This window comes from Vibrio sp. RE86 (genome assembly GCF_013114545.1).
In the GTDB taxonomy this organism is placed as follows: Bacteria; Pseudomonadota; Gammaproteobacteria; order Enterobacterales; family Vibrionaceae; genus Vibrio.
Genome location: NZ_VTXI01000012.1, coordinates 57,672 through 115,342, shown reverse-complemented (window position 1 = coordinate 115,342; position 57,671 = coordinate 57,672). Strand labels below are relative to the sequence as shown.

At 45.4% G+C, this 57,671-nt stretch carries 51 protein-coding genes and 1 other RNA gene (2 of these 52 cut by a window edge); 10 read left to right on the top strand and 42 right to left on the bottom strand.

All coding sequences use genetic code 11. From position 1 onward, the window contains the following. Positions 1-722: the 5' portion of a sodium:alanine symporter family protein gene (locus tag F0231_RS13070; protein WP_171760170.1), read on the bottom strand. 709 nt of this gene lie to the left of the window's left edge; only the first 722 of its 1,431 coding nucleotides appear in the window; the start codon lies at positions 720-722; its stop codon lies beyond the left edge, outside the window. Between the two features lie 709 nt (positions 723-1,431). On the opposite strand from F0231_RS13070, the gene F0231_RS13065 reads away from it, so the two are divergent. Beyond that, positions 1,432-1,614 (top strand): DUF3545 family protein, encoded by a 183-nt coding sequence (locus F0231_RS13065; RefSeq protein WP_171760169.1) that lies wholly within the window; start codon positions 1,432-1,434, stop codon positions 1,612-1,614. A gap of 53 nt (positions 1,615-1,667) precedes the next feature. Here the strand turns inward: F0231_RS13065 and F0231_RS13060 are convergent, their stop codons facing one another. The 3 genes from F0231_RS13060 to nfo form a co-directional block, all read right to left on the bottom strand. Then, positions 1,668-2,219, bottom strand: a complete 552-nt coding sequence (locus F0231_RS13060) for a hemerythrin domain-containing protein (protein ID WP_171760168.1) — start codon at positions 2,217-2,219, stop codon at positions 1,668-1,670. An 89-nt stretch (positions 2,220-2,308) separates the two neighbouring features. Further along, positions 2,309-2,998: a uracil-DNA glycosylase gene (gene ung / locus F0231_RS13055; protein WP_171760167.1), complete on the bottom strand. Its 690-nt coding sequence runs from the start codon at positions 2,996-2,998 to the stop codon at positions 2,309-2,311. A gap of 303 nt (positions 2,999-3,301) precedes the next feature. After that, positions 3,302-4,186 carry a deoxyribonuclease IV gene (gene nfo / locus F0231_RS13050; protein ID WP_171760166.1) on the bottom strand — a complete coding sequence of 295 codons (885 nt, stop codon included), beginning with the start codon at positions 4,184-4,186 and terminating at the stop codon, positions 3,302-3,304. Between the two features lie 329 nt (positions 4,187-4,515). On the opposite strand from nfo, the gene grcA reads away from it, so the two are divergent. Then, on the top strand, positions 4,516-4,893 hold the full coding sequence (grcA, locus tag F0231_RS13045) for an autonomous glycyl radical cofactor GrcA (RefSeq protein ID WP_171760165.1): 378 nt from the start codon (positions 4,516-4,518) through the stop codon (positions 4,891-4,893). 52 nt (positions 4,894-4,945) lie between these two features. Here grcA and F0231_RS13040 read toward each other — a convergent pair whose 3' ends face one another. The 22 genes from F0231_RS13040 to rsmI form a co-directional block, all read right to left on the bottom strand. After that, entirely contained in the window at positions 4,946-5,728 is a 783-nt protein-coding gene (locus tag F0231_RS13040; protein ID WP_171760164.1) for a TSUP family transporter, read from the bottom strand. Positions 5,729-5,889: 161 nt separating this feature from the next. Beyond that, positions 5,890-9,120, bottom strand: coding sequence for a carbamoyl-phosphate synthase large subunit (gene carB / locus F0231_RS13035; RefSeq protein WP_171760163.1), 3,231 nt, complete (start codon positions 9,118-9,120; stop codon positions 5,890-5,892). Between the two features lie 16 nt (positions 9,121-9,136). After that, the gene (gene carA / locus F0231_RS13030; RefSeq protein WP_032553126.1) at positions 9,137-10,276 is read right to left on the bottom strand and encodes a glutamine-hydrolyzing carbamoyl-phosphate synthase small subunit; all 1,140 of its coding nucleotides are present in this window, start codon (positions 10,274-10,276) and stop codon (positions 9,137-9,139) included. A 537-nt stretch (positions 10,277-10,813) separates the two neighbouring features. Further along, complete coding sequence (gene dapB, locus F0231_RS13025; RefSeq protein WP_171760162.1) at positions 10,814-11,638, bottom strand: 4-hydroxy-tetrahydrodipicolinate reductase; 825 nt, start codon at positions 11,636-11,638, stop codon at positions 10,814-10,816. A gap of 76 nt (positions 11,639-11,714) precedes the next feature. Next, positions 11,715-12,113, bottom strand: coding sequence for an 8-oxo-dGTP diphosphatase MutT (gene mutT / locus F0231_RS13020; RefSeq protein WP_171760161.1), 399 nt, complete (start codon positions 12,111-12,113; stop codon positions 11,715-11,717). 311 nt (positions 12,114-12,424) lie between these two features. Further along, a complete protein-coding gene (secA, locus tag F0231_RS13015; RefSeq protein WP_171760160.1) occupies positions 12,425-15,148 on the bottom strand; it encodes a preprotein translocase subunit SecA in 2,724 nt (907 codons plus the stop codon). 561 nt (positions 15,149-15,709) lie between these two features. Continuing rightward, positions 15,710-16,627 (bottom strand): UDP-3-O-acyl-N-acetylglucosamine deacetylase, encoded by a 918-nt coding sequence (gene lpxC, locus F0231_RS13010; RefSeq protein ID WP_171760159.1) that lies wholly within the window; start codon positions 16,625-16,627, stop codon positions 15,710-15,712. A gap of 97 nt (positions 16,628-16,724) precedes the next feature. Continuing rightward, a complete protein-coding gene (gene ftsZ, locus F0231_RS13005) occupies positions 16,725-17,957 on the bottom strand; it encodes a cell division protein FtsZ (protein WP_171760158.1) in 1,233 nt (410 codons plus the stop codon). 30 nt (positions 17,958-17,987) lie between these two features. Continuing rightward, positions 17,988-19,250, bottom strand: coding sequence for a cell division protein FtsA (gene ftsA, locus F0231_RS13000; protein WP_171760157.1), 1,263 nt, complete (start codon positions 19,248-19,250; stop codon positions 17,988-17,990). After that, positions 19,243-20,025 carry a cell division protein FtsQ/DivIB gene (locus tag F0231_RS12995; protein WP_171760156.1) on the bottom strand — a complete coding sequence of 261 codons (783 nt, stop codon included), beginning with the start codon at positions 20,023-20,025 and terminating at the stop codon, positions 19,243-19,245. The genes ftsA and F0231_RS12995 overlap by 8 nt, the downstream gene beginning before the upstream one ends. A gap of 180 nt (positions 20,026-20,205) precedes the next feature. Beyond that, positions 20,206-21,669, bottom strand: coding sequence for a UDP-N-acetylmuramate--L-alanine ligase (gene murC, locus F0231_RS12990; protein ID WP_171760155.1), 1,464 nt, complete (start codon positions 21,667-21,669; stop codon positions 20,206-20,208). Beyond that, complete coding sequence (murG, locus tag F0231_RS12985) at positions 21,666-22,742, bottom strand: undecaprenyldiphospho-muramoylpentapeptide beta-N-acetylglucosaminyltransferase (protein ID WP_171760182.1); 1,077 nt, start codon at positions 22,740-22,742, stop codon at positions 21,666-21,668. Before murG ends, murC begins: the two co-directional genes overlap by 4 nt. Next, positions 22,729-23,928 carry a cell division protein FtsW gene (gene ftsW, locus F0231_RS12980; RefSeq protein WP_171760154.1) on the bottom strand — a complete coding sequence of 400 codons (1,200 nt, stop codon included), beginning with the start codon at positions 23,926-23,928 and terminating at the stop codon, positions 22,729-22,731. The genes murG and ftsW overlap by 14 nt, the downstream gene beginning before the upstream one ends. Before the next feature lie 13 nt (positions 23,929-23,941). Then, positions 23,942-25,264 (bottom strand): UDP-N-acetylmuramoyl-L-alanine--D-glutamate ligase, encoded by a 1,323-nt coding sequence (murD, locus tag F0231_RS12975; RefSeq protein ID WP_171760153.1) that lies wholly within the window; start codon positions 25,262-25,264, stop codon positions 23,942-23,944. 14 nt (positions 25,265-25,278) lie between these two features. Then, on the bottom strand, positions 25,279-26,361 hold the full coding sequence (mraY, locus tag F0231_RS12970) for a phospho-N-acetylmuramoyl-pentapeptide-transferase (protein WP_171760152.1): 1,083 nt from the start codon (positions 26,359-26,361) through the stop codon (positions 25,279-25,281). Next, positions 26,358-27,716, bottom strand: a complete 1,359-nt coding sequence (gene murF / locus F0231_RS12965; protein WP_171760151.1) for a UDP-N-acetylmuramoyl-tripeptide--D-alanyl-D-alanine ligase — start codon at positions 27,714-27,716, stop codon at positions 26,358-26,360. The genes mraY and murF overlap by 4 nt, the downstream gene beginning before the upstream one ends. After that, complete coding sequence (gene murE, locus F0231_RS12960) at positions 27,713-29,197, bottom strand: UDP-N-acetylmuramoyl-L-alanyl-D-glutamate--2,6-diaminopimelate ligase (RefSeq protein ID WP_171760150.1); 1,485 nt, start codon at positions 29,195-29,197, stop codon at positions 27,713-27,715. Before murE ends, murF begins: the two co-directional genes overlap by 4 nt. A gap of 12 nt (positions 29,198-29,209) precedes the next feature. Beyond that, positions 29,210-30,934: a penicillin-binding transpeptidase domain-containing protein gene (locus F0231_RS12955; RefSeq protein ID WP_171760149.1), complete on the bottom strand. Its 1,725-nt coding sequence runs from the start codon at positions 30,932-30,934 to the stop codon at positions 29,210-29,212. Next, positions 30,931-31,251, bottom strand: coding sequence for a cell division protein FtsL (gene ftsL / locus F0231_RS12950; protein ID WP_171760181.1), 321 nt, complete (start codon positions 31,249-31,251; stop codon positions 30,931-30,933). The genes F0231_RS12955 and ftsL overlap by 4 nt, the downstream gene beginning before the upstream one ends. A 3-nt stretch (positions 31,252-31,254) precedes the next feature. Beyond that, on the bottom strand, positions 31,255-32,205 hold the full coding sequence (rsmH, locus tag F0231_RS12945) for a 16S rRNA (cytosine(1402)-N(4))-methyltransferase RsmH (protein WP_171760148.1): 951 nt from the start codon (positions 32,203-32,205) through the stop codon (positions 31,255-31,257). 185 nt (positions 32,206-32,390) lie between these two features. Beyond that, positions 32,391-32,822, bottom strand: an RNA gene (gene rnpB, locus F0231_RS12940) — RNase P RNA component class A. Between the two features lie 161 nt (positions 32,823-32,983). After that, complete coding sequence (rsmI, locus tag F0231_RS12935) at positions 32,984-33,847, bottom strand: 16S rRNA (cytidine(1402)-2'-O)-methyltransferase (protein WP_171760147.1); 864 nt, start codon at positions 33,845-33,847, stop codon at positions 32,984-32,986. 63 nt (positions 33,848-33,910) lie between these two features. Here rsmI and F0231_RS12930 point away from each other — a divergent pair, with 63 nt between their 5' ends. The 4 genes from F0231_RS12930 to F0231_RS12915 are packed head-to-tail and all read left to right on the top strand — an operon-like array spanning position 33,911 to position 37,253. Next, positions 33,911-35,725 (top strand): penicillin-binding protein activator, encoded by a 1,815-nt coding sequence (locus F0231_RS12930; RefSeq protein ID WP_171760146.1) that lies wholly within the window; start codon positions 33,911-33,913, stop codon positions 35,723-35,725. Further along, positions 35,712-36,077, top strand: a complete 366-nt coding sequence (locus F0231_RS12925) for a YraN family protein (protein ID WP_367613476.1) — start codon at positions 35,712-35,714, stop codon at positions 36,075-36,077. Before F0231_RS12930 ends, F0231_RS12925 begins: the two co-directional genes overlap by 14 nt. Positions 36,078-36,080: 3 nt before the next feature. After that, positions 36,081-36,671 (top strand): phosphoheptose isomerase, encoded by a 591-nt coding sequence (locus F0231_RS12920; protein ID WP_171760144.1) that lies wholly within the window; start codon positions 36,081-36,083, stop codon positions 36,669-36,671. A gap of 3 nt (positions 36,672-36,674) precedes the next feature. Continuing rightward, positions 36,675-37,253 (top strand): BON domain-containing protein, encoded by a 579-nt coding sequence (locus F0231_RS12915; RefSeq protein WP_171760143.1) that lies wholly within the window; start codon positions 36,675-36,677, stop codon positions 37,251-37,253. A 46-nt stretch (positions 37,254-37,299) separates the two neighbouring features. On the opposite strand, the gene sspB is transcribed toward F0231_RS12915, so the two are convergent. The 8 genes from sspB to zapE all read right to left on the bottom strand — a co-directional run bounded on the left by sspB (position 37,300) and on the right by zapE (position 43,649). Continuing rightward, positions 37,300-37,794: a ClpXP protease specificity-enhancing factor gene (sspB, locus tag F0231_RS12910; RefSeq protein WP_171760142.1), complete on the bottom strand. Its 495-nt coding sequence runs from the start codon at positions 37,792-37,794 to the stop codon at positions 37,300-37,302. Positions 37,795-37,805: 11 nt separating this feature from the next. Then, entirely contained in the window at positions 37,806-38,441 is a 636-nt protein-coding gene (sspA, locus tag F0231_RS12905; RefSeq protein WP_171760141.1) for a stringent starvation protein SspA, read from the bottom strand. Positions 38,442-38,537: 96 nt separating this feature from the next. Next, positions 38,538-39,275 (bottom strand): cytochrome c1, encoded by a 738-nt coding sequence (locus F0231_RS12900; RefSeq protein WP_171760140.1) that lies wholly within the window; start codon positions 39,273-39,275, stop codon positions 38,538-38,540. Beyond that, the gene (locus tag F0231_RS12895; RefSeq protein WP_171760139.1) at positions 39,272-40,537 is read right to left on the bottom strand and encodes a cytochrome bc complex cytochrome b subunit; all 1,266 of its coding nucleotides are present in this window, start codon (positions 40,535-40,537) and stop codon (positions 39,272-39,274) included. The genes F0231_RS12900 and F0231_RS12895 overlap by 4 nt, the downstream gene beginning before the upstream one ends. Then, positions 40,537-41,130 carry a ubiquinol-cytochrome c reductase iron-sulfur subunit gene (gene petA, locus F0231_RS12890; RefSeq protein WP_171760138.1) on the bottom strand — a complete coding sequence of 198 codons (594 nt, stop codon included), beginning with the start codon at positions 41,128-41,130 and terminating at the stop codon, positions 40,537-40,539. The genes F0231_RS12895 and petA overlap by 1 nt, the downstream gene beginning before the upstream one ends. Positions 41,131-41,460: 330 nt before the next feature. After that, on the bottom strand, positions 41,461-41,853 hold the full coding sequence (gene rpsI, locus F0231_RS12885; RefSeq protein ID WP_004415472.1) for a 30S ribosomal protein S9: 393 nt from the start codon (positions 41,851-41,853) through the stop codon (positions 41,461-41,463). Between the two features lie 15 nt (positions 41,854-41,868). After that, positions 41,869-42,297, bottom strand: a complete 429-nt coding sequence (rplM, locus tag F0231_RS12880) for a 50S ribosomal protein L13 (RefSeq protein ID WP_004744972.1) — start codon at positions 42,295-42,297, stop codon at positions 41,869-41,871. Between the two features lie 245 nt (positions 42,298-42,542). Continuing rightward, the gene (gene zapE, locus F0231_RS12875; RefSeq protein ID WP_171760137.1) at positions 42,543-43,649 is read right to left on the bottom strand and encodes a cell division protein ZapE; all 1,107 of its coding nucleotides are present in this window, start codon (positions 43,647-43,649) and stop codon (positions 42,543-42,545) included. 151 nt (positions 43,650-43,800) lie between these two features. Here zapE and zapG point away from each other — a divergent pair, with 151 nt between their 5' ends. From zapG to degS, 3 genes are all read left to right on the top strand, one after another. Further along, on the top strand, positions 43,801-44,262 hold the full coding sequence (gene zapG / locus F0231_RS12870; protein ID WP_171760136.1) for a Z-ring associated protein ZapG: 462 nt from the start codon (positions 43,801-43,803) through the stop codon (positions 44,260-44,262). Positions 44,263-44,381: 119 nt separating this feature from the next. Continuing rightward, on the top strand, positions 44,382-45,749 hold the full coding sequence (locus F0231_RS12865; protein ID WP_171760135.1) for a DegQ family serine endoprotease: 1,368 nt from the start codon (positions 44,382-44,384) through the stop codon (positions 45,747-45,749). Between the two features lie 131 nt (positions 45,750-45,880). After that, positions 45,881-46,945: an outer membrane-stress sensor serine endopeptidase DegS gene (gene degS / locus F0231_RS12860; protein WP_171760134.1), complete on the top strand. Its 1,065-nt coding sequence runs from the start codon at positions 45,881-45,883 to the stop codon at positions 46,943-46,945. Positions 46,946-47,037: 92 nt separating this feature from the next. On the opposite strand, the gene parC is transcribed toward degS, so the two are convergent. The 6 genes from parC to nudF form a co-directional block, all read right to left on the bottom strand. Beyond that, positions 47,038-49,308, bottom strand: coding sequence for a DNA topoisomerase IV subunit A (gene parC, locus F0231_RS12855; RefSeq protein ID WP_171760133.1), 2,271 nt, complete (start codon positions 49,306-49,308; stop codon positions 47,038-47,040). A gap of 3 nt (positions 49,309-49,311) precedes the next feature. Then, complete coding sequence (gene parE, locus F0231_RS12850; protein ID WP_171760132.1) at positions 49,312-51,192, bottom strand: DNA topoisomerase IV subunit B; 1,881 nt, start codon at positions 51,190-51,192, stop codon at positions 49,312-49,314. Between the two features lie 209 nt (positions 51,193-51,401). Further along, a complete protein-coding gene (gene yqiA / locus F0231_RS12845) occupies positions 51,402-51,983 on the bottom strand; it encodes an esterase YqiA (protein ID WP_171760131.1) in 582 nt (193 codons plus the stop codon). 16 nt (positions 51,984-51,999) lie between these two features. After that, a complete protein-coding gene (cpdA, locus tag F0231_RS12840) occupies positions 52,000-52,821 on the bottom strand; it encodes a 3',5'-cyclic-AMP phosphodiesterase (protein ID WP_171760130.1) in 822 nt (273 codons plus the stop codon). An 8-nt stretch (positions 52,822-52,829) separates the two neighbouring features. Then, positions 52,830-53,270 carry a DUF1249 family protein gene (locus tag F0231_RS12835; protein ID WP_171760129.1) on the bottom strand — a complete coding sequence of 147 codons (441 nt, stop codon included), beginning with the start codon at positions 53,268-53,270 and terminating at the stop codon, positions 52,830-52,832. Then, complete coding sequence (gene nudF, locus F0231_RS12830; RefSeq protein ID WP_171760128.1) at positions 53,258-53,887, bottom strand: ADP-ribose diphosphatase; 630 nt, start codon at positions 53,885-53,887, stop codon at positions 53,258-53,260. The genes F0231_RS12835 and nudF overlap by 13 nt, the downstream gene beginning before the upstream one ends. 232 nt (positions 53,888-54,119) lie before the next feature. On the opposite strand from nudF, the gene tolC reads away from it, so the two are divergent. Further along, positions 54,120-55,442, top strand: coding sequence for an outer membrane channel protein TolC (gene tolC, locus F0231_RS12825; RefSeq protein WP_171760127.1), 1,323 nt, complete (start codon positions 54,120-54,122; stop codon positions 55,440-55,442). 72 nt (positions 55,443-55,514) lie between these two features. On the opposite strand, the gene F0231_RS12820 is transcribed toward tolC, so the two are convergent. Both F0231_RS12820 and arcB read right to left on the bottom strand, forming a co-directional pair. Next, the gene (locus F0231_RS12820) at positions 55,515-55,961 is read right to left on the bottom strand and encodes a hypothetical protein (RefSeq protein ID WP_171760126.1); all 447 of its coding nucleotides are present in this window, start codon (positions 55,959-55,961) and stop codon (positions 55,515-55,517) included. Between the two features lies 1 nt (position 55,962). Then, positions 55,963-57,671, bottom strand: partial view of an aerobic respiration two-component sensor histidine kinase ArcB gene (gene arcB / locus F0231_RS12815; RefSeq protein WP_171760125.1) — the 3' portion only. 643 nt of this gene lie beyond the right edge of the window; 1,709 of the gene's 2,352 nt are visible here — the last part of the coding sequence; its start codon lies off the right edge, out of view; it ends in the stop codon at positions 55,963-55,965.

Genomic DNA, 57,671 nt, shown 5'->3' with positions numbered 1-57,671 from the left:
GCACTCTTGAAGATAAGAACTAGAACATCAGGTAGCTTCTCGATATTCATTAGCATTACGCCAATAGCAAGAAGAAGGTAAAGCAATGCCATTACAGGAACAATCAGCTCCGCAACACGTGCGATACGTTTAATACCACCGAAGATAACCACAGCAGAAAGCACAACAACAGCAATACCGACGTATAGCTTATCCCAACCAAATGCCGTGTTCATCGCACCGGCAATTGAGTTAGCTTGTACTGCATTGAAAACAAGACCGAAAGCAATGATCAGGAATACTGAGAACAGTACACCCATCCAACGCATGCCTAGACCTTTTTCCATGTAGTATGCTGGACCACCACGGTAGTTACCGTCGTCATCTTTCGTTTTGTATAGCTGCGCTAGCGTACTTTCAGCAAATGATGTCGCCATACCTAGCATAGCAATTAGCCACATCCAGAAAATAGCGCCTGGACCACCAGCAGTAAGAGCAACGGCTACACCTGCCATGTTACCAGTACCAACACGAGCAGCTAAACTAGTACAAAGTGCTTGGAAAGAAGAGATACCAGCTTTGTCTGCTTTACGGCTGTTCTTCAAAACAGAGAACATGTGGCCGAAGTGACGGAACTGAATAAAGCCCAAACGGACCGTAAAGTAGATTCCAACACCGACTAGAAGATAAACAAGAATTGAACCCCATAGAAGGTCGTTCATTAAGTTAATTAAGTCTGTCATAAGATCCTCATGATTGAGTGTTCGCTAACCTATGCTTCCAAGCCATCCATCTAACTGCTTAACTAAGTGTCAAGGTTGCTTAGTCTTGGTTGTATTTTTCTATGCAGTTTAGACCTGTAAAACTCGCTTCGTGCTTCCATTTTACGTGTCAGCGTATTTTTTGACGGGCGGATAATGCAGTGAAGATGGGCAAAAATCAATATGCAATTTAACTCACTTCATTGTTATATTTCACTAGATAGTCACTAACAATTAACAGCAAGGCACGCATCCTAACAACAAAAAGAAAACAAACCAGACAAAATCACTTAACAACCCAGTTCTTATCAGAATTAGACACAGCGTCTGAGAAGAAAAAACTCAAGTCCTTACAATGTAAGGCTTCAAGCAATGCATTAAAAACAATAGACGGTAAAGCAAAGCGACGCATTCTTAAAAGTTAGACATTGGGTTGCATAAGTGAACTCAGCTTTAAAATTCACACATTGAATTAACAATCGGGAATACTCAATTTAATCGTTTTCGTCAGTTCAACCGTTCAAAAAAACACCACTTCATTCTGTCTTTTTGTGACTCTCACGCACAATATGCGCAAAAACTTCATTGAAACGTAACAAATGAGAAACGAATCAAAGTTACGTTAGTTTTAGATATGGTATTAAAAAGTGGCCCTAGGCTGAGGGCTTCAAAATCATAAAAGAGGTAGCTTATGGAAGGCTTAAACTTTGAAGAAATTTTTGAACAGGACTTACCAAAAGGAAAGGCGAGTCGCTCAAAACCAATGAAACGTAAATGGCGTGAAATTGAGGCAATTAAAGACCGCCAACGCCTACAAAAAGAGTTGATGGATATGGATATCGGCTTTGATGATTTAACTACCGTCGAATACTAAGTAAAAAGAGGCATTGAGCCTCTTTTTCTTTATCTACTCACTGAACAAAACGGCTATATACACTCATGTTCATTTTGGTGAATGCGATCAGCGAGTTGTTGATATTGTTCAGCAATGGTAGAACCGAATAAGGGATCATCTTCACAAACGCTCCACTGTTGCTCTACTGCCTGCCAGTCATGCGTGGTAAACGTGGTAAGTAAATGAGGGAAAACCTGCTTCTCTTCCATCTCTAGGTGCTTTTTCTGAGCATCAAGAAAAGACGCTAATTGCTCGACAAAAATATCATGCGGGACCACCGCATCTTGCAAAACCATATCTACCGTATTGAGAAAATTATGAGTCTTCTCTGATAAAGCGCGATGTTCGGCCTCAAGGTTATCAATAGTTGCACTCTCACCGTAGTGCTCTAGGTAATAGTTATACAAGATGTCTTCTTTTGGGTGATGAATTTTCTCAGAGTGATGAGCGAGATAATCCACCACTTCCCTCAACACAGCGTAATTAACGCTCCGCTCCTCTTTTAACATATTGAGCTTATGACGTAATATCGCCAGTAACCTCACCATGTAGCCGTGTTCTCGTTTGATCCTTTCAACCATCATAGCACCTCTCCTTAACACTTACTTTTTATAAGTGTATTAGATGGCATATAGAGACGCTTTGATCCTGTTCGAATTTTAAACAAACATTATTAAGGTAACTCAACCGTTAAAGGTAACGTCCACTCAATTGGAGCTTTTCCTTGTTCAATCAATAGTTGATTGGTTTGGGAAAAGTGACGACATCCAAAAAAGCCTCTATGTGCAGAGAGTGGTGACGGGTGTGGGCCGGCTAAAACGTGATGTTTGGAGCGATCAATCATGCGACCTTTCTTCTGCGCGTGTGCGCCCCATAATAAGAAGACAACACCTGACTGATGCGCATTGACCGCTTCAATAAGGCGATCAGTAAACGTCTCCCAGCCACTCTTCGCATGAGAGTGTGCTTTACCCTGCTCTACAGTCAATACCGTATTCAATAACAGGACACCTTGCTCCGCCCAACTTTGTAGATAGCCATGCTGTGGGATCTCGAAGCCCTCTATATCTTGAGCGAGCTCTTTATACATATTTTTCAGAGACGGAGGCGTTTTAATTCCAGGCAAGACAGAAAAGCAGAGACCATGAGCTTGGTTCGGACCGTGGTAAGGATCTTGACCGATGATCACCACTTTAACGTCTTCAAACTCAGTTGCCTTAAAAGCATTGAAGACTTCTGACTGAGGCGGAAAAACGACCTTACCCGCAGCTCGTTCAGCTTCGACAAACGACAGAGTCTGCTTAAAATACTCTTGCTGCTTTTCTGCCTCGATCACATCATGCCAAGTCAGTGGCGTTGCCATAATTTCGTTCCTTTACTGTGTATGCAAAACGATTGTCGCAAATAACCTTAAAGGAGCAAAGGGGTCAACACCACATGAGCATGGGGTGTTCTCAATGTTTTTCACGTAGACGATTAAGATGCCTTGAGGTTACTTGTCTGCTTTTGTGGCGTTCGATAGTGACCCTGCCCGGTAATGTGGCGATTAGGTGTAGGGAAACGAGCAGTGCGTACTGAGGGATAAGTGTGAGTAAACGGCATAATTCATGTCCTCATAGTGCGAATACATATAAGGACATGAAAAATTAATGCCAGATCTTACAAACTAGACATTGACTGCCAATGCTTCTAGGTGGAATTTTCTCATTTTTGCAATTTCATCTTGCCAAAGGTCTGACTCAATTGTCTCTAAAATCAGGGGGGTATGATCAAATCTCGGGTCTTTCGATATGTACTCAAAACAATCCCAACCAATCTCACCTTTACCTAAGGCATGGTGCCTATCAACTTTGCCGCCTAGCTCGATCTTTGAGTCATTAATGTGCATTGCCTTTAAATATTGCATCCCCACGATGCGATCAAACTCAGCAAACGTGGCATCACAAGCGTCAAAAGTTCTTAAATCGTAACCCGCAGCAAAGGTGTGGCAAGTATCAATACATACACCAACGCGAGATTTATCTTCGACCTGCGCGATAATTTCAGCAAGGTGTTCAAATCGCCACCCCAAGTTAGTGCCCTGCCCAGCCGTATTTTCAATCACCGCAATGACTTCTGGAACAACTTGATGTGCCAAATTAATCGATTCGGCAATTCGCGCTAAACACGCTTTCTCAGAAATCTTCTTTAAATGACTACCAGGATGAAAATTTAACAGTGTTAGACCTAGTTGATGGCAACGTTGCATTTCATCAATAAATGCCGCTCGGGACTTCTCTAGCTTCTCTTCTTCTGGTGCGCCTAAGTTAATCAAATAGGAATCGTGAGGCAGAATCTGTTCAGGACTAAAGCCCAGTAGTTTACAGTTGGCTTTAAATGCACTGATCGTTTTTGCCTCTAAAGGTTTTGCGACCCATTGGCGCTGATTTTTAGTAAACAAAGCAAAGGCGTTCGCACCTATCTCTCTTGCTCTAAGCGGAGCTTGATCAACCCCACCAGCAGCAGAAACATGTGCACCAATATACTTATTACCTGGTTGCTTTTTTATCATTGTTATTTAATCACCTATTACTTTCAGTATGAGAGCCCAAATACAATCATTTAGAAGATGCAGCTCAAGTTTTAGTCTCATTTTGTAGTAAAATTACAACAAAATGAGTTATTAAATATTTTTTATATTATCAAATAAATTGTAACTATATTGTTTTCAAAGATTTTATTGATTTAGAACAAGAAAATAACCATTACAAAAATAATGTTTTTGGTTGTTTTTTGACTTAAATCAATATTATCATAAGGGATATTCGCTATATAATACGTAGCTCAGCAAAATTCGAAAATTAACACCAATTAACCACCGATGTGGACTAGGAGATAGTAATGATCCAAGGTATTCAAATCACTAAAGCAGCAAACGACGACCTACTAAACTCAATCTGGCTTCTAGATAGCGAGAAGAACGAAGCGCGTTGCGTAGCTGCGAATTCTGGCTTCGAAGCAGACCAAGTTGTTACAATCAACGATCTGGGCGAATACGAGAGCCGTGAAGTTGCTATCGAAACAGCACCACGCATCGAAGGTGGTCAGCACCTAAACGTTAACGTTCTAAAGCGCGAAACGCTAGAAGACGCAGTTGCAAACCCTGAGAACTACCCTCAGCTAACAATTCGTGTATCTGGTTACGCTGTACGTTTCAACTCTCTAACAACAGAGCAGCAACGCGACGTTATCGCTCGTACTTTCACTGAGTCTCTATAATTCTCAGTCAATAATATTTGAAAAAGGCGCTCAATGAGCGCCTTTTTTATACCTATAGCATTAGAGAAACTAGCCAATCATGGTGCTGTTGCCACAATAACTTAATCGCCATCAACATAGACATAATGATCACTAACGGACGAATCCATTTTTGACCTTTGGTCACCACCACTTTAGCTCCAAGCTGAGCACCAATAAACCCGCCAGCAGCCATCACCAATCCAAGTTCCCAAACGGGCAAGCCTGCGATGACAAAGAAAATGAGTGCAGCGATATTTGAAGTAAAATTAAGCACTTTGGTTCTTGCGGTTGCATCCACGAGCGAGAAGTGCCCTAGCGCTACAAAACAGACCGTAAAAATAGATCCCGTGCCTGGGCCAAAGAAACCATCATAAAATCCAACTCCGCCCCCCACACTAAAAGCAAACATCGCTTCTGACAGTTTTGCTTCGCCTTTTTGCTCTTTCGCTTTTGGCATCATCAAGAAATAAAGGGAAATAGCGACCAAAAGAATGGGAATTAGGCTCGTTAATATGCCCGCGTCTATATACTGAACCGCTTCAGCTCCCACTGCCGAACCGATAAAAGTGCAAAGAATGGCAAAACGCATCTCTTTGACGTTAACGATGCCATTGCGCACGAAGTACCACGTTGCCGAGAAGCTACCAAAGGAGCTTTGAAGTTTATTCGTTGCTAGCGCTTGAGTTGGAGGGACACCTGCAGCAAGAAGCGCTGGGAGTGTAATTAATCCACCTCCCCCCGCCATAGCATCAATAAATCCTGCAAGCGTGGCGACGAAGAATAGGAGAGTCAATATTTCGAGAGTCAGTTCCATTGAGTGCACGGTACGTTTCTAAATTTATAGCGGTAAAGTATCACCAATTAAGTCAACCTGTTACTTAAATTGTCACCTCTGACCAACTATTAACACTACACGATAAAAACAAAAAGGCCACTCAGAGAGCGGCCTTTGTTTCTATGTCTTACTCTATGTGATTATGCTTCAGCAGCCTTCACTTGAGCGTGTAGTTCTTGTACTGACGTAACTGATGTTTTCGCATCAGCAGTGTGAGCCATACACGTTGCAAACGCTGCGTTTAGCGTTGTTGTATAGTTCACTTTCTCAGCTAGAGCACCACGACGTAGTACTTTAGAGTCTTCAATCGCTTGACGACCAGCAGCAGTGTTCACGATGTAGGTGTACTCGTTGTTCTTGATACGGTCAAGAATGTGAGGACGACCTTCGTGTACTTTGTTTACTAGGCGTGGGTTAATGCCCGCTTCGCCAAGGATAACTGCTGTACCGTGTGTTGCGTCTAGTTGGTAACCAAGCTTAGATAGCTTAGATGCTAGGTCAACAACACGCTCTTTATCACCTTCACGAACAGAAAGAAGCGCACGACCACCTTCTGGGTAGATGTTGCCACAACCTAGTTCTGCTTTCGCGTAAGCTTCAGCAAATGTTGGACCTACACCCATAACTTCACCAGTAGAGCGCATTTCTGGGCCTAATAGTGGGTCAACACCAGGGAACTTGTTGAATGGAAGTACAACTTCTTTCACTGAGTAGTAAGGTGGGATAATTTCTTTGGTAAAGCCTTGGGCTTCAAGAGATTGACCCGCCATTACACGTGCTGCAATTTTCGCAATTGGTGCACCCGTTGCTTTCGATACGAACGGTACAGTACGCGCTGCACGAGGGTTCACCTCGATTAGGTATACTTTGTTGTTCTTAACCGCAAACTGCGTGTTCATCAGACCACGAACACCCAACTCGAACGCCAGCTTTTCAACTTGCTCACGCATTACATCTTGGATTTCTTGGCTTAGCGTGTAAGCAGGAAGAGAACATGCTGAGTCACCAGAGTGAACACCCGCTTGCTCGATGTGCTCCATGATACCGCCGATCACTACGCGCTCACCGTCACAGATAGCATCGATATCCACTTCAACTGCGTCATCTAGGAAACTATCAAGAAGAACTGGAGATTCGTTCGATACGCTTACTGCTTCGTTGAAGTAGCGACGTAGGTCTTGCTCGTCGTATACGATTTCCATCGCACGACCACCAAGTACGTAAGAAGGACGTACAACCAATGGGAAGCCGATTTCGCGAGATTTCTCAACCGCTTGCTCCATTGTTGTTACTGTTGCGTTTTCTGGCTGAAGTAGGCCTAGACGGTCTACAGCAACTTGGAAACGCTCACGGTCTTCTGCACGGTCGATTGCGTCAGGGCTAGTACCGATGATTGGCACGCCAGCTGCTTCAAGTGCGCGAGCCAGTTTCAGTGGAGTTTGACCACCGTACTGAACGATAACGCCTTTTGGCTTCTCAACACGAGCAATTGCTAGTACGTCTTCCAGAGTTACTGGTTCGAAGTACAAACGGTCAGATGTATCGTAGTCTGTTGAAACCGTCTCAGGGTTACAGTTAACCATGATAGTCTCAAAGCCATCTTCACGTAGAGCTAGTGATGCGTGTACACAACAGTAGTCAAATTCGATACCTTGGCCGATACGGTTTGGACCGCCGCCTAGAATCATGATCTTGTCTTTGTCTGTTGGGTTTGCTTCACACTCGTCATCGTAAGATGAGTACATGTAAGCCGTATCAGAAGAGAACTCAGCCGCACACGTATCAACACGCTTGTAAACAGGATGAATATCGTATTGGTCACGTAGACGACGGATTTCGCTTTCCGCTACACCTAGAATCTTAGACAGGCGTGCATCAGCAAAACCTTTACGCTTCAGCTTGTTTAGCTCGTCTTTGTTCAAACCAGCAAAGCCTTTCGCTTTAAGCTCTTGCTCAAGCTTAACGATATCTTCGATTTGAACTAGGAACCAACGGTCGATTTGCGTTAGGTTGAATACGCCATCTACTGACATACCCGCACGGAATGCATCCGCGATGTACCAAATACGCTCTGCGCCCGCTTCTTTTAGTTCGTGACGAATTGTTGTTAGTGCGTCTGGCGCATCTAGGTCAACCATTTCGTCAAAGCCTGTAGCGCCAACTTCTAGGCCGCGAAGTGCTTTTTGTAGCGATTCTTGTTGGTTACGGCCGATAGCCATAACTTCACCAACAGACTTCATTTGCGTCGTTAGACGGTCGTTAGCACCTGCAAATTTCTCGAAGTTGAAACGAGGAATCTTAGTTACTACGTAGTCGATTGTTGGTTCGAATGATGCTGGAGTTGCGCCACCCGTGATGTCATTTTGCAGTTCATCTAATGTGTAACCCACAGCCAGTTTCGCTGCAATCTTAGCGATTGGGAAACCCGTTGCTTTAGAAGCTAGAGCAGAAGAACGAGATACACGTGGGTTCATCTCGATGATAACCATACGGCCGTCTTTCGGGTTGATACCAAACTGTACGTTTGAACCACCTGTTTCAACACCAATCTCACGCAGTACTGCTAGAGATGCGTTACGCATCAGTTGGTATTCTTTGTCTGTCAGCGTTTGAGCTGGTGCAACTGTGATTGAGTCACCCGTGTGGATACCCATTGGGTCGAAGTTTTCAATCGCACATACGATGATACAGTTGTCCGCTTTGTCACGAACCACTTCCATCTCGTACTCTTTCCAACCGATTAGAGATTCATCGATTAGAAGCTCGTTGGTTGGAGAAAGGTCTAAACCGCGACGACAGATCTCTTCGAACTCTTCTTTGTTGTATGCGATACCACCGCCAGTACCACCCATAGTGAATGATGGACGGATGATACAAGGGAAGCCAACCATATCTAGAACAGCGTAAGCTTCTTCCATGGTTTTCGCAGTGTCAGCACGTGGACACTCTAGGCCGATAGACTTCATCGCCTTATCGAAACGAGAACGGTCTTCCGCTTTGTCGATTGCGTCAGCCGTTGCACCAATCATCTCTACACCGAACTCTTCAAGAACACCGTGCTTCTCAAGATCTAGTGCACAGTTAAGAGCCGTTTGACCACCCATTGTAGGTAGAACTGCGTCTGGCTTCTCTTTCGCAATGATGTTGCGAACAACTTCCCATTGGATTGGCTCGATGTAAGTTGCATCAGCCATATCTGGGTCAGTCATGATGGTCGCTGGGTTCGAGTTTACAAGAATAACTCGGTAACCTTCTTCGCGAAGCGCTTTACAAGCTTGAGCACCAGAGTAATCGAACTCACATGCTTGGCCGATAACGATCGGGCCAGCACCTAGAATTAGAATACTTTTAATGTCAGTACGTTTTGGCATTGTCTACTACTCCGAATTACGCTGTGTGCTGTTTAATTAGTTCAATGAAGTGGTCAAAAAGCGGTGCCGCGTCTTCTGGACCTGGGCTCGCTTCTGGGTGACCTTGGAAGCTGAATGCTGGCTTATCTGTGCGGTGGATACCTTGCAAAGAACCATCAAATAGCGACTTGTGCGTTGCACGTAGGTTTTCAGGCAGCGTCTCTTCATCAGCAGCGAAACCGTGGTTTTGTGAAGTAATCATCACAACATCACGATCTAAATCTTTAACTGGGTGGTTTGCACCGTGGTGACCAAACTTCATTTTCACCGTCTTCGCACCAGAAGCTAGCGCTAGGATTTGGTGACCAAGACAGATACCAAAGATTGGTAGGCCTTTCTCTAGGAATACTTTTGTCGCTTCAATCGCGTAAGTACATGGTTCTGGGTCACCAGGGCCATTTGAAAGGAAAACGCCGTCTGGGTTTAGAGCCAGTACTTCTTCCGCTGATGTTTCAGCTGGAACAACCGTTAGGCGGCAGCCGCGGTCAACAAGCATACGCAGGATGTTGCGTTTTGCACCGAAGTCGTAGGCAACAACGTGATATGGCAATTCTGAGTCTGCTTTCGCTTCAGGAAGTCCACCCGTAAGCGTCCACGAACCTTGTTTCCATTGATACGCTTCTTTTGTTGTAACTTCTTTCGCAAGATCCATACCTTTCAGGCCAGGGAATTCTTTAGCTTTAGCTAGCGCTAGAGCTTCGTCGATATTGTTGCCTGCAACGATACAACCGTTTTGAGCACCTTTTTCACGAAGAATACGCGTCAGCTTACGAGTATCGATATCAGCGATACCAACAACATTTTGCGACTTTAGGTAATCTGAAAGGGATTGTTCATTACGGAAGTTAGAAGCGATAAGAGGGAGATCGCGAATCACAAGGCCTTGAGCGTGGATTGAAGAAGATTCTTCGTCTTCGGAATTGGTTCCGGTATTGCCAATGTGAGGGTAAGTAAGCGTTACAATTTGTTGAGAATAGGAAGGATCAGTGAGGATTTCTTGGTACCCCGTCATCGAGGTATTAAAAACGACTTCACCAACAGCAGAACCGTCTGCGCCAATGGATTCACCGTGGAATACTGTCCCGTCTTCTAGGACTAGCAATGCTGACTTTTTCAAGACAACCTCCAGAAATAAAAATGCATTAAAATTGATTTAATTTGCAAATCTACCTTCCTGCAACACCAAAAACTGCGTGTTTATGGAAATTAGACAAATTGGCGGTATTCTAATGAGGAGATTGACGTGTGTCAATACAGTCTTAAAAATAAATCTAATATTTAGAGCATCTAATACAAAAAATGATTTTAGAGCCTTAAAAAACATAGTTTAGTCGCTCTTTGGTAGGGATTGGATGAAAAATTTATGAAAAGCCCATTTTTGGACAAATCAGAGATCACAGTTTTGTGGTTAAAAACGACGCAAACGATGCACACTCATTTCCAACATAAACTTTTAAGCACTTTAAGTAAAAAACAGACCATAAGCTCCATTTTAACAACAAAAAAGCGAGGTAATTATCCTATAGCCAACCGTTTAATAGAGTACTGCCATACATCAGATATAAAAAGCGCCGGGTATCCCCAGCGCATAATTATTTAAACCAGAACTCTTGTCGCCCATTTTTACTTAAGAAACTGGACGAATAGAGTCGGTCTACAGCTCATTCAAGCCAAGAACATCGGTCATTGTGTAAAAGCCTGCCGGTTTCTGCTTTAGCCATACCGCTGCTTTTACTGCACCATTTGCAAATGTCATACGGTCGGTTGCTTTGTGCGTTATCTCTACTCGCTCACCGATATCAGCGAACATCGCGGTGTGTTCTCCAATGATGTCACCAGCTCTAATCGTTGCGAAACCAATTTCATCTTTGGTTCGTTCACCGGTAATACCTTCACGGGCGTAGACGGCTACGTCGTTCAGTTGGTTGCCCATTGCGCCTGCAATCGCTTCTCCCATTCCGATAGCTGTACCTGATGGTGCGTCCACTTTATGGCGATGGTGCGCTTCAACAATCTCGACATCGCAATAGTCACCCATTACTTTTGCCGCTTTCTCTAGCAGCTTAAAGACAAGGTTTACACCCACTGAATAGTTTGGAGCCATCACAACTGGAACTTGTTGTGCGACTTCATCAATTCGTGCGCGCTCTTCATCAGAGAAGCCTGTCGTGCCAATAACAATACTTTTACCATGCTGGCGACAAAGTTCCAGATTCGCTAGCGTGCTAACTGGAGCAGTAAAGTCGATGATGACGTCAAACTTTTCAATGTCTTTGGCAAGATCATCTGTCACAACAACATCAAATTTACCTTCGCCACAAAGCTCTCCTAAATCAACACCTACAAGTGATGACTCTGGGCGCTCTGATCCAGCGGCTACTGATGCATTTTCATTGTTGTAGGTTGCTTTAACTAGGTTGCGACCCATGCGGCCTGCCGCACCTGCAACTGCAATTCTTACCATTGCATGGTTCTCCATTTGTTTTTCACTGCTCGTTGGCAGCATTCCAATTCATCTAAATAAACTAACAACATTCGCCATCAGTGGCTAGGGTCTATGCAAACTCTTTTACCACTCTGTCTAAAATCGGCACATTTGCTTCTGGGAACGCATAGTTCGGTAGTTCACCAACCGAAACCCATTCACCTTGCTGGCCTTCACGACCGTATGGCTGACCATCAAACTGGCTGACACTCATAAAATCAAACTTTAACGATTTGTCTGGGTAGTCGTATTCAAGGTGCTCAAACAAAGTTTGCTCCGTGACGGTAATGCCAACCTCTTCATTGAGTTCACGAATCATCGCTTGTTCAACCGTTTCACCCTCTTCAACCTTACCACCAGGAAACTCCCAGAAACCGCCTTTATGCTTATCACTTGGGCGCTTGGTGATAAAGATTTCTGACTTGTCTTGGTTAAAGATGATTGCTGCGACGATATGGATTCTTTTCATTATTAGTGTTCCTTTTGCGCCCCTAGCGTCATTCTCTACAATAGGGAACGAATTAGATAGGGAACCTACTCTCTTGTTAATTTCAAAGGTCCCCGACTCGCCCGTTCCTCACTCTCAAGGGTGACGCTATCGAAGCCTTATTATTTTCACATACAAAAAGAGCCGCCTAAGCGACTCTTTAAATTCTATTCATCAGTTTCTATGAAGCTAAGCTATAGTGCTTGAGAGCAAGGCGGTGGCACGGAGCTTACAACTGTAAGTGAGTACCACCAACGCAGCTATCATGCTCTACAGCGACGATTCATAGCAACTTAATTGATTTTACCGTGACACTGCTTGTACTTTTTACCGCTACCACATGGGCAAGGCTCATTACGGCCAACTTTACGCTCTTCACGAACAACTGGCTGATGACCTTCTTCTGACTCTTCACCATCTGCTAGTTGGTTTTCGGCAGTTGCATGTTGTGCTTGCGCACGGCGAGCCGCTTCTTCCGCTTGTGCACGACGCTGAGCTTCCATACGTTCTACTTCTTCTTGCTGCTGTACACGTACTTTAGACAAGATAGTAATAACGTCAGATTTTAGTGCATCTAAAAGACCTTCAAACAGTTCAAACGACTCGCGCTTGTACTCTTGTTTCGGGTTCTTCTGAGCATAGCCACGTAGGTGGATGCCCTGACGAAGGTGATCCATCGCTGCAAGGTGCTCTTTCCAAAGTGAATCAAGTGTTTGTAGCATCACTGATTTTTCGAAGTTACGCAGAACTTGCTCACCAACCACTTCTTCTTTCTCTTTGTAGACCGCAACCGCTGTCTCAAGAATTTTCTCACGCAGTGCTTCTTCGTAAAGCTTGTCATCTTCTTCAAGCCACTGCTTCACTGGCGCATCGATATCGAAGTCGTTCTTCAGGCGCTCTTGCAGACCTTCCGTATCCCACATATCTTCTAGAGATTGTGGCGGGATGTACTCATCAATTACGGCACTTAGCACGTCAGTACGGTTGTGCTCGATCATTTCACTGATGTCATCAGCACTCATCAACTCATCGCGAAGTTCGTAAACCACTTTACGTTGGTCGTTAGCAACATCATCGTATTCTAGAAGCTGCTTACGGATGTCAAAGTTACGACCTTCCACTTTACGCTGCGCTTTTTCGATTGAACGAGATAGCATCTTAGATTCGATCGCTTCACCCTCTTCCATACCGCTCTGGATAAGACCAGCCATACGGTCAGAAGTAAAGATACGCAGTAGTGAATCTTCCATCGATAGGTAGAAGCGTGATGAACCTGCGTCACCCTGACGACCTGAACGACCACGTAACTGGTTATCAATACGACGGGATTCATGGCGCTCTGTACCAATGATGTGTAAGCCACCCGCTTCAAGTACTGCGTCGTGAACGATCTTCCACTCAGCCTTAATTTCTGCGATTTGCTCTGGTGTTGGGTTATTTAGCGCTTCAACCTTCGATTGCCAGCTACCACCTAACACGATATCGGTACCACGACCTGCCATGTTAGTCGCGATAGTTACCGCACCAGGAGTACCTGCACCAGCAACGATTTCCGCTTCTTTTTCGTGGAACTTAGCGTTAAGTACGTTGTGTTTGATCTTTGCTTTTTTCAGTGCATTTGAAAGCAGCTCTGATTTCTCAATAGAGACTGTACCAACAAGAGTCGGCTGACCTTTCGCTACGCGATCTTTGATATCTTCGATAATCGCGTTGAACTTATCAGTTTCTGTACGATAAACCACATCAGGCATATCATTACGAATCATTGGTTTGTTGGTTGGGATAACAACCGTTTCTAGACCGTAGATCGACTGGAACTCGAATGCTTCAGTATCTGCCGTACCTGTCATACCTGACAGTTTTTCGTATAAACGGAAGAAGTTCTGGAACGTAATAGACGCTAGCGTCTGGTTCTCGTTCTGAATCTTAACGCCTTCTTTCGCTTCTACTGCTTGGTGAAGGCCTTCAGACCAACGACGACCTGGCATAGTACGACCAGTGTGTTCATCAACGATTACGACTTCGCCTTCTTCGTTCACAATGTAATCGACGTTTTTCTCGAACAATACATGTGCACGAAGTGCTGCGTTGACGTGGTGAAGTAAGCTAATGTTAGCTGGTGAATACAGTGTATCACCCTCTTCCATTAAGCCGTTTTTAACCATCAACTCTTCAACAAATTCTTGGCCATTCTCGGTCAAGTGCACCTGTTTCGATTTTTCATCCATGGTGTAGTGACCTTCACCACGGTACTCCTCTGAGTCTTCTTTATCTTGAAGCTCAAGATGAGGAATCAGAGTATTGATTCGTGTGTAAAGATCAGAACTGTCTTCAGCTGGACCTGAAATAATAAGCGGAGTACGAGCTTCATCGATTAGGATTGAGTCCACCTCATCGACAATCGCAAAGTAACGTTCACGTTGAACTCGGTCTTCAGCTCGGAAAGCCATATTGTCACGCAAGTAGTCAAAGCCAAACTCATTGTTTGTGCCGTATAGAATGTCTGCTTGGTAAGCTTCTTTTTTCTCTTGAGGAGGCATGTTTGGCACGTTAATGCCCACTGTCATACCTAGGAATTCAAATAGAACTCGGTTAGTTTCAGCATCACGCTTAGCTAGGTAATCATTCACAGTAACTACGTGAACCGCGCCTTTCAATGCATTTAGGTACGCAGGCAGTGTCGCAGTCAGAGTTTTACCTTCACCAGTACGCATCTCTGCGATTTGACCAGCGTTAAGAACCATACCACCGATAAGCTGTACGTCGAAGTGACGCATGCCATATACACGCTTAGATGCTTCACGTACCGTTGCAAATGCTTCTGGTAGTAGCTTATCTAGCGTTTCACCTTGGTCTAAGCGCTGACGGAACTCGACCGTTTTTGCTTTTAGCTCTTCGTCAGATAGCGCTTCAAACGTCGGTTCGTAGTTATTAATCTCTTTTACAATTTTTCTCAGGCGGCGCAGTGTTCTGTCATTGCGACTGCCAATTACCTTTGTCAGTAGCTTAGTAATCATTTTGCTATGAATCTCTCTTTATTCAGATCGGGCCCGATCTACTTTTAATGCCTTCAGTCTCTAACTAAGAATACTGAGATAAATCACTTCCCTCAGATATTGTGATGAGAACTAGGGATTTCAAGGCTTATATCACTTTTAGTAGGCGTTAGTGTAAGGAATTTTCAGTCCAACAACCAACATGATGATGATTTGTTTGAAGCACTCTTAACTTTTTACCTCAATATGGACGAAGTTTATCCGTTAAACGCTTCTAAAATGCTGCCTCAAGTCAGTTTGAGCGTGCTTGGACTGTATAAAAAGAGCAAACTGAGATTGATAAAGTGAGTCGTTGCCGTCAACAAATTGCGGGTTACAAAACTTGGCCATTGCTTAGGTAAAAGATCAATGTGATCGAGCGGTAATCTAGATCGATCTTGCTTCGTGCGGAACGCCATTGCGAGGAGGCAAAGATCTTCCGCCAGTTCGACAGGGATCTTCAAGGAGCACCCGATATGATCCTTAGAAATTCAGAGATAAAAAAAGCCAGACGACTGTCTGGCTTTTTCTTTAAATCTATTTTTATGCAAGCACTAAGCTTGGCTCAGCGAATGCCACTGGCGATGTTGCTTCTTCTTCGAACGTTACCCATTCCCAAGCTTCTTGGTCAGCAAGTACTGAACGAAGTAGTTGGTTATTTAGGCCGTGGCCTGATTTAAAGGCACGGAATTCACCGATGATTGGGTGACCACACATGTAAAGGTCGCCAATAGCATCAAGAACTTTATGAGTAACAAATTCGTTTTCAAAACGAAGACCTTCTTCGTTAAGAATACGGTATTCATCAAGAACGATAGCGTTATCGAAGCTTCCGCCCAACACTAGGTTTTGAGACTGAAGGTACTCGATGTCGTGCATAAAGCCGAATGTACGTGCACGTGAAATCTCTTTAACAAAACCTTGTGAAGAGAAATCAAACAGTAGGTGCTGTTCGTCTGCATCAATCGCTGGGTGGTTGAACTCAATTTCAAAGTCCATGCGGAAACCATCGAAAGGAACAAACTCAGCCCACTTATCACCATCTTCAAAGCGAACAGGCTTCTTGATGCGGATAAAGCGCTTAGGTGCATTTTGTTCTTCAATGCCAGCTTGTTGCAGCAAGAACACAAATGGGCTTGCACTACCGTCCATAATTGGAATTTCAGGCGCGTCAACTTCAACGATGATGTTATCGATACCCATACCCGCTAGTGCGGCATTTAAGTGCTCAACAGTAGAGATACGAACGCCTTCATCATTAACCAGTGCAGTACAAAGCATTGTGTCACGAACTGACGCTGGGTCCGCTGGGAAGTCCACTGGCGGGTTTACATCAGTACGGCGGTATACAATACCTGTATTTGCAGCAGCTGGGCGAAGAATTAGTGTTACTTTACGACCAGAGTGGAGACCCACACCAGTTGTTTTCACCATTTCTTTCAGAGTACGTTGTCTGATCATCTGCTTTGCCTCAGTAAATATGCTACAAATCACGGTCAATATCAGTATTGACCGTGCATGCTACCACAATTTTGAACAGTGTCAAATTGTAGTGTTTTTAGTCAGCTTGACGACGCAAGAACGCAGGGATATCTAGATAACCGCTTTCTTTATCTGCTTTTGGTGCTGCACTTTGGCCTGCACCGCTGCCAGACGGAGCTGTTGTCGTTGGCTGAGGAGTAACCTGTGGTTTCTCTTGCAAAGTTGGTGCCGGTTTTTCTTCCACTTTATTGACAGTCTGCTGAGCAGGTGCCGATTGTGGTTGAGTCTGCGGCTGAGCAACTGGCGCAACTTTCGCTTTGCCGCCCGCAACTAGCGTAATGTCAGGTTTCTTCTCGTTGCCAATACCTGTAGCAACAACAGTGACACGGATTTCATCAGCCATATCTGGGTCTAATGAAGTACCAATAACGACCGTAGCATTGTCTGATGCAAAGGCTTTAACTGTGTTACCAACGGTTTCGAACTCGTCTAGACGCATATCTAGACCAGCCGTGATATTTACAAGCACACCGCGAGCACCAGCAAGATCGATATCTTCTAGTAGAGGGCTAGAAATTGCCATTTCTGCCGCCTCTTCTGCACGATCTTCACCTTTAGCAACGCCGCTACCCATCATTGCATGACCCATCTCAGACATCACTGTACGAACGTCAGCAAAGTCGACGTTGATCATGCCAGGACGAGTAATCAGCTCAGCAATACCTTGTACCGCATTCTTTAGTACGTCGTTCGCACTAGCAAAGGCTTCAAGTAGAGTGATACCACGGCCAAGTACTTTAAGAAGCTTCTCATTTGGAATCGTAATCAGTGAGTCCACATGTTTAGAAAGCTCTTCAATACCTTGCTCAGCAAAAGCTAAACGCTTTTTGCCCTCAAAGCTAAATGGCTTAGTTACAACAGCAACTGTCAGAATACCTAGCTCTTTCGCTACTTCTGCAATTACTGGTGCCGCACCAGTACCTGTACCGCCGCCCATACCAGCTGCGATAAATACCATATCGGCACCATTTAGCTCTTCTTTAATACGATCACGATCTTCGAGAGCTGCGTCACGTCCTACTTGAGGATTTGCACCAGCACCCAGACCTTTAGTCATATCACCACCAATCTGAATAACACTATTCACACTGGTTTTACGAAGTGCCTGAGCATCAGTGTTAATACTAATGAACTCAACACCTTCGATGGACTCACGTACCATGTGTTCAACGGCGTTACCACCACCGCCACCAACTCCAACGACTTTAATTACTGCGTCGTCAGACATTTCCATCATCGGTTCAAACATGTGTTATCTCCGTTTTTCCTGCTGCTCAGGTTAAAACTCTTTTTGTATCCAATTACGCATTCGGTCAAATAAACTTGCGACTGAAGAACGAGCAGGCTCGTTATATTCAGTATCATCACTCATTTGATTATCTCTTGCGTAATGAAGTAAACCAACAGCCGTAGAATGATACGGCTCTTTTACGTAATCTGTTAAGCCGCTCACCTCTAGAGGTTTGCCCACTCGTACTTGGTTGCGGAAAACACGTTCCGCACACTCTACCACACCTTCCATTTGTGCTGCTCCACCTGTGAGCACCACGCCCGCGGCTAGGTGATGTTTAATCCCTTCTTCGCGTAGCTTTTCTTGGACGGTATCGATAGTTTGGTTAACCAGTCCCATAAGTTCAGTATAACGAGGCTCTATCACTTCAGACAAAGTTTGTCTTTGTAAACTGCGAGATGGGCGCCCACCAACACTTGGAACGTTAACCGTATCATCTTTACTAACTAGTTCGCTAAGAGCACAACCGTGCTTCACTTTGATCTCTTCAGCATCACTTACTGGAGTACCAAACGCAAAAGCGATATCACTTGTTACTGCATTGCCAGCGTATGAGAATACCTCTGTATGACGTAACGCACCGCCAGTCCAGATTGAAATATCCATCGTGCCTGCACCGATATCAACGACACACACACCCAGTTCACGCTCATCTTCGGTAATAACAGCATGGCTTGCCGCTAAGCCAGAGTAAACAAGTTCGGTTCTAGTTAGGCCACAACGCTCTACTGCTTTAATGATATTTTTCGCCATATCATTGTGGCAAGAGATCATGTGAACACTTACTTCCATTCTTACTCCTGATAAACCTAGCGGGTTTTTGATCCCTTCTTGGTAATCAATCGTAAATTCTTGTGGAATTACGTGAAGAATGCGCAGTTCCTCACTAATTTTAATCGACTTAGCCGTATGGATTGCACGATCCATATCATCTTGGGAAACCGCTTCATCTGAGATGGTCCCCATGCCTTTCTCAATACGGCTAGCAATATGTCTACCTGAAATAGAAAGGTACACACTGCTGATTTGGCACTCAGCCATTAACTCAGCTTGGTCAATTGCACGCTGAACCGATTTCACTACCGATTCAAGGTCGTTTACACCACCTTTGTCCATTCCTCTTGAAGGACTACTGCCTGCACCAATAATATTGATTTGACCATCAGGCAATACTTCACCCACTAGAGCCGATACTGTTGCAGTGCCTATATCAAGACCAACAATAATGTTGTCATCAGCGGTCTTAGTCATCTGAATTCTCTTGTTCTAACTCTTGCTCAGGGAACCATCCTATAGAGGCTCCCGTATCATACCTGAGGTCAATGTAGCTAACCAGTTCGGTTTCGCTACCCAAATTCTTGAATAGAGAGATAAATCGCTCTATACGTTCTTCTAACGACTCTTTTCCGAGCTCTAGTCGAATCCCATTATCGAGAATGATTTGCCAAGCTCGACGGTCATTGAGTACCAATGAGGTAATCGTTAGATTGAGTGCTTCAAACCTCGGGCTTATCTCTCGCCATACTTGCAAGACTTCCTCGCTTGTATCAAGAGGCCCATAAAGTTTGACTCGCTCTTCTTCTAGTTGGCCGATATCACCATCAAATATCTGACCGTAGTCATTGAGTAGTGCATTACCGTTCCAAATAGCTTCAGCGTGATGCTCAGTCAAAAAAACTTTGACCGTATCTGGCCACTGTTTACGAATGGAGGCATGTGAAACCCAAGGAATTGATTCAGCCATACTTTGCAGTACATCGATGTCTTGTGACATAAATGTCCCCACATGTTCTAGCTGTGCAAATGCGCGCTGAACGTCTCGGGCAGAAACATAATGCAATTCACCTTGGAGCACGATATTTGAAAGTGGCAGACGTTTGTCATCCCACATCCAAGAGATCGTAGAATAGAGGAGAGAGCCAATTAACAACAAGACCACCAGTAAGAAACTACCGCCAAGGGCATGTTGCTTTACTAGTGGTACAGAAGTAATCCGACGGCCTTCATTAAAAGCACTTTTAATCAAAGTCCATTGTCCTTGCTACCAGCTCGCTTATCTTTCCCTAATCCAATTCGTATCTAGAGATAAAGCACTTACTTTAACCTTCAGATTATACTGGGGTCAAACAAAGTATCAAATAGTGAAAGTGATAATTTGTCACTTTAAACATAATAAGTGACGCAAATAGTTAAAATTCTATATTTATTAGGAGTCTTGACTCATTTTATCGATATTTAACTCAAAAGCAGCAAGCTGCTTAGCCACTTTACCGACGTCACCTGCACCTTGCGTTAGCACTAAGTCACCATCTTGTAAGACATTAGCGAGAACCGATGGCAATGCATCTGTTTCAGGAACAAAAATTGGGTCAATTTTACCGCGACTGCGAATCGTTCTACACAATGAACGGCCATCAGCACCCGCAATTGGCTTCTCTCCTGCCGAATAGACATCGAGCATGATTAAAACATCCACTTGCTCTAGCACATTGGCAAAATCATCATACAGGTCACGTGTGCGACTATAACGGTGCGGTTGGAAAATCATCACTAGGCGTTTATCTTCCCATCCGTTACGAGCCGCCTGAATCGTTACATCAACTTCTGTTGGATGATGACCGTAGTCATCCACCAGCATCGCTTGACCATTGCCTGTCTCAAACTCACCTAAATGGTCAAAGCGTCGACCTGTACCTTGAGTCCCTGCCATTGCACTGAGAATAGCTTCGTCAGAAATATCATCTTCCGTTGCAACCGCAATCGCAGCTGATGCATTCAACGCGTTGTGACGGCCTGGAATATTCAATGTGATCTCAAGATCAGATTTGCCTTGGCGAATAACAGTAAACTTACCTTGCTGCCCTTCTTGACGATAATTATCGATGCGTACATCTGCGTCTTCAGAGAAACCGTAAGTAATCACCTGACGGCTAATCTGTGGCACCAATTCTCGAACAACTGGATCATCAATGCAAACAATCGCTTGGCCGTAGAATGGCAAGTTATGTAGGAAATCGATGAAAGTTTGTTTTAGCGTCTCAAAGTCACCACCATAAGTGTCCATATGGTCTGCTTCAATGTTGGTAACAATGCTCACCATCGGTTGTAAGTGCAAGAATGACGCATCACTTTCATCGGCTTCAGCGATTAAGATTCGGCTTGAACCAAGACGAGCATTGGTTCCTGCGCTTTTCACTAAGCCACCGTTTACAAACGTTGGATCTAGACCCGCTTCTGAATAGATCTGAGTAACCAATGCTGTTGTAGTTGTCTTACCGTGAGTACCAGCAACGGCAATGCCATGACGGAAGCGCATCAGCTCAGCCAGCATTTCAGCTCGGCGAACAACCGGAATACGCGCGGCACGAGCAGCAACAATCTCTGGGTTTTCTTCATTGATAGCGGTTGATACCACTACCACACTCGCCTGAGCAACATTCTGCTCTGTATGGCCAATGTAAACTTTTGCACCTTTCTCAGTAAGGCGCTGAGTAACAGGGTTTTCTGCAATATCAGAACCAGAGATTTGGTAACCTTCGTTAAGCAAGACTTCAGCGATCCCGCTCATCCCTGCTCCGCCAATACCAATAAAGTGAATGCATTTCACACGGCGCATCTCTGGCACCATTGCTCGAATCTGAGCTAAATCTTGAGTATGTTGAATTGTCATGAATTTTCTCGTTGTTTAGTCAATGCAATAATAGCTTCAGCTACCACTTTATCTGCATCTAACTTAGCTGCCTGTTTCGCTTTGTTTGCCATCGATAGAAGCGCGCTGCGATCCATACTCTGAATCTCATTCGTCAGTTTATCGACGGTCAGCTCTGGCTGCTCAATCATTTTTGCCGCACCACACTCGACCAAATGGTCAGCGTTGAGTGCTTGTTGTCTGTCTTTGTGCATGAAGGGAATGAAAATAGCACCTACGCCAGCTGCCGAAACCTCTGAAACGGTCAAAGCGCCTGAGCGACACACCAACAGATCGGCCCACTCATAGGCTGCTGCTACATCGTCAATAAATTCGACGACTTGTGCATTTTCAACTTGATGTTGTTGGTAAACTTCTCGAACTTCTTGGTCACTATTTTTGCCTGCCTGGTGACGAACCTCGTAACCATCACCAATCTTTGCCATCACTTGAGGCATTGTTTGGTTCAAGATGCGAGCGCCTTGGCTTCCTCCCATGACGAGAATACGAATTCTACCGTCTCTCTCCGCCATACGTTGCTCCGGCGGCGCGATGGCAACCACATCCTCTCGAACAGGGTTACCAACAACTGGAGCGGTAGGAAACGCGCCAGAAAAGGCTTGAAACACCTTCTTCGCTACTTTCGATAACCATTGGTTGGTAAGTCCAGCGACCGCATTTTGCTCATGAAGCACAACAGGAATGCCCAATAGCCAAGCAGCTATACCACCTGGCCCACTCACATACCCACCCATGCCTAAAACCGCATCCGGCTGCCAACGTTTCATGTGCGCCTTTGCTTGCATAATTGCATTGATGATTTGGAATGGTGCTTTAATTAGCCGAGCAATACCTTGACCGCGTAGACCTTTTACCTTGATAAAATCAATGTCGATACCATGTTTGGGCACCAAATCCGCTTCCATACGATCAGCTGTGCCTAACCAGCGAATATCCCAACCCTGTGATTGCAATTGTTTAGCGACAGCAAGCCCTGGAAAAACGTGACCGCCTGTACCACCAGCCATCACCATCAATCTTTTATTCTTTTTCATCATTTTCTAACTGTTGTTGTTCTTGCTTGGCCAGCTCTAACCGGCACTCATGATCTATGCGTAGCAATATCGATACAGCCACTGCCATGGTAATTAAACTAGATCCACCGTAACTGATTAGAGGGAGCGTTAAACCTTTTGTCGGTACCATGCCCGCTGCAGCTCCTACATTGACTAATGTTTGAAACGCAAACCAGATCCCAATGCCAAACGCCAAATAACCACCAAAGAGCTGGTCGTTTTCAAACGCTTTGCGGCCGATAAGAATGGCTTTAGTCACTAAGCTGAAAATCAGCATCAATACCAACACCACGCCGACAAACCCAAGTTCTTCGGCTAAAACCGCGAAAACAAAGTCGGTATGAGCTTCAGGTAAGTACTCAAGCTTTTGAATTGAGTTCCCGAGACCTTGTCCAAACCAATCACCTCGACCGAACGCCATTAGTGATTGGGTCAACTGATAACCACTGCCAAACGGGTCATCCCACGGGTCCATGAAAGAGGTAACACGGCGCATCCGATATGGTTCTATGTATATCAATGCGGCAACAGCAAGCAAACCTACCACCATCAAAGCCAAAAACTGCGTCAGTTTTGCTCCAGCGATAAACAGCATGCCGAAAAGTGTCACCAACATAACGACCACTGTACCAAGGTCTGGCTGCAGGAGTAATAAGCTGGCTAATGTTGCGAAAACAATGATGGGTTTAATAAATCCACCAAAAAAGCTAGAACGGACTTCGTCATTTTTACGTACCAAATATCCCGCCATAAATATAAACAATGACAGCTTGGCCACCTCAGCAGGCTGCAAGTTAAATAGCCCAAGTGGAATCCAACGTGAGGCACCATTAACTGACTTACCAGCCACCAGCACCACAATGAGCAGGAAAATCGCAAGCAGTAGCAACCAAGTACTGTATTGAAGCCACCGCTTCATTGGAACTTGCAGAATGACCGCAGAAGCGGAGATCGCCAATACCAAAAAGATCGCATGGCGAAACATGAAGTGGAAAGGTTGGTCAGTTAATCGCGAACTGATTGGGAACGATGCGGAGGTCACCATAACAAGCCCAGTCAGCATAAGACCAAGTGAGATCCATACTAACTGACGATCGTAGAGCACCTCTGGAGATGCAGTGGTGACCCAGTGTTTAATGCGACTGAAAACTTCTTTTACCTGCATGGTTCCCTTTGGATTAGGCGTATGTTTTTGCTAACTCGGTGAACGCGTCTCCACGAGCCATAAAATTGTTAAATTGATCAAAGCTCGCACACGCAGGAGAAAGCAATACCATATCGCCCTCACTCACTTGTGGAGTAAGCCATTCAACAATATCACTCATTGACTCAAACCGCTGTGCGCTGGAGTGCAAAGGTATGAACTGCTCACCATCTTCACCAAAGCAACATAGCTGAACATTCAGTTCATTAAGCACAGGAGCAAGTTCAGAAAAGTCTGCACCTTTACCCACACCACCCACTAGTAGGTAGAGCTTACCTGACAACTCTAAGCCCGCTAACGCTGCTAAGGTACTCGCCACGTTTGTCGCTTTAGAGTCATTGACCCATTTAACACCACGATTATCAGCAACGACCTGACAACGATGTGTCAACCCATTGTAAGAGTTAAGAGCTGTCAGCCCAGATTGAATATTAACACCGCATTCGGACAACAACGCGAGAACCACTAAGGCATTAGCAACATTGTGGCGGCCAACCAGTGACAGGTCAGAAACCTTAGAGAGTGCTTTACCATCAATGGCCAAATACTCTTCGTTGTTTTCCACCAACAGACTAAAACGAGTCTGTTGAGCTAAACTGAACTCGACGAGATTTTTGTCTTCTGCAGGATAAGTTTCACGATCATCAGCGTTAACAATACAAGACTCTGCATGATCGAAAATACGTAGCTTCGCTTGGCGATAACCTCCCATTCCATCATAGCGATCCATATGGTCTTCTGAGAGGTTGAGAAATGCCGCCGCTTTAGGTGCTAGAGATGAGGTTGTCTCTAGCTGAAAGCTTGAAAGCTCTAGTACATAAAGATCCGCATTAAGCTGAAGAAGTTCTAAGGCTGGAACGCCAATATTTCCGCCAACGCCAACCTTCAAGCCCGCAGCTTTAGCCACACAACCTGTCCAGTCGGTCACGGTACTTTTACCATTGGATCCTGTGATGGCAATAACTGGCTTATCGACATGCCATGCAAACAGCTCAATATCACCAACAACGGGAACGCCTGCTGTAAGTGCCTGCTGCAACTCAGGCGTTGCCAAAGCAATACCAGGGTTAGCAACGATTAAATCCGCTTCTAGCAACCATGTAAGATTCCAACTACCACGGTGAAGTTCGACTTGCTGAGAAAGTTCATCACTACCCGGTGGGTTTACGCGCGTGTCAATCACACGAATACTAAGATCTTGCTCTAAGGACTCGAGATGTTTAACGACAGAGAGCCCGGTAATACCGAGCCCTACAACCACAACTTTGTTGATATCTTGCCAACGTTCCATAGTCATTGAAGTCAAATTCCTTATCGAACTTTCAGCGTTGCTAGACCAACCAGAACGAGAACGATTGAGATGATCCAAAAACGTACAATAACTCGAGGCTCCGGCCAGCCCTTCAGCTCATAGTGGTGGTGAATCGGTGCCATTCGGAAAATACGTTGACCACGCAATTTGTAAGAACCCACCTGCAGAATCACAGACAATGTTTCCATGACGAATACACCACCCATGATGACCAAGACAAACTCTTGGCGCACTAGAACTGCGATCGTACCTAAGGCGCCCCCCAGAGCTAATGAACCTACATCGCCCATGAATACTTGTGCTGGGTAGGTGTTAAACCATAGGAAACCAAGGCCAGCACCGACAATTGCCGTACACACAACCACCAGCTCTGAAGCTTGTGGTATGTATGGAATATGTAGGTAGTTCGCAAACTGAACATTACCCGTCGCCCACGCGATAGCCGCGAAACCAGCAGATACCAATACCGTTGGCATGATCGCCAAACCATCTAGGCCATCAGTTAAGTTAACAGCATTGCTGGTACCAACGATAACGAAGTAAGTCAAAACGATATAAAGCAGACCCAGCTGAGGCATAATGTCTTTGAAAAATGGAACCACTAACTGAGTTGCCGCAGTATCTTTACCATGAGCATAAAGCGCAAACGCCACAACAAGCGCGATAGCTGACTGCCAGAAGTACTTCCAACGAGCAATTAGGCCCTCAGTATTCTTGCGAACGACTTTGCGGTAGTCATCGACAAAGCCGACAGCACCGTAACCGAGTAATACGGCAAGAACTGCCCAAACATAAGGGTTGGATAGATCTGTCCAAAGCAAAACGGTCGTCACAATCGCCGTAAGGATCATGATGCCGCCCATTGTCGGGGTACCACGTTTACTAAAGTGGGATTCAGGACCTTCGTTACGCACAACCTGACCGATTTGCAGAAGCTGCAAGCGTCGAATCATAATTGGCCCCATCCAAAGTGACAGGCCTAGTGCGGTTAAGACACTGACAATCGCTCGAAAAGATAGGTACTCGAATAAACGGAAGAATGAAAAATATGGCTGTAGCAGCTCTGCGAGCCAAATAATCATGTGTACATCTCCTTGACAGCTTTTGCGACTTTACTCATTCCTGCGCTATTAGCCCCTTTGACTAACAGGGTTTGAGGCTCTGAATGCTGTTCAATCTGCTGTTTAATATAATTAATCATGCTTTGGTGATCCTCAAAATGGAGACCATCACACTCGTCGCTGATCGTTTTTGCATCAGCGCCATAAGTAAGCACATATTCAAATTTGAATGGGGCAGCATGTTGTCCGACTTGGCGGTGAAGTGCAAGACTTTCATCACCCAACTCAGCCATATTACCTAAAATTAACCAACGTACGCCTTGATAGCCTGCGAGCAAATCTGCGGCTGCTTTCATAGCAGGTACACTGGCATTGTAGCTGTCATCAATAAGTTTCACGCGCTCGCTCAGTTCAACCAGTTCAACGCGACCCTTCACTTTTCCTAGAGAGGCAAGACCTGTCTTCACTTTATCTAGACTTGCACCGAGTTCCAAAGACAACGCAGCAGCAGCTAACGCATTAGCAACGTTATGCTGTCCAATAATGCCCAGTGAAACATCGACCGAACCCTGCGGTGTATTTAAGGTAAAACTCGCTTCGCCCATCGCATTGAGTGTGACATTCTCAGCGCTAAAATCGGCCTGTGTATCGACTGTCGAAAAAGTTTTCACGACTTTATCAGCAAGCACTTCTTGCCAATAATCACCACCATGACTCTCTAAATTCACTATCGCGACAGAACCAGGTTTAAGACCTTGATAAATTTCACCTTTCGCCTGCTTCACTCCATCAATAGAACCAAAACCTTCAAGGTGGGCAGCTGCGACATTATTGACTAAAGCGACATCAGGACGAACTAACTGTGTCGTGTAAGCAATCTCACCAATATGGTTGGCTCCTAGCTCAATAACGGCAACATCATCTTCAGGTGTCGAGCGTAGTAATGTTAGCGGAACGCCAATATCATTATTGAAGTTACCTGCAGTAAAGAGCACCTGTCCCTGTTGCTCCATAATGCTTGCAACCATCTCTTTCACTGTGGTTTTTCCACAACTTCCCGTAATCGCAACCGTCGGTGTTTGACACAGTTCATGAACAAAAGCACCAATCTGACCCAGAGCTATCTTGGTATCTTTCACCAACAGCTGAGGAATGTCAGCGTTAATCGCTCGACTGACGAGTAAAGCGCTCGCACCCGACGCGACTGCCTGTTCAGCAAAGTCATGGGCATCAAAGCGTTCACCTACTAAGGCAACAAAAAGAGAACCCGACTCAATGGTACGAGTATCTGTTGAAACCGCATCGATGGCGACATCCGATCCAATCAGCTGCGCATTAAGCTCATCAACCAATTGAGAGAGCATCATTGTGATCATCTGTTTAACTCCAATAGTTGCATCGCGGATTCTCGGTCAGAGTAGTGAACCGTTTCATTGGCTAAAACTTGATAGTCCTCATGGCCTTTACCCGCCAGCAAAATAATGTCATCAGGCTGGCTATGATTTAGCGCAAACTCTAATGCTTTATATCGATCATGCTCAACGGTCGCCTTATCAGGTTCCACCATTCCAGCCAGCATATCTTGGACAATAGCACTTGGTGATTCACTGCGAGGGTTATCGTCTGAAAGGATCACTTTATCAGCTAGGCGCTCGCCTATTTCGGCCATCATCGGACGTTTACCAGTATCACGGTCACCGCCACAACCAAAGATAGCCCAAAGCTGACCATTACAGTGAACGCGAAGAGCCTGCAGCGCTTTCTCTAACGCATCTGGCGTATGAGCATAATCGACCACGACCTTCGCTTGTTGGTTATTTTTAAACAGCTCCATTCGGCCTAACACAGGCTTCAATTGAGCCGCGGTTTCAACCAACAATGCTTTATCTATTCCCATCGCCAATAGCGTTGAGAACGCAACTAAGATGTTATTAGCGTTGAACTCACCAATCAGCGGAGCATTTAATTCGCCCTGACCAAATACACCATCAAACGTGAGGCTTATACCTGACTCAGAGTAGTGGACACTGGTCGCATACACGCTGTTTTTAAGAGAACTCGGTTTCAAAGAGACTGCGATGACGTCGTTGAGTGTCTCGACCCACTCAGCACCAACGGGATCATCGACGTTGATTACCGCTTTTTGACACGAATGCTCTGTGAAGAGTGATTTTTTCGCCAACGCGTACTCTTCCATCGTGCCGTGATAATCAAGGTGATCGCGACTTAAGTTAGTAAACACGCCAACTTTAAACGCAAGCGCTTTAACACGATGCTGGACCAAGCCGTGAGATGAGATCTCCATGGCAGTCACATCAGCACCTTGCGATTCCAAGCTCGATAATGTTTGTTGGATTTCAATCGCGCTACCCGTGGTATTTACCGCAGGCGTTAAATCCTCTAAAAATCCATTCCCCACCGTACCTAAAACCGCTGCACGTTTGCCCGCTAACGTAAGCCACTGAACGATAACTTGCGTAATCGTTGTTTTACCGTTGGTACCAGTTACCCCGATGAGTTGCATCTCTTTTAAGGGCAACAGGCGAGCAGCAATGTCAGATAAAAGCTCGTTTAAGGCATCAACATAAACAATCACTACGCCATTGAAACGCTCGATACTGCCGTGAGCATGACTCTCACAAGCATGAGCAATCACAGCATTAGCACCAAGCTCAACCGCTTTAGAAATGAACTTGCGACCATCGACTGCATGCCCTTTAATTGCAACAAACGTCGAGCCTTTAGTTATTTTTCGGCTATCTAGTTCAAGTCTTTCAATGACTGTATCACCAAGCTCATGAGCTGAGAGTTCAACCCACGGTGAAAGCAATTGAGAAAGTGTGAGGGGTTTGGACATCAGGTGTCTCACTTATTCTTCTTTAAATCGATTTTCATCAGGCGCCACATTGAGAATTTGTAACGTCCCTTTCAAAATTTCCGAGAAAACAGGGCCAGCAACCGAACCGCCATAGTAGTTATCACCCTGTGGTTCATTGACCACCACCACCAACGCAACTCTAGGATCGCTTGCAGGGGCAACACCAGCGGTATAGGCGAAATATTCGTCCCCGTAGCCACCAGCGATGGCTTTACGTGAGGTACCCGTTTTCGCTGCAACTCGATAACCAGGAACCGCCGCCTTCGTCGCTGTACCGCCAGGCTGCGTTACGGTTTCAAGCATAGTCAGTACTTTACGCGCGTTATCATGGTCGATAACCTGCTTCGCAAAATCCTGCTGATTGTTTTCAATAATATGAATAGGTTGATACTCACCCAAGTTTCCTAGGGTCGCATAAGCATGCGCAAGCTGAAGAGGCGTAATCGTCAAACCATAACCAAACGAAAGAGTTGCGATTTCAAACTTTGACCAACGACGACGATTCGGGAAAATACCTTGCGTTTCACCGACTAAGTTAAGCCCTGAAACCTGACCAAAGCCAATCGAGCTATACATACCAAGTAACGCTTCTAGTGGCATATCGAGAGCCAATTTCGCCACACCGATATTACTCGACTTCTGTAAGATGGTGGTGAGATCCGCCTTGCCGACTTTAGACGTATCACGCACACGGCTTCCGCCAATTTGCATCAGTCCATTACCCGTATCGATGACAGTATCATCATCCGCGACACCATTTTCTAATGCCGCTAATACGACGAACGGTTTCACCGTTGAGCCAGGCTCAAATGCATCGGTTATCACTCGGTTTCGCATCTTAGCCGATTGAAGATCTGAGCGGTTGTTTGGGTTATAAGAGGGGGCATTCACCATCGCCAATACAGCACCAGTTTTTACATCCAGTATCACCGCGGAACCCGATGTCGCACGATAGTCGGCGACGGCTTGCTTAATCGCACGATAGGCTATCGCCTGAATACGTTGGTCAATAGTAAGCTCTAGAGGTTTACCCTCTTCACGCTCTTCCAAAGAGATGTTTTCGACCACTCGACCATAACGGTCTTTCCGGATAATGCGTTTACCCGCTTCGCCCGTCAGCCATTTATCATAACTGCGCTCGACCCCTTCTAGACCATGACCGTCGATACCAGTCACGCCAACTAAGTGGGCACTAACTTCACCAGCAGGGTAGTAACGGCGAGACTCAGCCTTAAGCCCTACCCCTGAGAGTTTCAACTCACGAATATAATTGGCCATTGCTGGACTAACTTGGCGCTGCAAGTAAATAAAGCGACGTTTCTTATTACGAGTGATTTTATCAATCATGCCATCGCGCTTAAGACCTAGCACGTCCGCAAGCGCATACCAGCGATTAATATCCTCAAGACCACCTTCTTTAAATATGGTCGCAGGGTCAGCCCATACCGCTTCAACAGGCACACTCACCGCTAAAGGTTCGCCATTTCTATCGGAAATAATCCCACGAGCAGAGTGGAGAGTTTTAGCACGAATCGAACGCATATCCCCCTGTTTTATCAGGTTGTCTGGTTCAATGATTTGGATATAAGCAATGCGGCCACAAAGAGCAGCAAACGCACAGAAAACAAAAAACAACACAAGGTAGAAACGCCAGCGAATTAATGTCGCGGGTTCCTGCTGAGACACCTTTTCTGACGGTTTTACTTTTTTGCTCATGGGAGGTTAATGATGACTTCTTTGTCTGAATCTGGACGTTTCATTTCAAGCTCGCTCTTCGCAACCGCTTGAACTCGGCTGTGCTCCGCCAGTGCCGTCTCTTCCAGTAGAAGGTTACGCCACTCGTTATCGAGCCTTTCACGCTCAACCAAGGCTTGATCTTTTTCCATGATAGCTTGGCGAGTATGGTGAGTAGTAAATACAACGCCCATAGCACTGGCAAATATTAAAACCAGTAAAATCAGCGGGACACGCCCAACCCCAAATAGGTCGAGCGCAATAAGCTTAGCAAGGTTAGGCGTTGTGTTACTCATCAGGATTTACAGCTTTTCAGCAAGGCGAAGTACAGAGCTGCGTGAACGCGTGTTCTCTTCTACTTCTTGCTTGGAAGGTTTAATCGCCTTACCAACAGGTTTCAAGTTTGCACTGCCAAGCGCTTTAATCTGATCTTCTGTCATAGGGATGCCATGAGGAACCTCAGGGCCTTTGCTCTCTTTGCGAATAAAACGCTTAACCATTCGGTCTTCAAGTGAGTGGAAGCTAATCACCGATAAGCGACCTTCTGGTGCCAAAATGCTTGCAGCGCCTTTAAGTGCTGTATCGATCTCTTCAAGTTCACTATTGATGTAGATACGGAAGGCTTGGAACGAACGTGTCGCTGGGTGCTTCTTCTCTTTAAAGCTCTTTGGTGCCGCTTCAGAGATAAGTTTTGCAAGTTGACCAGTACGAGTTAACGGCTCGTTCTCTTCATTCTCACGGTAAGCCACGATCGCTTTAGCAATGCGACGCGCATGCTTATCTTCACCAAATTCACGGATCACCCATGTAATGTCATCGAGATCGGCTTCCATTAACCATTGAGAGACAGGAATCCCAGACGTAGGATCCATACGCATATCCAGCGGGCCATCTTTCATAAAGCTAAAACCACGCTCGGCATCATCGAGCTGTGGTGAAGAAACACCGAGATCCAGTAACACGCCATCAACCTTACCCACTAAACCATACTCAGCGGCATATTCGGCCATACCTGAAAAAGGACCATGAATAATGGTAAAGCGAGGATCGTCTATCTTGCCCGCTTCAGCGATCGCTTGAGGATCACGGTCGATGCTGTAAAGACGACCATTTTCACCCAGTTTAGAAAGAATCGTGCGGCTGTGACCACCACGACCGAAAGTTCCGTCAATATAGATACCATCAGGCTTGATCGCCAAACCATCAATGGATTCATGAAGAAGTACGGATATGTGTTTAAATGCTTCGGTCATAGTTATCTCATGTTGCTGACGCATTACGAATTCAGACTCTCCAGTGTACTGATTTAGCGACTTATCGCTACCTCTAGAGAACAACAACTCGTGATTTTGCGCCAAGTTTAATGGTAAGAAAATAAATTTGGTCAATAAAAAGCAAAAAACCCATCATAACAATAAAGTTACGATGGGTCTCGAATAGGTGGAGCCGACACATAAGCCGGGTTCTGTTCCGCTTGCGCGGCGGTAGCCATTCGTCTAGGCCAGCAATCACTCACTGGCTCGAGCAACCTACCCGCCTCCTTACGCGAGCAACGCAATGTGGAGGCCTATTTGGTCTTGCTTCGGGTGGAGTTTACCCTGCAACGAACTATTGCTAGTCGTCCGGTGCGCTCTTACCGCACCCTTTCACCCTTACCTGATCCCTTACGGGCCATCGGCGGTCTTCTCTCTGCTGCACTTGTCGTGGGCTTGCGCCCCCCAGGCGTTACCTGGCACCCTGCTCTATGAAGCCCGGACTTTCCTCCCCTTTGTCAGTCTCCCGAAGGACGTCAACGTTAGTCTCCTAAAAAGGACCTCAACGTCAGTCTCCCGAAGGACATCAACAAAGCAGCGACTACCCAGTCAGCTCCGAGGGCGGATTGTATAGAGTTCTCCACTAAGTGTCTAGCGAGATCACAGATATGATGAAATGAAGGTGTTAAGTGGGCAAAAAGCGCGCAGTTAATTGCCAATGATTAGGGGAAAATAGGGAATCTCTAAATAAGAAAAGGAGATTCCCTACTAAAACAGGTTAACCTAGATTCTCTAGTCCCCATTTGTACAGAGCATTCTTTTTCAGGTTATAAATCTCTGCTGCCATCGCTGCCGCTTTCTTTAATGGCAGCTCTTTGACCAAAATACCCAGCGTACGCAATGCTTCTTCAGGAAGAGAATCATCAGCCGCAGCACGATAACCGTGAACCAGAAGCGCCATTTCACCACGTTGCTGGTTGCTATCTGACTTGACCCATTCAACTAGCTCGGCAAGAGGCATACCTTGAATAGTCTCGAAGGTTTTCGTCAACTCTCTTGCTAATACTACTTCACGTTCAGGACCTAATATCTCCAGCATGTCGTCCAGAGAGTCTAAGATTCGGTGAGGAGACTCATAAAACACGCAAGTACGTTCAACCTTAGCAATCTCAAGGAACTTATCTTTTCTCCCTTTACTTTTCGCAGGTAAGAAACCTTCAAAACTAAAACGGTCCGATGGCAGGCCTGACGCACTCAACGCAGTGATCACCGCACAAGCCCCCGGCAGAGGAACAACTCTGACGCCTGCTTGACGACATTGAGTCACAAGATGGTATCCTGGATCACTAATTAACGGGGTACCAGCATCAGAAACCAATGCAATAGAGTGCCCAGCTAACAATTTGTCGACAAGCACTTGCGCTTTTTGTTGTTCATTATGATCATGAAGTGCAAAAGTTTTCGTTTGAATACCCAAGTGAGACAACAACTTACCTGTGTGACGAGTATCTTCAGCCGCAATTAGGTCAACCGTAGATAGAACTTCTATCGCTCGTTGAGTAATATCACCTAGATTGCCGATTGGCGTAGGTACGATATAGAGAGTTGGAACCTCTGTTGGTAAGGTTTTGTTATCTGTCATTTGTTTACCATCACTTCAACGATTAATATAGACACAATTTTATACGGAATTAATAAAGAACTCATGGCCAAGAACAACCACAAGCGTCTCAGTGTAACACGCTTACTGACTCCTGTAGCACTTGCTGTCACTTTGGCAGCGTGTTCTTCTGCACCAAAGACACCACAAAGTGTCGATATTACCCTAGATCCTAATCAATCTATCCAAACTTACTTAATGCGTGCAGACAGCAGCAACGGCAGTTTGCAAAATGACTGGCTTATCATGGCCTTAAAAGCGTCAATTGAAAGTGGTGATGTCGCTCAGGCGGAGCTATTGATTAAGCGTCTTGCCCGTCAGTCACTGACAAATATGCAGCAAGCCGAATGGCAACTCGCTCGTGCCGATTTATTGATCTCTCAAGATAAGCATGACGAAGCATTAGAACTTCTTAATTTCCGTCCATCTTGGCAACTGGCGAACGAGCAATGGCGAGAGTACCACCAAGTTCGTTCTCTTCTGTTTACTAAGCAGGGTGACTACTATAATGCAGCTCGTGAACAATCCTTGTCGGCTCGATACCAGCCAGTCTCTGAACAAGCTTTCATTAGCCAAAGTATCTGGAACAATCTAAGCCAGTACTCAGCACTCCAAATCGATGCTTTCCAGAAGCAAGAGAGCAACACCATCATGCAAGGTTGGCTGCAACTAGCTGGTTACACCAAAGCTTTGGCTTCTAATTTACCTGAGTTGAAAAGTAACTTAGAGCAGTGGCTTGCCGATAACCCTAGCCATCCTGCAGCGCTCAATACACCTCAATCCGTATTGGACATCTTAGCATTAGAGATCACCAAGCCCGTCAACACTGCACTGCTGTTACCACTGACAGGTAAGTTTGCCAAACAAGCTCAACTCATTCGTGACGGCTTCATCCTTGAAATGATGAATGATAACGACCGCGATGAGAATGCCACCTTAACCGTGGTTGATACCAATGCAAAATCAGCTGAAGAGATCAAAGTAGCGCTGAGCGACAAGCAGATTGATTCAATCGTTGGACCGCTCGTTAAAGACAACATTGAACAGCTACAAGCTGCACTTTCAGAATCAAACAGCAATATTTCGGCACTAGCACTGAATATTCCTGATGAAGTCATGCCAGGCACAAATGTCTGTTACTTGGCGCTGTCGCCTGAACAAGAAGTTGCGCAAGCCGCTAAACACCTAGCAAAACAGGGCTACAGCTACCCTCTCATCCTAGCGCCAAAAGGACGTTTAGGCGCCCGAGTAGTGGAAGCGTTTGAGCAAGAGTGGCAGCAACACAGTGACACTAAAGTTGCTGTAAGCCTGTTTGGTGATAAGCGCCAGCTTCAGCGTGATATCAACAACGTATTTGGCCTGCAAGCGAGCCAACAAAACATTGCTCAGATGGAATCTCTGATCGATATTCCACTAGAGAGCCAACCTCGCAGCCGTCGTGATGTTGATGCAGTTTACATTGTTGCAAAAAGCTCAGAACTAACACTGATCAAACCGTTCATTGAAGTTGCGATTAATCCAGATACCGTTCCACCAAAGCTATACTCGAACTCTCGTAGCAACAGCGGTCGTCAGCAGTATGAAGATCTTTCTGGCGTGACATACAGTGACATTCCTCTGCTTATCCAACCTGACGCTGCATTGAAAGCTCAAATGGATGAGCTTTGGCCTAAAGGCTCCAATGCAGAAAAACGCCTGCAAGCACTTGGGATGGATGCGTATCGCCTAATTGAGCACTTGCCACAAATGAAAGTCGTCACTGACTACACAGTCGATGGCAGTACGGGCACGCTCAGCATTGACGAAAACTGTGTTGTACAGCGAGAAATCAGCTGGGCTGAACACGGTGCTACTGAATAAGCGCTCACAAGGGCAACATTACGAAGCCGTCGCTGAAAAACATCTTAGCAGTTGCGGCCTCGTAATAATTGAGAGAAACTTTCTCGTCAAAGGGGGGGAAATCGACCTCATTATGCGTGATGGCACCACAATCGTTTTTGTTGAGGTCCGTTACCGCAAGAGCCAAGCTTATGGCCACGCTGCTGAGACAGTGACTCGCAGTAAAATACAAAAGCTAATTAAGGCCGCCAATTTGTGGCTAATGAAAAATGGCTTATCCGTCTATTCAACCGATTTTCGATTCGACTTGGTTGCTCTTCACGATCAAGGGAAGCAAGTCGAATGGATCAAAAATGCAATCACTCAAGGATAACCAATGCTAGACAGCATTAAAGACAGTTTTACAGAAAGTATTCAAATTCAAATTGCAGCAGCAGAGGCGCTACCAGATGCGATTACTCATGCCGCTCAAGGCATGGTCACAAGCCTACTTAATGGCAACAAGATTCTTTGTTGTGGCAACGGTGGTTCATCTTCAAACGCTCAACAGTTTGTATCTTGCCTTTTAAACCGTTTTGAAACTGAACGCCCTAGCCTGCCAGCAATGGCACTGACCGCAGATAATACAACACTTACCGCGGTTGCCAATGACTACCACTACGAGGAAATTTTCTCAAAGCAGGTACGTGCTTTTGGTCAAGCTGGCGATATTTTATTGGCAATTTCAACCAGCGGTAATAGCAAGAACATCATCAAAGCGATGGAAGCCGCAGTAACTCGTGATATGACGATCATTGCCCTTACAGGTAAAGATGGTGGTGAAATGGCAGGGCTACTGGGGGAGCACGATGTCGAGATTCGCATCCCATCTCACAGAACCGCGAGAATTCATGAAGTTCATATGGTGACGCTACACTGCTTGTGCGATCTTATTGACCAAGTATTGTTCCCGGCTCACGAAGAGTAATCTATGCGAACCTTTAAAGCTCTATTCTTATCTCTATTTATTCTGACAACGACAGGCTGTGCAGGTCTGTTTGTCGCTGGTGCTGCCACGACTGCAAGCATCGTAATTGACCCACGTACAACACAAGAGATCTGGAACGACAACAACATCGAATTTGAAGTTGCAGGCATCGGTAATAAGTCGCCATTTCGTGGCAATGCAAGAATTACCGCCAGCTCTTACAACGGAACCGTTGTACTCATGGGTCAGGCCAATACAGAAGCCCTCAAACGCGATATTGAATCCCAAACACGTAACCTTAAGGGTGTAAAAGAAGTTCACAACCAACTGCGTGTAAAGCCGCCATTATCAATGGGTGAGATCAGCCACGATAGCTGGATTACCACGAAAGTAAAATCTGCTCTATTGGCGAATTCGGAATTAAATGGCGTCAAAGTAAAGGTTATCACTGAGGATAAAGAGGTCTTTCTGCTAGGCTATGTCTCTGACCAGCACGCTGAGATAGCAACCGACGTTGCTCGTAATATCTCGGGTGTTAAGCAAGTGGTTCGCGCTTTCCATTCAGGTGAAAACGCAAGTTAACCACCACACTGAAGATAAAAAAAAGCAGCGCAATGCGCTGCTTTTTCTATTTTACTACTCTTAGACTTGGTCTGCCTTTTGGTCTTGGTGGCTCGTCATCACCACCGTCTTCCGAAGAGTCACTTTCTTGAGTCTCAGTAGCAACAGACAATAACGTCTCTTCTGCTTCTACCTCTTCCTCGAAAATGCCCTCTTCTTCGTATTCACCCATGTAAGCATCTTCAGGTTCAAACATCGTACCTGCGCCATTTTCACGGGCATAGATCGCTTGAACAGCATACAGAGGAACAATCACAGAGTGTGGGCGACCACTAAAGCGAGCACTGAATGTCACCGCTTCGTTTCCAAGTTCTAAATTACCCACAGCTCGAGGAGCTATATTTAGGATAATCTGGCCATCTTGCACAAATTCCATCGGTACTCGTACCCCTGGAAGCTCTGCTGCTACTACAAGATGTGGCGTTAAATCATTGTCCACCAGCCAATCATAGAATGCACGAAGCATGTATGGTCGGCGTGGTGTCATGTTTACAATATCCATCTTCTCGCCAATTAACGAGTTAGACGCATTTCACGCTCAGCTTCTGTTAGAGAAGCTAGGAATGAATCACGCTCAAATACGCGGTTCATGTAAACTTTAAGTTCTTTCGAGCCTGGGCCTACTAGCTCAATACCAAGCTGAGGTAGACGCCATAATAATGGTGCTAAGTAACAATCGATCAGGCTAAATTCTTCGCTCATGAAGTATTCATACTCAGCGAAAACTGGACCTAGTGTTAGAAGGTCATTACGTAGTTTGTTACGTGCAGACTCAGCTTCTTCAGCATTACCTTTAACAACTTTCTCAGCTAGCGTGTACCAGTTCTTTTCGATACGGTAGATCATAAGACGGCTGTTACCACGAGCCACTGGGTAAACTGGCATCAATGGTGGATGAGGGAAACGCTCATCTAGGTATTCCATGATGATTTTAGAGTCGTAAAGCGCTAGCTCACGATCAACTAATGTTGGTACTGTTTTATATGGGTTTAGTTCAGTAAGTTCAGTAGGTAGATTCGCTTCATCTACTAGCTCTACTTCAACACTTACACCTTTCTCAGCCAGAACGATACGTACCTGGTGGCTATGCATATCAGATGCACTTGAGAATAGAGTCATCACAGAACGTTTATTGGCAGCTACAGCCATGGAGCCCTCCAGCACACTTACAAATATAAAAACAATGGAGGCCAAGCCTCCATTGTTAAGTTAAAAATTGGGAATTAGCACGGTATGGTAGCACAATTAGTGCACATCACGCCAATACTCTTTCTTCAGTAGCACAACGATGATAGTGAAGATCACCAAGAAGCCCATCACCCACCAACCTAGCGCATGACGCTCTAGTTTAACTGGGTCACCTGAGTACTCTAGGAAGTTCACTAGGTCACGTACGGCGTTGTCATACTCTTCGCTGTTAAGCTCACCAGTACCATCTGATTCAACACCCACTACTTTTTGGATTTCTTTACCATCAACGATTTCCGTTGCGAAAACTGGCTTAGGAATACCTTGAAGCTCTTCTAATACGTGAGGCATACCAACACTTGGGAAAACAATGTTGTTTACGCCAAATGGACGGCTTGGGTCCTCGTAGAAAGAACGCAGGTATGTGTATAACCAATCGGTACCACGTACACGAGCAACCAGCGTTAAGTCTGGTGGTGGAGCACCAAACCACTTCGCTGCTGATTCTTGTGGAATCGAGTTAACCATAAGATCGCCAACCTTTGCTTCAGGGTCAAAGATTAGATTCTCTTTTAATAGTTCAACTGGAATACCGATGTCACGAGCAACACGCTCGTAACGTTGGTACTGAGCCGCGTGACAGCCAAAACAGTAGTTCATAAACAGTTTCGCACCGTTTTGAAGTGATGCTTGGTCACTCAGGTCATTGTTTGCTTTATCAAGTGGTACGTTCGCACCCGCTGCCATCGCCAATGAAGGCAGCATTGCAAATAAAATTACAATCCATTTTTTCATTTGAATGTCACCCTTTCTGGTAGTGGCTTAGTCGCTTCGTTTTTACTGTAGAAGAACAGCAGTACGAAGAACATGAAGTAACCTAAACTAAAGATTCGAGCTAGCAGCGTGTACAAATCTGTTGCTGGAAGCGCGCCTAGAATACCAAGAGCAATGAAACTGATTGTAAATTGGATGATATTGAATAGGTGGAACTTACTACGATAACGGTAAGAACGAACCTTACAACGGTCAAACCACGGTAGAGCAAATAGTACGGCGATTGCACCGCCCATTGCGATAACACCAAGTAACTTGTCAGGAACCGCACGCAGAATTGCGTAGAACGGTGTGAAGTACCATACAGGTGCAATGTGCTCAGGTGTCTTCAGTGGGTTAGCCGCTTCAAAGTTAGGTGGCTCAAGGAAGAAACCGCCCATCTCTGGGTTAAAGAACAATACGTAACAGAAGAAGAATAGGAAACCAGCAACACCTACCATGTCCTTAACGGTACCGTAAGGGTGGAAAGGAATAGAGTCGATGATGTCGTATTTCTTAGTGTAATCCTTGTGGAATGGGAACTGAGTCTTGTAATCGTCGCCCATAGTACCTTTAGGAAGCTTCGTTTCGATACCGTCTGGGTTATTTGAACCCACTTCGTGCAGAGCTAGAACGTGTAGAACGATCAGTAGCAGTAGTACGATTGGTAATGCGATAACGTGTAGTGCGAAGAAACGGTTTAGCGTTGCACCAGAGATAACGTAGTCACCACGAATCCATAGTGTTAGGTCATCACCAATAACAGGAATAGCACCGAATAGAGAGATGATTACCTGTGCACCCCAGTAAGACATTTGTCCCCATGGTAGTAGGTAGCCCATGAATGCTTCAGCCATCAACACAAGGAAGATAAGCATACCGAAGATCCACAGCAGCTCACGAGGCTTCTGGTACGAACCGTAAATTAGGCCGCGGAACATATGCAGGTATACAACAACGAAGAACGCAGAAGCCCCTGTCGAGTGCATATAACGCAGTAACCAACCGTATTCAACATCACGCATGATGTATTCGATTGACGCAAACGCACCGTCACCAGAAGGCACGTAGTTCATTGTTAGCCAGATACCTGTCAGGATTTGGTTAACCAAAACAAGCATCGCTAGTGAGCCAAAAAGATACCAGAAGTTAAAGTTCTTTGGCATCGGGTACTCAGAAAGGTGCTTCTTGTACGCATTCATTGCGGGTATGCGTTTTTCTACCCAATCAAGTAGAGCTTGCATTATGCCTCCCCTCCTTCGTCAACACCGATAATAATCTTAGTATCGCTAAGGTACATGTGTTTAGGTACGACTAGGTTAAGTGGTGCAGGAACGCCTTGGAACACTCGACCTGCCATATCAAACTTAGAACCATGACATGGACAGAAGAAACCAGACTTCACACCCTGAACTTGTTCATTAAAACTGTCAGGTAAATACGTTGGAGAACAACCAAGGTGTGTACAGATACCTACCGCAACAAAATACTCAGGCTTAATTGAGCGGTAAGCATTCTGAGCGTAAGTTGGTTGTTGTTCTTCTCCTGATGAAGGGTCACGTAACTGACCTTCAATAGATTTTAGGCCGTCAACAACTGCTTGTGCACGGCGGACAACCCATACAGGTTTACCACGCCATTCAACACGTACCATCTGTCCTTCTTCAAGTTTACCGATATCAACTTCGACAGGGGCACCCGCAGCTTTGGCTTTTTCACTTGGGTTCCAAGATTTAATAAAAGGAACGGCGACAGCAGCTGCTCCAAGACCACCAACAACAGCTGTTGTAGCGGTTAGGAAACGTCTGCGGCCGTTATTTAAAGGCGCATTGCTCATCCAAACATTCTCCCATTTGCTCCTTGTGGATTATTGTTATTCCGCTTAAAGAGCATGGCTAACAAAATACGAATTTAGTTGTATTTATTTGACGGCAAATGATAAATAAAACCCTACTTTTTGACAAGATAAAGCTACCTTTTTGTAACATTTGTGAGGTGAATCGCCAGTGAGGTCACAAAAGCAGAGGAAGTAGAAGCAGGCTTGTATTAAGTGCGTGTGATAGGAGTGTTTTTTATAGAGCAGAAAAACAAAAAGCCTGGCATGAAGCCAGGCTTTTGGAGCCACATTCCAATACGAATATTGGAAGCGAATCTTTTCGAAAAAAGATTAACGCTTAGAGAACTGTGGACGACGACGTGCTTTACGTAGACCAACTTTCTTACGTTCAACGCAACGAGCGTCACGAGTAACGTAACCAGCTGCACGTAGAGTAGGACGTAGAGACTCATCGTATTCCATTAGAGCACGTGTGATACCGTGACGGATCGCACCTGCCTGACCTGAAATACCGCCACCTTTAACAGTAACGTATAGGTCTAGTTTCTCAGTTAGTTCAACTAGCTCTAGAGGCTGTTTAACAACCATGCGAGAAGTTGGACGACCAAAGTACTCATCAAGGCTACGCTTGTTGATTACGATGTTGCCGCTGCCTGGTTTAACAAAAACACGTGCAGCTGAGCTTTTGCGACGGCCAGTACCGTAGTATTGATTATCTGCCATTTTCGAAATCCCCGATTAGATGTCTAGTACTTGTGGTTGTTGAGCAACATGGTTGTGCTCAGCGCCAGCGTAAACTTTCAGCTTACGGTACATAGCACGGCCAAGAGGACCACGTGGTAGCATACCTTTAACTGCTAGTTCAAGAGCCATCTCTGGCTTGCGATCAATTAGCTTCTCGAAGCTGATTGATTTTAGGCCGCCAGGGAATTCAGTGTGACGGTAGTAAATCTTACCTTTAGCCTTGTTACCAGTTACAGTAACTTTCTCCGCGTTAACAACGATGATGTAATCACCAGTGTCACAGTGTGGAGTGTATTCAGCTTTGTGTTTGCCACGTAGGCGAGATGCAATTTCACTTGCTAGACGGCCAAGAGTTTTACCTTCAGCGTCTACAACGTACCAGTCGCGTTTTACAGTTTCTGGTTTAGCAACGAAAGTTTTCATGCTAATAATAACCCGTTCAATAATTAAATTTACACTTAAGGAGCTTTCGCTCCCACTGACTAAGAGTCCAGTCAACACCCCTTCGAGTGGTTGGCACTCTCGACCCGTTATGTCGAAATACCTTCGATAATAAGGTCTGCAGTAACGGTGGGTCGCAGAATTATAGAGAAGTCAGTTGAAAAAATCACCTCTTTTAAGCAAAAAAGTCCATTTTTTTTCAATCAGGCTCTGGCCTAGCAAGTGAATTAGGCCAAATGTTCTTTTGCCAAATAATCATGACTTTGCATTTCAATCAATCTCGACTGACAACGCTTAAATTCAAACTCTAGTTGGCCACCTGAATAAAGCGCTTCAAGCGCCACTTCTGACGAAATAATCAACTTTACATTACGTTCGTAAAATTCATCAACCAACGCAATAAAGCGGCGCGCAGCGTCATCTATTGTTGTGTGCATCTGTTTTACATCTGCCAATAGAACGGTGTGATAGATGCGTGACATTTCGATGTAATCATTTTGACTTCGTGCCGATTGGCAAAGCTGCTCAAAGGTGGCATGAAGGACATCCTCTGATGCCTGTACGACTTCGATTTGACGGTGGTTGATATCAATACTTGTTGCTCCAACCTTCCCCTCACCAACTAACTGTTCGTAATAGTGAGAGAGATTTTTGTTTGCTTGTTCGTCCAGTGGGTAGTGATAGATTTCTGCCTGTTCGAGCGTGCGTAGACGGTAATCGATACCACTATCAACATTCAATATATGGCAGTTCTGTTGGATCAAGGCGATGGCTGGTAAGAAACGTGCGCGCTGTAAACCATTACGATACAAATCTTCAGGTGGAATGTTCGACGTTGCCACCAAAATGACACCGCGCTTAAAGAGTTCTTGGAATAAAGTACCCAAGATCATGGCATCGGTAATATCCGAGACAAAAAACTCGTCAAAACAGATGATTTCAGTTTCTTGTTTAAATTTATCGGCGACTAATTTCAGCGGGTCATTCACATCCCCGAGTGCATTTAACTCATCATGCACGCGGTACATAAAGCGATGAAAGTGGACTCGCATCTTTTTCTCTGTTGGCAGCGCTTCATAGAAGGTATCAACCAGGTAGGTTTTTCCACGCCCCACTCCGCCCCAAAAATAGAGTCCTTTGGGTGCAGGGGGTAACTCTGGCTGCTTACTGCTAAACCAAGTGCGCCACCCAGAAGGTTTCTCAATAGGCGTGTTCAAATATGGGATAAATTCATGATAGAGCTTGTCGAGCGCTGAGACTGCCTGTTGCTGAGCCTCATCCTTTTGAAAGCCGTGTTCTTTTATGTCTTTGTTATAGATTTCTAGTGGCGTCATCGCTTCGCTACCTGATGAAGAGACTGTCAAACTGCTATGTAGAGCACATGCATTTTTCTTTATTGGCTGAAGTTCTCATAGTACCATGTCAGTTCAACATGTGTAACTAACCAGTAAAAAACATGTTACATAACAATGATAAGGAGCCATTATGCCTTGGATTTACGCTTTAGTCGGTTTGCTAGCTGGACTTATTCTAGGAGTTGCAATTTCTCGCTTAACAACACCGAGCTACAAGAAACAAAAGAATGTTCAAAAAGACTTAGAGAGTGCTAAGTTTGAATTAGAGCAACAAAAACAAGATCTTGCTGACCATTTCGCTCAGTCGGCAGAGATGTTGGATTCATTAGGTAAAGAGTACACCAAACTTTACCAACATATGGCGAAGACGTCGTCAGAGCTTTTGCCAAACATTCCTGAACAGGATAACCCGTTCGTTAAGAAAATTACTCAGCAAGCAGACTCTCAGTCTGAAGACTCTCATCCAACAGCGGATGTGCAACCACTTAACGAAGCACCAAAAGATTACGCATCAGGCTCAACTGGCCTTTTAAAAGAAGAGAAGAAAGAGATCCTTGATTCTCAAGACGTGGTATCAGTAAAAGCGTCGTAATCTATACTCCTGCTGAACTTTGCAAAGGTTTTTGAGTCATAACTCCTAAGAAGCAGCCCTTGAATTATTATTTTTTATACAAATCTAAGAGTTAGGCCTTAACTAACGAGGAGTAATCGATGAAAAAACCTTTGCTTGCCTTAACAGTCCTATCACTAAGCCTAAGTTCAATCATCACCCCCATTCAGGCAACTGCAGCATTGCCTCTTAGCGTAGGTGGCGAACAATTACCTAGCCTTGCACCAATGCTTGAAAAAGTAACCCCAGCAGTGGTCAGCATCTCTGTTGAGGGGACACAAGTTTCTAGACAGAACATCCCCGACCAATTCCGCTTTTTCTTTGGCCCAGACTTTCCAACCGAGCAACTTCAGGAGCGTCCATTCAGAGGACTAGGCTCAGGTGTCATTATTGATGCTAAAAAGGGTCACATCGTTACCAATTACCATGTAATCAATGGTGCTGAAAAAATTCGAGTCAAGTTAAGTGACGGCCGCGAATACAAAGCTGAACTCGTTGGTGGCGATCAAATGTCAGACGTCGCACTGCTGAAGCTAGAAAAGGCCAAAAACCTCACCGAGATTAAGATCGCTGATTCCGATAAGCTCCGAGTGGGCGATTTTACTGTCGCCATTGGTAACCCATTTGGTTTAGGTCAAACGGTGACGTCGGGAATTGTTTCTGCACTCGGCCGCAGTGGTCTTAACCTTGAAAACTTCGAGAACTTCATTCAGACCGATGCGGCGATCAACAGCGGTAACTCCGGTGGCGCTTTGGTCAACCTTAACGGTGAACTAATTGGTATTAATACCGCAATTCTTGGTCCTAACGGCGGTAATGTGGGTATTGGCTTCGCAATTCCATCGAACATGATGACCAATCTCACCGATCAAATTCTCGAATTTGGCGAAGTTAAACGAGGCATGCTCGGTGTACAAGGCGGCGAAATTACCTCTGAGCTTGCTGAAGCTCTAGGCTATGAATCCAGTAAAGGTGCGTTTGTCAGCCAAGTCGTCCCGGATAGCGCTGCCGATAAAGCAGGCCTTCAGGCTGGTGATGTCATCGTTTCCGTGAACGGTAAAGCGATTAACTCCTTTAGCGAACTTCGAGCGAAAGTCGCAACGTTAGGGGCAGGTAAAGAAGTCACGCTAGGTGTGGTGCGTGATGGCGAAGATATGTCGTTTGATGTCACCCTTGGTGAGCAAGCGAGCATGAAGACAACAGCAGACAAGCTACACGAAGGTTTAACGGGCGCGGAGCTGAGTAATACCAACAGCAGTGACAGCGCGAAAGGAGTCAAAGTCACCGCAGTAAAAGAAGGCTCTCCAGCAGAGGCGTACCAATTGCAGGAAGGCGACATCATTATTGGTGTGAACCGTGAACGGGTTAAGAACCTCGCCGACTTTAGGAAAATTGTAGAAAACCACTCAGGAGTTCTTGCTCTGAACATCCAACGAGGAGAACGTAGTATCTATTTAGTCATTCGTTAATCACCAAATAGAAAACGCGATATCGCTTTGAAAGGACAGTAGCATTCGCTGCTGTCCTTTTATTATTTTCTCATCTAGTGCTATTCTTCACCAACTTCCCAGATTTTATATTCGATAACGACGGAGAAAGCATGCTGCAATTTCTGCTGCGCTCTATTGGCCTAGGTTTAGCAACAGCCGCGCTATTACTGCTTGCGGTACCCTCACTGCGATCCAATATTCTTCCTCCGTCGGAACCAACGGAAAGTAAGGTCACTAACCTATCGCAAATCTCTTTTAACCAAGCAGTGCGTAAAGCAGCGCCTGCAGTGGTGAACATATATAGTCGAAAGTATACAGAAAATGATCGCTCCAAACTGCTGACTCAAGGTTTGGGTTCTGGCGTTATTGTCAGCGAAAAAGGCTACATCATCACCAATTATCATGTTGTCGCGTTGGCTGACCAAATAATCGTTGCGCTACAAGATGGTCGAGTAGCCGCCGCTCAACTCGTCGGGAAAGACCGTCGAACGGATATCGCAATCTTGCGTATTGAGGGCGATAACCTGCCTGTTATTCCACTCAACCCTGATTACGCTCCAAAAGTTGGTGATGTCGTATTAGCGATTGGTAACCCGTACAACCTAGGTCAAACCACGACGTTTGGTATTATTTCCGCAACCGGACGTTCGTCAATCAGTGCCGACCGACACCAAGCCTTTATCCAAACTGATGCAGCAATCAACGAAGGTAATTCAGGCGGCGCTTTGGTCAATACCCGCGGTGAGCTAGTCGGCATCAATACGGCTTCATTCCAACAAGCTACTGAGTTAGAGACTTACGGCATTTCATTTGCGATTCCTTACACACTTGCCAATAAGATCATGGAGAAGATCATTGCCGATGGCCGAGTCATTCGCGGTTATATTGGTGTGGATGGACAAGACATCAACTCAGTCACTTCTCGCCTCCTAGGCAACGAACATTTGGGTGGCATTGTCGTTCTGGGTGTGGATCCTAATGGCCCCGCGGCTGATGCAGGGTTTGAAGCACAAGACATCATATTGAAGATTGCGGGCGAGAAGATTAATGGGCGCCAGAGCGTAATGGATATTGTCACTGACCTAAGACCTGGAACCACCGTAGACGTACTTGTCCTACGTAAAGGTAAAGAGATGACGCTACCTGTCACCATCGAAGAAGATACAAGAGAGTAATACTAATTAGACTGTTACGCAAAAAAAGAAAACCCATGCATCGGCATGGGTTTTTGCTATTTAGCTTTTGCTCTATTCAACTAGCTATTCAACTAATCGTCGCTTTCAGGAGTATTGCCCGAATCGATTTCAATTCGAGTCACACGCTGTAATCCGCGCGGTAATAAACCACCACGACGACCGCGTTCACCTCGGAAATTCTCAAGATCAGCGGCTTTAAGACCAAGCTTACGTTTACCTGCATACAGCGTAATCGCACTGCCTTGAGGCAAAGCAATCAAATGAGAAACGTACTCTTCTCGCTCTTTGGCTTTAGCAGCAGGGATGTTGATGATCTTATTACCTTTACCTTTGCTTAATTGAGGCAAGTCTTTAATCGGGAACAACAACATTCGCCCTTGATTGGTGATGGTTAGAATCTCATCACTATCGAGGTTACTAACTGTCTGAGGAGAGATCACTTCCGAATTAGCAGGCAGTGTCACCAACGCCTTCCCACTCTTGTTCTTCGATAGCAGATCGCTGCCCTTACAAACAAAGCCGTAACCCGCGTCCGAACCGACTAACCACAATTGCTCTTCTTCACCCATCACAACATGACGAATATTCGTGCCTGCATTGACGTTCAAGCGTCCTGTAATAGGCTCACCTTGGCTACGAGCGGATGGCAATGAATGCGATTCAAGTGAGTAGCTGCGACCATCATTACCTAAGAACACAGCCTGTTGGTTACTCTTACCGCGAGCATGGGCTAAGTACTTATCACCCGATTTGTAGTTCAAACCTTCAGCATCAACGTCATGGCCCTTAGCGTGGCGAATCCAACCTTTCTCTGAGAGTACAACCGTAATCGGTTCACTTGGCACAAGGTCGCGCTCAGTCAGTGCTTTCGCTTCCGCACGTTCAACCAATGGAGAACGACGATCATCGCCGTACTTCTCTGCATCCGCTTGAATTTCTTTTTTCAGTAGCGTGTTCATACGACGCTCAGAGCCAAGCAGTTTCTCTAACTTCTCACGCTCTTTCTCTAGCTCGTCTTGCTCGCCACGGATCTTCATCTCTTCTAGCTTAGCTAGGTGACGAAGTTTGGTATCTAGGATTGCATCAGCTTGAATCTCAGTGATACCAAAACGTTCCATAAGAACCGCTTTAGGATCATCCTCGGTACGGATGATCTCAATCACTTCATCAAGGTTAAGATACGCAACCAACAAACCTTCAAGGATGTGCAAACGCGCCATCACTTTGTCTAAGCGATACTGAAGGCGACGACGAACTGTTTCACGACGAAACTCGATCCACTCAGACAGAATCTGCACAAGACCTTTAACTTGAGGACGGTTATCTAAACCAATCATGTTCAAGTTAACACGGAAGTTTTTCTCTAAATCCGTTGATGCAAACAGGTGGTTCATCAGCTGGTCGCAATCAATACGGTTTGAGCGAGGTACAACAACGATACGAGTTGGGTTCTCATGATCCGACTCATCACGAAGATCATCAACCATCGGCAGTTTTTTCGCGCGCATTTGGTTAGCGATTTGCTCAAGCAGCTTCGCACCCGACACTTGGTGTGGTAGAGAGGTGATCACGATGTCACTACCCTCTTTGTGCCATACCGCACGCATCTTAATGCTGCCACGACCAGTACGGTAGATCTTCTCAAGATCCGCCTTTGGTGAAATGATCTCTGCTTCTGTTGGGTAGTCTGGTCCTTGAACAAAGTTCATCACATCGGCAAGTTCAGACTTAGGATTATCAATCAGATGAACAGCGGCATTCGCGACTTCACGTACGTTGTGAGGTGGAATGTCCGTTGCCATACCAACCGCGATACCTGTTACACCATTCAATAAGATATGAGGCAAGCGAGCTGGCAGCATTTGCGGCTCTTTCATCGTGCCGTCAAAGTTCGGTTGCCACTCAACGGTCCCTTGGCCTAATTCGCCAAGTAGAACTTCTGCAAATTTAGACAGTTTCGCTTCGGTATAACGCATCGCTGCGAACGATTTCGGATCGTCTGGTGCACCCCAGTTACCCTGACCATCAACCAATGGGTAACGGTAAGAGAACGGCTGAGCCATTAGCACCATAGCTTCGTAACATGCTGAGTCACCGTGTGGGTGGTATTTACCCAGAACGTCACCAACCGTACGAGCTGATTTTTTGTATTTTGCCGCAGCCGAAAGACCTAGCTCCGACATTGCGTAGATAATACGTCGTTGAACCGGTTTTAAGCCATCGCCAATGTATGGCAATGCACGGTCCATAATTACGTACATCGAGTAATTTAGATAAGCGTCTTCGGTGAACTTGCGCATTGGCAGCTGTTCAACGCCATCGTATGTAATCTCAGTAGACATTCGTTAAACCTCTGCCATATCACCGTTGGTTTGTAGCCAGCTTCGGCGGTCATCCGCACGCTTTTTGCCTAGCAACATATCCATCATTTCCATGGTCTGCTCATTATCATCGATCGTTAGCTGAACGAGACGGCGAGTATTTGGATCCATGGTTGTTTCACGCAGCTGGAGCGGGTTCATCTCACCCAGACCTTTGAATCGCTGCACGTTGATTTTGGCTTTCTTCTTCGATAGACGCTCTAGTACGCCTTCTTTTTCATCGTCATCCAGTGCATAGAACACCTCTTTACCACAGTCGATACGATACAGTGGAGGCATAGCAACATAGATATGACCTGCTTCGACTAGCGCTCTGAAGTGACGAGTAAAGAGTGCACACAGTAAGGTTGCGATGTGAAGACCATCCGAGTCCGCATCGGCAAGGATACAGATCTTACCGTAACGAAGACCGTCTAAGTTATCGTTATCAGGATCAATACCAAGCGCTACCGAAATGTCGTGTACTTCTTGAGAGGCAAGAACTTGATCAGCAGAAACTTCCCAAGTGTTTAAGATCTTACCACGCAATGGCATTACCGCTTGGAACTCACGGTCACGAGCTTGCTTCGCTGAGCCGCCTGCCGAGTCACCCTCGACAAAGAAGATTTCTGTTCGATTTAAATCTTGAACTGAACAATCGGTCAGTTTGCCCGGCAGTGCAGGACCTGAAGCCACTTTTTTACGCACAACCTTTTTGCTTGCACGCATACGACGGTGCGCGTTGGCAATACAAACTTCGGCTAATTGCTCTGCAAGTTGAGGCTTTTCGTTCAACCATAGGCTGAATGCATCTTTCACCACGCCAGAAACAAAAGCTGCCGTTTGACGCGATGACAATCGTTCTTTCGTTTGGCCTGCGAATTGAGGATCTTGCATCTTCACAGATAAGACATAAGAACAGCGGTCGAACACATCGTCACCGGTTAGCTTAACGCCACGAGGTAACAGATTGCGGAACTCGCAGAACTCACGCATCGCATCAAGAAGACCTTGGCGAAGACCGTTAACGTGCGTACCACCCTGCTTGGTTGGAACAAGGTTAACGTAGCTTTCCGTGATCATTTCGCCGCCTTCAGGCTGCCAAATCACGGCCCAAGTCGCCATTTCTGTTTCGGCAGTAAAGTCACCGATATAAGGTTCAGCAGGCAGAACTTCGTAGCCTTTGACACCTTCAGCAAGGTAGTCTTTCAAGCCATCTTCGTAGTACCACTTGTGCTCTTCGTTATTCACTTTGTCACTGAAGACAATTTCAAGTCCAGGGCAAAGTACCGCTTTCGCACGCAGGTTATTGACTAAACGCAGCGCTGAAAACTTGTAGCTATCGAAGTATTTTTCATCTGGCCAGAAGTGAACAGATGTACCGGTATTGCGGTGTCCGCATGTCCCTGTCACCGACAGTTCAGTGACTGCATGGCCATGTTCGAACGCAATCTCATGCACTTGACCTTCACGCTTAACGGTCACTTCAACACGTTTAGACAGTGCGTTTACTACCGAAATACCTACGCCGTGTAGACCACCAGAGAACTTGTAGTTGTCGTTTGAGAACTTACCACCAGCGTGTAGCTTAGTCAGAATAAGTTCAACACCCGAGATACCTTTCTCTGGGTGGATATCAACAGGCATACCACGACCATCATCGATCACTTCTAGTGATTGGTCGGCATGGAGAATGACTTTAATCTTCTTTGCATGTCCAGCTAGCGCTTCGTCGACCGAGTTGTCGATAACCTCTTGTGCAAGATGGTTTGGACGCTCTGTTTCGGTATACATGCCAGGACGATGTCGTACTGGGTCGAGACCTTCAAGAACCGAGAGGTCTTTCGCATTATATTGTTCAGTCATAATACGGAGTATCTATATAGAGAAAAAATGGAGTTGCTAAGCAGGTGCGTGTCTACGCTTCTAATATTTCGAATCTTTGGTAATACGAGCGACTCGTATTACTCGGAGGTCTGCTTAGCACAAGAGAAACATAGTCTGGAACAGACCTAATTATGTCAAGAAGGATAAGTAAGTAACAAGTAAAATTATGACTCTTCCCTCAATGAGGGCTATAGCTGTAGGAATTCGATGATTTGTTCAGGATAACGTTCAAAATCGACAAAGCTATGATCACCGCCTTGTTCAACCGTCTGAGTAGAACCGGAAAAGTGTGCCACAGCTTGGCGGTAATCCAATACCTCATCCTCTACTTGTTGAAGCAACCAAAAGTCAGCGGGTGATGTGATGACTGGTGTATCGAGCGCTTTCAACTCATCGATGTGCTTTTCTTCTAACAAGTACTTTTCGTGAGTATACGGGTTTTCTTGCTCGCCTAAGAAGTCGACCAGCAACTCATACGGCTTGACCGCAGGGTTCACCACCACCGCTTTAAAACCAAATTGAGCATTGAGCCACATTGACATGTACCCACCTAAAGAGCTGCCAACTAATCCAATACGATAGTCATCTTTATATTGATTAACGAGATCCAAAAGTAGCTGCGCCGCTTGCTCAGGAAAGCAAGGCAGAGGAGGAATCACTACTTTGATGTCGGGACGTTGAGACTGGCAATATTGCTGCATTACATTGGCTTTGTGGGATTGTGGAGAGCTGTTAAAGCCATGAATGTAGAGAAGCAATGAGGGTTTCATGAATGTCACCTAAGCCTTAGTAGCCCGCCGAGTTAAAGTCTGGTTGGAAAGAGCCTGCTGGTAAGCGTTTTACATCCGTAGTGACTAAACCATCTTTGTGTAGCTCAAGTTCTCGCCAGCCAGGAGAGAGCGTATCAAGCGCAAAATCATCTGAGTTCGGCTTAAATTGAACACACGTCGATGGTGTTGCCATCACTTGAACACCTTGGTACTCAACATTCATGTCTTGATGCACATGACCACATACCACGGCTTGGACATTACTATGCTTAGCAACAACCTGCCAAAAATTGTCCGCTTCTTTCAAAGTATGCTGATCGAGCCAACGACTGCCGACCAGTAAAGGATGATGGTGCAGCAACACTAATGTGTGACGCTCTGGATGCTCAGACAATTTGTCATCGAGCAACTGCAACTGATCGTCACTTAACAGTCCGTGCGGGACGCCTACAACCTGAGAATCAAGCAGAACCATTTGCCAGTGTTCACCCAATAGCACGTGTTCTACTTGTTGAACTTGGTTAGAAGGAAGCACTGAATTCATGCTCGGTTTAAAGTCATGATTTCCTGGCAACCAATAACAAGGCTTTTCAAGAGGTGCGATGCCTTGTTCAAAGTGCTGATAAGATTGTGCGCTATGATCTTGGGAAATATCACCGGTTGATAGAATCGCATCATAGGAACTGCCATCAGCAACAATCGCTTCCACTACAGCGTGAAAACTGTCTAATGTTTTGACACTAAGCAAGCTTCCATCCACTGGCTCATAGAGGTGAGTGTCAGTGATTTGGAGCAGCTTAATACTGTCTTTGTCTGATGTAATGGACGTTACTTTCAAAACTAAACCTAAATATTCAATGGGGTGCGGCTGATACCTTGCCTTAAACAAAACGAAAGCCAGTCGCCAAGAAAGCGGTTGAGCTGCACTTTCTCATCTTGTTGTAGCATTTTATCATTTGGGTAGTCATATCTGGCGTTAACACGTTTTACATGATCACAGCCAGTGACTTCAGCCACGCGAGCATCGTGGTAGAGCCTGACAGACATCGTCGGTAATGGAAATACTGGAACGTCATCACTTTGACAAATATCGACCAAAGTTGTGTACTTTGTGACTTCTACCACTTGAATCTGGTACATCATCTGGGCCGCTTGATAGCAGCGTACATCACCGACACTCGGCTGGTTAGGCAGCAAAGCGTTTAACTTGGCGTAATTTGTTTCATAAGTCCTCATCAGATCAGAGAGATCAACATGATAAGGTTTCTTTATCGCTACTTGTTCCATATTTGCTGCAAACGTTGATGGTTGAGTTCTAGCCACTGCAGAGCAATGATAGAAGCACCATTTTCAAACTTACCTTCATTCACCCATTGGTAGGCCTGTTGGCGAGACACCACATGCACACGAATATCTTCACCCTCATAGTCTAAACCATGAACGCCATACGCAGTGCTTGCATCGACCTGACCGACATAAACATCTAACTTTTCAGAGCAACCGCCCGATGAAGGGTAATAAGAGGTGACTTTCTCCAAATCCACTACTTCAATCCCTGCTTCTTCTACGGCTTCTCGGCGCACAACGTCTTCCGCCGCCTCATCGCGGTCAATCATGCCAGCGACAATTTCAAGCTGCCAAGGGCTTGCGTGCTCTAAAGCTCCTACTCGAATTTGTTCAATAAGTACCACTTGGTCACGTATAGGGTCGTAAGGCAACATTGCAGCAGCATGACCACGCTCAAACATTTCGCGCTCAATGGGTTCACTCCAGCCACCTTCGAATAATTTATGTCGAAAGCGATACTTAATCATTCTAAAAAAACCCTGAAACAGTGTTTCTTTTGAGATTATTTCCACATCTTCGGGAGTAAACTGGTTATGTTGATTGTCAGACTGTTGCATTTGGCACCTCTCTGAGTGAATCTTATAGTTTACTCAGACAAAAGCTTAACTTCCAAGGGCATGGCTCAACTTTTTATACAATTTTTATAGTTCTAGTTAAATTGATGAATTATTTTTATTGCACAAGTGGATAGTTAAGTGTAAAACTTTGCAAAGTTTCGAGTGATTTACCATCAATTGAGTTAAACTCTTGATGAGAAAACTTTTTCATATTTTGGCAGGAATAGGACCTATGAAAAAACTGCTTCCACTATTTATCAGTGCAGCACTTGGCGGCCTAAGCACAAACGCTTTTGCCGATACACTGGCAGACATTTATAACCAGGCGAAAGAAAACGACCCGACGCTTCTAAGCGCAGCTGCTCAGCGTGATGCCGCATTTGAAGCAGTAACGTCTAGCCGTGCAACTTTATTACCAACGATCTCTCTCGTTGCAAACTACGATATAAACCGTGGCGAACAGGAGTTTTCGACCAGCACAACTAATACTGATAACAACCAGTACGGTGCTGCGATTCGTTTTGAGCAAGAGCTATTTGATCGCTCTAGTTGGATTACTCTCGATACGGCTGAAAAGACCGCACGCCAGTCAGATGCTTCATTTGCAGCAACGCAACAGGCACTGATTCTACGTGTTTCAACAGCTTACTTTGACGTACTACGTGCGCAAGACAACCTTGAGTTTGTTCAAGCAGAAAAAGCAGCGGTTGGCCGTCAGCTAGAGCAGACCAAACAACGTTTCGAAGTCGGTCTATCGGCAATTACTGACGTGCATGACGCGCAAGCTCAATACGATGCAGTATTGGCTGATGAAGTATTGGCTGAAAACAGCCTAGTGAACAGCTACGAAGGTCTACGTGAGATTACTGGTCAAGAGCACTCTAACTTAGACGTTTTAGATACAGACCGTTTCTCTGCAAGCAAAACATCGACAGCTATCGATGCATTAGTTGAAGAAGCACAACAGAAAAACCTAAGTCTACTTGCTGCACGTATCACGCAAGATATCGCGAAAGACGATATTTCTAATGCTAGTTCAGGACACCTACCAACATTAAAATTGGATGGTAGTTACGGCCTAGCGAATACAACAAATAGCTCTAACGACTACGACTCAGACAACTTGAACATTGGTTTGAACCTAGCTGTCCCACTCTACACGGGTGGTGCAACAACCTCGCTAACAAAACAGGCTGAGTTCAACTATGTTGCCGCTAGCCAAGACCTAGAAGCTACATACCGCAGTGTTGTTAAGGATGTTCGCGCATTCAACAACAACATCAGCGCTTCAATCGGTGCACTACGCGCTTACGAACAAACTGTAGTTTCAGCGCAATCTGCACTTGAAGCAACAGAAGCAGGTTTCGATGTAGGTACTCGTACTATCGTTGACGTACTAGACTCAACTCGTCGTCTATACGATGCAAACAAGAGCCTATCTAACGCACGTTACGACTACATCCTAAGTGTACTTCAGCTTCGCCAAGCAGTAGGCACACTAAGCGAACAAGATATTTTGGATATTAATGCTGGTCTAAAAACCGCTAGCAAGTAATTCCAAATTACTCTGATCAAAAAAGGCTTGCCCCATTGGAGCAAGCCTTTTTTCTATGCAAAATAAACTGAGTTAGTAAACCGTATCGACCTTCACGTCTTTTTCTACTAGCCACTCAATGGTGTCGTTATTGTTCAACTGCAAAGCAACATTCACTGGCAGGTTTGAATCGATAGGGAATTGCCAAACAAATACCACTTCCCACTGATTAGGGCTATGGGTACGTAGCTCAAGCAGATCACCATCAATCATCCAGCTATCTTCACCTTGCTGCAATGTAATACTTTCTACATCCAACTCTGGCGGTAATGTGTTCTCGGACTCTAGGTAGAGTGTTCCGTGTAACGTGCTGTCTTGCACTTCGCCGATTGTCGGCATTTTGTTTAACCAAAGGTTACTTTTTAGCGTTACCTTGGTATCCGCAACGACAATTTGATTGTCTTGTTCCCAACCCACTGGCTGAGTTGCACAACCAGCCAACAGCGCGACACCGAGCGAGACCAATGCTAATTTCTTCATCTTATTCACCTTTGTTGTTATTAAGCCACTCTTTGAGTATCTGAATATCATTTTCATATTCATTCTTCATTTCTTCAACCCAATCGTCGATATTTTCCCACCAAGCAGGTAAATCAGGAGACTGTGCCTTTTGAGCGATGCTTTGAATATGCTTTAGACCAATAGAGCCTGCTGCCCCTTTTATTTTGTGTGCTTCAGAAACAATGCCTTTTTGATCTCTGGCAACCATATTGGAGTCAAGCACTTTGAGGTAATCTGGCATCATCTCTTCAAACATTTGAATACTATCTAAGACTGGTTGCGGTCCAACAATACCTACGTAAGAGTCCAGCATATCGAGGTCGAGCAGTGTTGAGTAAATTTCTCCGCCTTCACTCGCTGTTTCGACTATTTCTAGCGGTTTAGGCTGCGGCTGAGACGATTCTTGAGTGAATTTAGCCAACACATCCTGCACGGCCGTTACCGAAAGCGGTTTGCTAATCGCATCATCCATCCCACGCTCAAAGTACTCATTTTTGTTTTTCAGCACATTCGCTGTCAGCGCCACCAGCGGCGGAAGATCAGAATAAGTTCGGCGGAAATACTCTGCGATATCGAAACCTGTCATGTCTGGCAGTTGAATATCGAGGAAGACCAAATCGTAGATTTCAGGGTCAAACATTTCCATCGCTTCAGCACCATTCATCGCGACTGAAACTTCATGGCCCATACTTTCAAGTAGAGAACGAGCGACCGTGATATTGAGCTCAATGTCTTCAACCATAAAGATATTCAGTTCTTGCGCGGCCTGTGTAGATTCAGGTTGCGGTTCTTGAATTTCGACTAGTGGTACGCGAATCGTCACAGTAAAGGTACTACCGAACCCTTCTTCGCTGGAAACGGTTATATCGCCGTCCATCATGTTGATCAGCTGTTTCGAAACCGCTAATCCAATACCAGTGCCCACGGCATGTAGGTTGTCTTTGCCAGATTTCACTTGATAGTACATAGCGAAGATCTTATCGAGCTCAGCTTCAGGAATACCAATACCACTGTCTTCCACCTCGACTGTGATGTTGGCAAAGCCATCCTCGACTTCAGAAGCAACCGTCATCACAACGCCACCTTCTTTGGTGAACTTCATGGCGTTACTGACTAAATTCCAGAGAACTTGACGTAAGCGAGTGGCGTCAACTTCAATACCTGATGGCAGTTCACTGAGACGCTCTAAATCAAAACGAAGCCCTTTTTGTGATGCCATCAAGGCTGAGATACTTTCCATCTCGACAACAAACTCTTCAAAGTTCAACGTCGATGGGAATAGCTCAAGCTTACGACGGTCGAACTTATCCATATCAATGATATCGTTGAAGATATTGCCCAAGGTGATCGCGCTGACATTAATTGTCTGCATGTGGCTACGTTGTTCTTGGGTTAACTGGGTATCAAGCAACATGCGGCTTAGACCGACAATGCCGTTGAGTGGAGTTCTTAACTCATGGCTGATTGTTGAAATGAAGGTAGTCTTATCGCGACTGGCTTTTTCTAGTGACTCCTCGTGACGTTTACGCTCCGTAATATCACGGCCGAAGCCCACTAGGCCCAAGTGGCGACCATCTTTGCTGTAAAACGGCACTTTACGCAGTTCAAAGTAATTTTTACGTCCGTCCGGATATTCCAACCATTGCTCATAGGTTAGAGCTTGGTTGTCAGAGAAGACTTTTTCATCGG

Excerpts from the sequence above, each read along its gene's own strand:
- F0231_RS13065 (WP_171760169.1), top strand. The coding sequence starts at position 1,432 with ATGGAAGGCTTAAACTTTGAAGAAATTTTTGAACAGGACTTACCAAAA.
- F0231_RS13060 (WP_171760168.1), bottom strand. The coding sequence starts at position 2,219 with ATGATGGTTGAAAGGATCAAACGAGAACACGGCTACATGGTGAGGTTA.
- ung (WP_171760167.1), bottom strand. The coding sequence starts at position 2,998 with ATGGCAACGCCACTGACTTGGCATGATGTGATCGAGGCAGAAAAGCAG.
- nfo (WP_171760166.1), bottom strand. The coding sequence starts at position 4,186 with ATGATAAAAAAGCAACCAGGTAATAAGTATATTGGTGCACATGTTTCT.
- grcA (WP_171760165.1), top strand. The coding sequence starts at position 4,516 with ATGATCCAAGGTATTCAAATCACTAAAGCAGCAAACGACGACCTACTA.
- F0231_RS13040 (WP_171760164.1), bottom strand. The coding sequence starts at position 5,728 with ATGGAACTGACTCTCGAAATATTGACTCTCCTATTCTTCGTCGCCACG.
- carB (WP_171760163.1), bottom strand. The coding sequence starts at position 9,120 with ATGCCAAAACGTACTGACATTAAAAGTATTCTAATTCTAGGTGCTGGC.
- dapB (WP_171760162.1), bottom strand. The coding sequence starts at position 11,638 with ATGGAGAACCATGCAATGGTAAGAATTGCAGTTGCAGGTGCGGCAGGC.
- mutT (WP_171760161.1), bottom strand. The coding sequence starts at position 12,113 with ATGAAAAGAATCCATATCGTCGCAGCAATCATCTTTAACCAAGACAAG.
- secA (WP_171760160.1), bottom strand. The coding sequence starts at position 15,148 with ATGATTACTAAGCTACTGACAAAGGTAATTGGCAGTCGCAATGACAGA.
- lpxC (WP_171760159.1), bottom strand. The coding sequence starts at position 16,627 with ATGATCAGACAACGTACTCTGAAAGAAATGGTGAAAACAACTGGTGTG.
- ftsZ (WP_171760158.1), bottom strand. The coding sequence starts at position 17,957 with ATGTTTGAACCGATGATGGAAATGTCTGACGACGCAGTAATTAAAGTC.
- ftsA (WP_171760157.1), bottom strand. The coding sequence starts at position 19,250 with ATGACTAAGACCGCTGATGACAACATTATTGTTGGTCTTGATATAGGC.
- murC (WP_171760155.1), bottom strand. The coding sequence starts at position 21,669 with ATGACAATTCAACATACTCAAGATTTAGCTCAGATTCGAGCAATGGTG.
- murG (WP_171760182.1), bottom strand. The coding sequence starts at position 22,742 with ATGAAAAAGAATAAAAGATTGATGGTGATGGCTGGTGGTACAGGCGGT.
- ftsW (WP_171760154.1), bottom strand. The coding sequence starts at position 23,928 with ATGCAGGTAAAAGAAGTTTTCAGTCGCATTAAACACTGGGTCACCACT.
- murD (WP_171760153.1), bottom strand. The coding sequence starts at position 25,264 with ATGACTATGGAACGTTGGCAAGATATCAACAAAGTTGTGGTTGTAGGG.
- mraY (WP_171760152.1), bottom strand. The coding sequence starts at position 26,361 with ATGATTATTTGGCTCGCAGAGCTGCTACAGCCATATTTTTCATTCTTC.
- murF (WP_171760151.1), bottom strand. The coding sequence starts at position 27,716 with ATGATCACAATGATGCTCTCTCAATTGGTTGATGAGCTTAATGCGCAG.
- murE (WP_171760150.1), bottom strand. The coding sequence starts at position 29,197 with ATGTCCAAACCCCTCACACTTTCTCAATTGCTTTCACCGTGGGTTGAA.
- F0231_RS12955 (WP_171760149.1), bottom strand. The coding sequence starts at position 30,934 with ATGAGCAAAAAAGTAAAACCGTCAGAAAAGGTGTCTCAGCAGGAACCC.
- rsmH (WP_171760148.1), bottom strand. The coding sequence starts at position 32,205 with ATGACCGAAGCATTTAAACACATATCCGTACTTCTTCATGAATCCATT.
- rsmI (WP_171760147.1), bottom strand. The coding sequence starts at position 33,847 with ATGACAGATAACAAAACCTTACCAACAGAGGTTCCAACTCTCTATATC.
- F0231_RS12930 (WP_171760146.1), top strand. The coding sequence starts at position 33,911 with ATGGCCAAGAACAACCACAAGCGTCTCAGTGTAACACGCTTACTGACT.
- F0231_RS12920 (WP_171760144.1), top strand. The coding sequence starts at position 36,081 with ATGCTAGACAGCATTAAAGACAGTTTTACAGAAAGTATTCAAATTCAA.
- F0231_RS12915 (WP_171760143.1), top strand. The coding sequence starts at position 36,675 with ATGCGAACCTTTAAAGCTCTATTCTTATCTCTATTTATTCTGACAACG.
- sspB (WP_171760142.1), bottom strand. The coding sequence starts at position 37,794 with ATGGATATTGTAAACATGACACCACGCCGACCATACATGCTTCGTGCA.
- sspA (WP_171760141.1), bottom strand. The coding sequence starts at position 38,441 with ATGGCTGTAGCTGCCAATAAACGTTCTGTGATGACTCTATTCTCAAGT.
- F0231_RS12900 (WP_171760140.1), bottom strand. The coding sequence starts at position 39,275 with ATGAAAAAATGGATTGTAATTTTATTTGCAATGCTGCCTTCATTGGCG.
- F0231_RS12895 (WP_171760139.1), bottom strand. The coding sequence starts at position 40,537 with ATGCAAGCTCTACTTGATTGGGTAGAAAAACGCATACCCGCAATGAAT.
- petA (WP_171760138.1), bottom strand. The coding sequence starts at position 41,130 with ATGAGCAATGCGCCTTTAAATAACGGCCGCAGACGTTTCCTAACCGCT.
- rpsI (WP_004415472.1), bottom strand. The coding sequence starts at position 41,853 with ATGGCAGATAATCAATACTACGGTACTGGCCGTCGCAAAAGCTCAGCT.
- rplM (WP_004744972.1), bottom strand. The coding sequence starts at position 42,297 with ATGAAAACTTTCGTTGCTAAACCAGAAACTGTAAAACGCGACTGGTAC.
- zapE (WP_171760137.1), bottom strand. The coding sequence starts at position 43,649 with ATGACGCCACTAGAAATCTATAACAAAGACATAAAAGAACACGGCTTT.
- zapG (WP_171760136.1), top strand. The coding sequence starts at position 43,801 with ATGCCTTGGATTTACGCTTTAGTCGGTTTGCTAGCTGGACTTATTCTA.
- F0231_RS12865 (WP_171760135.1), top strand. The coding sequence starts at position 44,382 with ATGAAAAAACCTTTGCTTGCCTTAACAGTCCTATCACTAAGCCTAAGT.
- degS (WP_171760134.1), top strand. The coding sequence starts at position 45,881 with ATGCTGCAATTTCTGCTGCGCTCTATTGGCCTAGGTTTAGCAACAGCC.
- parC (WP_171760133.1), bottom strand. The coding sequence starts at position 49,308 with ATGTCTACTGAGATTACATACGATGGCGTTGAACAGCTGCCAATGCGC.
- parE (WP_171760132.1), bottom strand. The coding sequence starts at position 51,192 with ATGACTGAACAATATAATGCGAAAGACCTCTCGGTTCTTGAAGGTCTC.
- yqiA (WP_171760131.1), bottom strand. The coding sequence starts at position 51,983 with ATGAAACCCTCATTGCTTCTCTACATTCATGGCTTTAACAGCTCTCCA.
- F0231_RS12835 (WP_171760129.1), bottom strand. The coding sequence starts at position 53,270 with ATGGAACAAGTAGCGATAAAGAAACCTTATCATGTTGATCTCTCTGAT.
- nudF (WP_171760128.1), bottom strand. The coding sequence starts at position 53,887 with ATGCAACAGTCTGACAATCAACATAACCAGTTTACTCCCGAAGATGTG.
- tolC (WP_171760127.1), top strand. The coding sequence starts at position 54,120 with ATGAAAAAACTGCTTCCACTATTTATCAGTGCAGCACTTGGCGGCCTA.
- F0231_RS12820 (WP_171760126.1), bottom strand. The coding sequence starts at position 55,961 with ATGAAGAAATTAGCATTGGTCTCGCTCGGTGTCGCGCTGTTGGCTGGT.